This window comes from Pseudovibrio sp. Ad26 (assembly GCF_001623285.1).
Taxonomy (GTDB): domain Bacteria; phylum Pseudomonadota; class Alphaproteobacteria; order Rhizobiales; family Stappiaceae; genus Pseudovibrio; species Pseudovibrio ascidiaceicola.
Window position 1 is genome coordinate 458,740 of record NZ_LMCE01000047.1, and the last position, 56,805, is coordinate 515,544.

52 protein-coding genes and 1 tRNA gene (2 of these 53 cut by a window edge) are annotated in these 56,805 nt (G+C 53.0%); 27 read left to right on the forward strand and 26 right to left on the reverse strand.

What is annotated here, in order from left to right; all coding sequences use genetic code 11:
* Both paaD and paaE read left to right on the forward strand, forming a co-directional pair.
* Positions 1 to 144, forward strand: the 3' portion of a protein-coding gene (gene paaD, locus PsAD26_RS08585; RefSeq protein WP_063310030.1) for a 1,2-phenylacetyl-CoA epoxidase subunit PaaD. It extends 366 nt beyond the left edge of the window; 144 of the gene's 510 nt are visible here — the last part of the coding sequence; its start codon lies off the left edge, out of view; it ends in the stop codon at positions 142 to 144.
* Positions 145 to 186: 42 nt separating this feature from the next.
* Positions 187 to 1,269, forward strand: coding sequence for a 1,2-phenylacetyl-CoA epoxidase subunit PaaE (gene paaE / locus PsAD26_RS08590; protein WP_063310031.1), 1,083 nt, complete (start codon positions 187 to 189; stop codon positions 1,267 to 1,269).
* A 94-nt stretch (positions 1,270 to 1,363) separates the two neighbouring features.
* Here paaE and PsAD26_RS08595 read toward each other — a convergent pair whose 3' ends face one another.
* Positions 1,364 to 1,789, reverse strand: a complete 426-nt coding sequence (locus tag PsAD26_RS08595; RefSeq protein WP_084403608.1) for a PACE efflux transporter — start codon at positions 1,787 to 1,789, stop codon at positions 1,364 to 1,366.
* Between the two features lie 102 nt (positions 1,790 to 1,891).
* Between PsAD26_RS08595 and PsAD26_RS08600 the strand changes: the two genes are divergently transcribed.
* Positions 1,892 to 2,389 carry a MarR family transcriptional regulator gene (locus PsAD26_RS08600; RefSeq protein ID WP_063287355.1) on the forward strand — a complete coding sequence of 166 codons (498 nt, stop codon included), beginning with the start codon at positions 1,892 to 1,894 and terminating at the stop codon, positions 2,387 to 2,389.
* 51 nt (positions 2,390 to 2,440) lie between these two features.
* Here PsAD26_RS08600 and PsAD26_RS08605 read toward each other — a convergent pair whose 3' ends face one another.
* On the reverse strand, positions 2,441 to 4,915 hold the full coding sequence (locus tag PsAD26_RS08605; protein WP_063310095.1) for a protein kinase: 2,475 nt from the start codon (positions 4,913 to 4,915) through the stop codon (positions 2,441 to 2,443).
* 212 nt (positions 4,916 to 5,127) lie between these two features.
* On the opposite strand from PsAD26_RS08605, the gene PsAD26_RS08610 reads away from it, so the two are divergent.
* Positions 5,128 to 5,616, forward strand: a complete 489-nt coding sequence (locus tag PsAD26_RS08610) for a GNAT family N-acetyltransferase (protein WP_084403609.1) — start codon at positions 5,128 to 5,130, stop codon at positions 5,614 to 5,616.
* A gap of 223 nt (positions 5,617 to 5,839) precedes the next feature.
* Complete coding sequence (locus tag PsAD26_RS08615) at positions 5,840 to 6,553, forward strand: DNA helicase (RefSeq protein ID WP_063310034.1); 714 nt, start codon at positions 5,840 to 5,842, stop codon at positions 6,551 to 6,553.
* A gap of 79 nt (positions 6,554 to 6,632) precedes the next feature.
* Here the strand turns inward: PsAD26_RS08615 and PsAD26_RS08620 are convergent, their stop codons facing one another.
* Both PsAD26_RS08620 and PsAD26_RS08625 read right to left on the reverse strand, forming a co-directional pair.
* Positions 6,633 to 7,250, reverse strand: a complete 618-nt coding sequence (locus PsAD26_RS08620) for a glutathione S-transferase family protein (protein ID WP_063310035.1) — start codon at positions 7,248 to 7,250, stop codon at positions 6,633 to 6,635.
* Positions 7,251 to 7,352: 102 nt separating this feature from the next.
* Entirely contained in the window at positions 7,353 to 8,255 is a 903-nt protein-coding gene (locus PsAD26_RS08625) for a LysR family transcriptional regulator (RefSeq protein WP_063310036.1), read from the reverse strand.
* Between the two features lie 141 nt (positions 8,256 to 8,396).
* Between PsAD26_RS08625 and PsAD26_RS08630 the strand changes: the two genes are divergently transcribed.
* Positions 8,397 to 8,972 carry a cytochrome b/b6 domain-containing protein gene (locus PsAD26_RS08630; RefSeq protein WP_193758268.1) on the forward strand — a complete coding sequence of 192 codons (576 nt, stop codon included), beginning with the start codon at positions 8,397 to 8,399 and terminating at the stop codon, positions 8,970 to 8,972.
* A gap of 57 nt (positions 8,973 to 9,029) precedes the next feature.
* Here the strand turns inward: PsAD26_RS08630 and PsAD26_RS08635 are convergent, their stop codons facing one another.
* Both PsAD26_RS08635 and PsAD26_RS08640 read right to left on the reverse strand, forming a co-directional pair.
* Complete coding sequence (locus PsAD26_RS08635) at positions 9,030 to 9,578, reverse strand: sugar O-acetyltransferase (RefSeq protein ID WP_063310037.1); 549 nt, start codon at positions 9,576 to 9,578, stop codon at positions 9,030 to 9,032.
* A 147-nt stretch (positions 9,579 to 9,725) separates the two neighbouring features.
* Positions 9,726 to 10,355, reverse strand: a complete 630-nt coding sequence (locus tag PsAD26_RS08640) for an SDR family oxidoreductase (protein ID WP_063310038.1) — start codon at positions 10,353 to 10,355, stop codon at positions 9,726 to 9,728.
* A gap of 67 nt (positions 10,356 to 10,422) precedes the next feature.
* Here PsAD26_RS08640 and PsAD26_RS08645 point away from each other — a divergent pair, with 67 nt between their 5' ends.
* The gene (locus PsAD26_RS08645) at positions 10,423 to 11,007 is read left to right on the forward strand and encodes a TetR/AcrR family transcriptional regulator (protein ID WP_063310039.1); all 585 of its coding nucleotides are present in this window, start codon (positions 10,423 to 10,425) and stop codon (positions 11,005 to 11,007) included.
* A gap of 19 nt (positions 11,008 to 11,026) precedes the next feature.
* Here PsAD26_RS08645 and PsAD26_RS08650 read toward each other — a convergent pair whose 3' ends face one another.
* The 4 genes from PsAD26_RS08650 to paaG are packed head-to-tail and all read right to left on the reverse strand — an operon-like array spanning position 11,027 to position 14,247.
* Positions 11,027 to 11,638, reverse strand: a complete 612-nt coding sequence (locus PsAD26_RS08650; RefSeq protein WP_063310040.1) for a TetR/AcrR family transcriptional regulator — start codon at positions 11,636 to 11,638, stop codon at positions 11,027 to 11,029.
* A gap of 14 nt (positions 11,639 to 11,652) precedes the next feature.
* Complete coding sequence (paaK, locus tag PsAD26_RS08655) at positions 11,653 to 12,966, reverse strand: phenylacetate--CoA ligase PaaK (protein ID WP_063310041.1); 1,314 nt, start codon at positions 12,964 to 12,966, stop codon at positions 11,653 to 11,655.
* A gap of 34 nt (positions 12,967 to 13,000) precedes the next feature.
* Positions 13,001 to 13,432: a hydroxyphenylacetyl-CoA thioesterase PaaI gene (gene paaI, locus PsAD26_RS08660; protein WP_057465005.1), complete on the reverse strand. Its 432-nt coding sequence runs from the start codon at positions 13,430 to 13,432 to the stop codon at positions 13,001 to 13,003.
* On the reverse strand, positions 13,432 to 14,247 hold the full coding sequence (paaG, locus tag PsAD26_RS08665) for a 2-(1,2-epoxy-1,2-dihydrophenyl)acetyl-CoA isomerase PaaG (protein ID WP_208985576.1): 816 nt from the start codon (positions 14,245 to 14,247) through the stop codon (positions 13,432 to 13,434). Before paaG ends, paaI begins: the two co-directional genes overlap by 1 nt.
* Positions 14,248 to 14,509: 262 nt before the next feature.
* On the opposite strand from paaG, the gene paaN reads away from it, so the two are divergent.
* Complete coding sequence (gene paaN / locus PsAD26_RS08670) at positions 14,510 to 16,174, forward strand: phenylacetic acid degradation protein PaaN (RefSeq protein ID WP_063310042.1); 1,665 nt, start codon at positions 14,510 to 14,512, stop codon at positions 16,172 to 16,174.
* A gap of 77 nt (positions 16,175 to 16,251) precedes the next feature.
* On the opposite strand, the gene iolG is transcribed toward paaN, so the two are convergent.
* The 6 genes from iolG to PsAD26_RS08700 all read right to left on the reverse strand — a co-directional run bounded on the left by iolG (position 16,252) and on the right by PsAD26_RS08700 (position 23,875).
* Positions 16,252 to 17,244, reverse strand: a complete 993-nt coding sequence (iolG, locus tag PsAD26_RS08675; RefSeq protein ID WP_063310043.1) for an inositol 2-dehydrogenase — start codon at positions 17,242 to 17,244, stop codon at positions 16,252 to 16,254.
* A gap of 132 nt (positions 17,245 to 17,376) precedes the next feature.
* Positions 17,377 to 18,201, reverse strand: coding sequence for a 5-deoxy-glucuronate isomerase (iolB, locus tag PsAD26_RS08680; RefSeq protein ID WP_063310044.1), 825 nt, complete (start codon positions 18,199 to 18,201; stop codon positions 17,377 to 17,379).
* Entirely contained in the window at positions 18,198 to 19,106 is a 909-nt protein-coding gene (gene iolE, locus PsAD26_RS08685; protein ID WP_063302312.1) for a myo-inosose-2 dehydratase, read from the reverse strand. The genes iolB and iolE overlap by 4 nt, the downstream gene beginning before the upstream one ends.
* Before the next feature lie 5 nt (positions 19,107 to 19,111).
* Positions 19,112 to 20,944, reverse strand: coding sequence for a 3D-(3,5/4)-trihydroxycyclohexane-1,2-dione acylhydrolase (decyclizing) (gene iolD, locus PsAD26_RS08690; RefSeq protein ID WP_063310045.1), 1,833 nt, complete (start codon positions 20,942 to 20,944; stop codon positions 19,112 to 19,114).
* Positions 20,941 to 22,881 carry a 5-dehydro-2-deoxygluconokinase gene (gene iolC / locus PsAD26_RS08695; protein ID WP_193757729.1) on the reverse strand — a complete coding sequence of 647 codons (1,941 nt, stop codon included), beginning with the start codon at positions 22,879 to 22,881 and terminating at the stop codon, positions 20,941 to 20,943. Before iolC ends, iolD begins: the two co-directional genes overlap by 4 nt.
* A gap of 142 nt (positions 22,882 to 23,023) precedes the next feature.
* A complete protein-coding gene (locus PsAD26_RS08700) occupies positions 23,024 to 23,875 on the reverse strand; it encodes a MurR/RpiR family transcriptional regulator (RefSeq protein ID WP_063302310.1) in 852 nt (283 codons plus the stop codon).
* Positions 23,876 to 24,218: 343 nt separating this feature from the next.
* Here PsAD26_RS08700 and PsAD26_RS08705 point away from each other — a divergent pair, with 343 nt between their 5' ends.
* From PsAD26_RS08705 to PsAD26_RS08725, 5 genes are all read left to right on the forward strand, one after another.
* Positions 24,219 to 25,145 carry a sugar ABC transporter substrate-binding protein gene (locus PsAD26_RS08705; protein ID WP_063302309.1) on the forward strand — a complete coding sequence of 309 codons (927 nt, stop codon included), beginning with the start codon at positions 24,219 to 24,221 and terminating at the stop codon, positions 25,143 to 25,145.
* Between the two features lie 64 nt (positions 25,146 to 25,209).
* Positions 25,210 to 26,316: an ABC transporter permease gene (locus tag PsAD26_RS08710; protein ID WP_063287373.1), complete on the forward strand. Its 1,107-nt coding sequence runs from the start codon at positions 25,210 to 25,212 to the stop codon at positions 26,314 to 26,316.
* Positions 26,317 to 26,318: 2 nt separating this feature from the next.
* Positions 26,319 to 27,098: an ATP-binding cassette domain-containing protein gene (locus PsAD26_RS08715; RefSeq protein WP_063310046.1), complete on the forward strand. Its 780-nt coding sequence runs from the start codon at positions 26,319 to 26,321 to the stop codon at positions 27,096 to 27,098.
* A 170-nt stretch (positions 27,099 to 27,268) separates the two neighbouring features.
* Positions 27,269 to 28,381 (forward strand): Gfo/Idh/MocA family oxidoreductase, encoded by a 1,113-nt coding sequence (locus tag PsAD26_RS08720; RefSeq protein WP_063310047.1) that lies wholly within the window; start codon positions 27,269 to 27,271, stop codon positions 28,379 to 28,381.
* Positions 28,382 to 28,584: 203 nt separating this feature from the next.
* Positions 28,585 to 28,660 (forward strand) — tRNA-Phe (locus PsAD26_RS08725).
* 263 nt (positions 28,661 to 28,923) lie between these two features.
* Here PsAD26_RS08725 and dpaL read toward each other — a convergent pair.
* The 3 genes from dpaL to PsAD26_RS08740 form a co-directional block, all read right to left on the reverse strand.
* Positions 28,924 to 30,105: a diaminopropionate ammonia-lyase gene (gene dpaL, locus PsAD26_RS08730; RefSeq protein ID WP_063310098.1), complete on the reverse strand. Its 1,182-nt coding sequence runs from the start codon at positions 30,103 to 30,105 to the stop codon at positions 28,924 to 28,926.
* A gap of 98 nt (positions 30,106 to 30,203) precedes the next feature.
* A complete protein-coding gene (locus PsAD26_RS08735; protein WP_057464574.1) occupies positions 30,204 to 30,587 on the reverse strand; it encodes a RidA family protein in 384 nt (127 codons plus the stop codon).
* 5 nt (positions 30,588 to 30,592) lie between these two features.
* A complete protein-coding gene (locus PsAD26_RS08740; RefSeq protein ID WP_014283993.1) occupies positions 30,593 to 31,291 on the reverse strand; it encodes a PAS domain-containing protein in 699 nt (232 codons plus the stop codon).
* Between the two features lie 323 nt (positions 31,292 to 31,614).
* On the opposite strand from PsAD26_RS08740, the gene PsAD26_RS08745 reads away from it, so the two are divergent.
* From PsAD26_RS08745 to PsAD26_RS08755, 3 genes are all read left to right on the forward strand, one after another.
* A complete protein-coding gene (locus tag PsAD26_RS08745; protein WP_063306663.1) occupies positions 31,615 to 32,781 on the forward strand; it encodes a Xaa-Pro peptidase family protein in 1,167 nt (388 codons plus the stop codon).
* A 115-nt stretch (positions 32,782 to 32,896) separates the two neighbouring features.
* Complete coding sequence (locus tag PsAD26_RS08750) at positions 32,897 to 34,459, forward strand: BCCT family transporter (RefSeq protein WP_208985577.1); 1,563 nt, start codon at positions 32,897 to 32,899, stop codon at positions 34,457 to 34,459.
* Between the two features lie 76 nt (positions 34,460 to 34,535).
* A complete protein-coding gene (locus PsAD26_RS08755; RefSeq protein ID WP_063310048.1) occupies positions 34,536 to 35,699 on the forward strand; it encodes a M20 aminoacylase family protein in 1,164 nt (387 codons plus the stop codon).
* Between the two features lie 211 nt (positions 35,700 to 35,910).
* On the opposite strand, the gene PsAD26_RS08760 is transcribed toward PsAD26_RS08755, so the two are convergent.
* From PsAD26_RS08760 to PsAD26_RS08780, 5 genes are all read right to left on the reverse strand, one after another.
* On the reverse strand, positions 35,911 to 36,675 hold the full coding sequence (locus PsAD26_RS08760) for an ATP-binding cassette domain-containing protein (RefSeq protein ID WP_063310049.1): 765 nt from the start codon (positions 36,673 to 36,675) through the stop codon (positions 35,911 to 35,913).
* Positions 36,672 to 37,724: an iron ABC transporter permease gene (locus PsAD26_RS08765; protein WP_063310050.1), complete on the reverse strand. Its 1,053-nt coding sequence runs from the start codon at positions 37,722 to 37,724 to the stop codon at positions 36,672 to 36,674. Before PsAD26_RS08765 ends, PsAD26_RS08760 begins: the two co-directional genes overlap by 4 nt.
* Entirely contained in the window at positions 37,724 to 38,713 is a 990-nt protein-coding gene (locus PsAD26_RS08770) for an iron ABC transporter permease (RefSeq protein WP_084403611.1), read from the reverse strand. The genes PsAD26_RS08765 and PsAD26_RS08770 overlap by 1 nt, the downstream gene beginning before the upstream one ends.
* 7 nt (positions 38,714 to 38,720) lie before the next feature.
* Positions 38,721 to 39,644 carry a Fe(3+) dicitrate ABC transporter substrate-binding protein gene (locus PsAD26_RS08775; RefSeq protein ID WP_063307092.1) on the reverse strand — a complete coding sequence of 308 codons (924 nt, stop codon included), beginning with the start codon at positions 39,642 to 39,644 and terminating at the stop codon, positions 38,721 to 38,723.
* Positions 39,645 to 39,793: 149 nt separating this feature from the next.
* Positions 39,794 to 41,071 carry an MFS transporter gene (locus PsAD26_RS08780; RefSeq protein WP_063310051.1) on the reverse strand — a complete coding sequence of 426 codons (1,278 nt, stop codon included), beginning with the start codon at positions 41,069 to 41,071 and terminating at the stop codon, positions 39,794 to 39,796.
* A gap of 288 nt (positions 41,072 to 41,359) precedes the next feature.
* On the opposite strand from PsAD26_RS08780, the gene PsAD26_RS08790 reads away from it, so the two are divergent.
* From PsAD26_RS08790 to PsAD26_RS08825, 8 genes are all read left to right on the forward strand, one after another.
* Entirely contained in the window at positions 41,360 to 42,253 is an 894-nt protein-coding gene (locus PsAD26_RS08790; protein WP_208985578.1) for a GNAT family N-acetyltransferase, read from the forward strand.
* 12 nt (positions 42,254 to 42,265) lie between these two features.
* Positions 42,266 to 42,715, forward strand: coding sequence for an ABZJ_00895 family protein (locus PsAD26_RS08795; RefSeq protein ID WP_063310054.1), 450 nt, complete (start codon positions 42,266 to 42,268; stop codon positions 42,713 to 42,715).
* 285 nt (positions 42,716 to 43,000) lie between these two features.
* Complete coding sequence (locus tag PsAD26_RS08800; protein ID WP_063310055.1) at positions 43,001 to 44,590, forward strand: FGGY-family carbohydrate kinase; 1,590 nt, start codon at positions 43,001 to 43,003, stop codon at positions 44,588 to 44,590.
* A 29-nt stretch (positions 44,591 to 44,619) separates the two neighbouring features.
* Entirely contained in the window at positions 44,620 to 46,260 is a 1,641-nt protein-coding gene (locus tag PsAD26_RS08805; RefSeq protein ID WP_063310056.1) for a signal transduction protein, read from the forward strand.
* 263 nt (positions 46,261 to 46,523) lie between these two features.
* On the forward strand, positions 46,524 to 47,519 hold the full coding sequence (locus tag PsAD26_RS08810) for a LacI family DNA-binding transcriptional regulator (protein WP_063310057.1): 996 nt from the start codon (positions 46,524 to 46,526) through the stop codon (positions 47,517 to 47,519).
* Between the two features lie 269 nt (positions 47,520 to 47,788).
* On the forward strand, positions 47,789 to 48,250 hold the full coding sequence (locus tag PsAD26_RS08815; RefSeq protein ID WP_084403612.1) for a nuclear transport factor 2 family protein: 462 nt from the start codon (positions 47,789 to 47,791) through the stop codon (positions 48,248 to 48,250).
* A gap of 93 nt (positions 48,251 to 48,343) precedes the next feature.
* Entirely contained in the window at positions 48,344 to 49,129 is a 786-nt protein-coding gene (locus PsAD26_RS08820; RefSeq protein WP_063310058.1) for a trypsin-like serine protease, read from the forward strand.
* 101 nt (positions 49,130 to 49,230) lie between these two features.
* Positions 49,231 to 49,764, forward strand: a complete 534-nt coding sequence (locus PsAD26_RS08825) for a hypothetical protein (RefSeq protein ID WP_063310059.1) — start codon at positions 49,231 to 49,233, stop codon at positions 49,762 to 49,764.
* Positions 49,765 to 49,812: 48 nt separating this feature from the next.
* Here the strand turns inward: PsAD26_RS08825 and PsAD26_RS08830 are convergent, their stop codons facing one another.
* Both PsAD26_RS08830 and PsAD26_RS08835 read right to left on the reverse strand, forming a co-directional pair.
* Positions 49,813 to 50,481, reverse strand: a complete 669-nt coding sequence (locus PsAD26_RS08830) for a DUF6058 family natural product biosynthesis protein (RefSeq protein ID WP_063310060.1) — start codon at positions 50,479 to 50,481, stop codon at positions 49,813 to 49,815.
* A gap of 184 nt (positions 50,482 to 50,665) precedes the next feature.
* Positions 50,666 to 53,002: a hypothetical protein gene (locus tag PsAD26_RS08835; protein WP_063310061.1), complete on the reverse strand. Its 2,337-nt coding sequence runs from the start codon at positions 53,000 to 53,002 to the stop codon at positions 50,666 to 50,668.
* A gap of 438 nt (positions 53,003 to 53,440) precedes the next feature.
* On the opposite strand from PsAD26_RS08835, the gene PsAD26_RS08840 reads away from it, so the two are divergent.
* The 3 genes from PsAD26_RS08840 to PsAD26_RS08850 all read left to right on the forward strand — a co-directional run.
* Positions 53,441 to 55,042, forward strand: a complete 1,602-nt coding sequence (locus tag PsAD26_RS08840; RefSeq protein ID WP_063287413.1) for a peptide chain release factor 3 — start codon at positions 53,441 to 53,443, stop codon at positions 55,040 to 55,042.
* A 113-nt stretch (positions 55,043 to 55,155) separates the two neighbouring features.
* Complete coding sequence (locus tag PsAD26_RS08845) at positions 55,156 to 56,199, forward strand: class I SAM-dependent methyltransferase (RefSeq protein WP_063299200.1); 1,044 nt, start codon at positions 55,156 to 55,158, stop codon at positions 56,197 to 56,199.
* Positions 56,200 to 56,227: 28 nt separating this feature from the next.
* Positions 56,228 to 56,805 carry the 5' portion of a pseudouridine synthase gene (locus PsAD26_RS08850; protein WP_063310062.1) on the forward strand. It continues 121 nt past the right edge of the window, so 578 of the gene's 699 nt are visible here — the first part of the coding sequence; its start codon is at positions 56,228 to 56,230; its stop codon lies beyond the right edge, outside the window.

Here is a 56,805-nt window from a genome sequence, read left to right on the forward strand (position 1 = left end):
TTGTTTGGTGAGGAGCAAGTCCGTTGCCCAAAGTGCAACTCTGCCAACACCAGTCGCATTTCCGAGTTTGGCTCTACCGCTTGCAAAGCGCTGTACCGCTGCAACGATTGCTCCGAGCCTTTTGATTATTTCAAGTGCATCTGACCCGTTCGCCTGAAGGCACCGGTAGATGTAAGGGAGGAAACCATGTCGCCACGGTTTCATAGATTGAAGATCAAGTCAGTCCATCAGGAAACAGAGGAAGCTGTCTCTATCGCCTTTGAAATTCCTGCGGACCTGAAGTCAGATTATTCTTTTATTCCAGGGCAGTATCTCACCCTGCGCGAATTTATTAATGGCGAAGACACACGCCGATCCTACTCTATTTGCTCGTCTCCCAAGGATGATGATATCCGTGTTGCGATCAAAAAAGTAGAGGGTGGTCGCTTCTCAAGCTTCGCTCTGGATCATGTCTCTGTTGGCAATGAGATTGATGTGATGACCCCAATGGGCCGCTTCAATCTGCCAAGAGGAACCACTGAAGAAGCAAGGGTTTATGCCGCTTTTGCAGCAGGGTCCGGCATCACGCCAATCATGTCCATGGTGCAAGCTGTGTTGGAAGATGAGCCGAACAGCCACTTCTTCCTGTTCTACGGCAACAAGAATTCCCAGAGTGTAATCTTCAAGGATCAGCTGGATGATCTGAAGGATCGCTTCCTCGATCGCTTAAGTGTCTACCATGTCCTATCTCGTGAAGAGCAGGAGCTAAGCCTCTTCAATGGTCGTTTAACATCTGAAAAGATTGAGGAATTCATCACCAAGACCGTTGGTGAAAACAGCATCGATCACGTCTTCCTTTGTGGCCCGGGCGATATGATTGAGGCAGCCAGACAAGCCTGTCAAAGCCATGGCATTCCGCTGGAACACATCCATAACGAGCTTTTTGTCCCTGCTGATGGTGGTGATCCGCATGCAGCCCATAAAGCCAAGGATTCCAGCGCTGTAGATCACAAAGCAAAGGTCTCCATGATTGTTGATGGTGCGCGCCACGACGTCACTCTGGAGCCGGGTGAAACCATCATTGATGGTGCCCTGCGGTTGGGCATAGAAGCACCGTTCTCCTGCAAGGGTGGAATGTGCTGTACATGCCGGGCCAAAGTGGTGTCTGGTCAAGTGGACATGGCCGTCAACTACTCGCTGGAACCATGGGAGATTGAAGCAGGCTACGTGCTCACTTGCCAGTCCAGACCGAAAACAGATGATGTAACAGTCGATTATGACGATATCTGATCTATCAAAACGACAGTTTGCGTTGGTTTGAAAGGAAAAGCCGGAATTTGCGTTATTCCGGCTTTTCTTGCGTTCTTATGTCAGCACCACACGTTCAAACGGCTTTTGCAACCGGAACCGGGAACACCAGATCGTAAACCCAGTTGTAGACAAAGGCGTAAACCAGAAAGAACACCGCAAAGCCAATATCAAGCAACAATGCCTGAACAAAATTCATCTGCAGAAGCCACATGATTGCGACAATGCCAAATCCAAGCAGCCCGCCTTCAAACAACAGGGCGTGCACAATACGCAAGGCAACAGTCCTGGGCTTGGTACCACGGTTGGCCACATACCATTTGTCGAAGAGCCAGTTGTAAAGAAAGTTCCAGCCCATGGCGATCAGGGACATGACCAGTCCAAGAACACCAATCTCTGAAATGGAATGACCAGTAATCCAGCTTCCAAACACCGCGACGATGGAAAGGGCGATCCCTTCAAACAGCACGGAGTGTCGAACTCTGTCCCAGAAACTTCTCATGTCACACCTATCTATCTAAGTAGCTTTCTGGATAGGTATATTCAAACTATCTTTCTAGCAAGGTTTAATTTAGAAAACCGGTAGAGTTGTGATGAGGATCTCATGTCGAAAGCCTACCCAATGGGCAAAGCCCTGGAACAGATGCGCCAGAACTGGCCAGAAGCTGTCTCTGTAGAAACCGAGCTGTTTCTGAGTATGAACCGGTTCAGCGAAATCCTCGATCAGAACTGCACAAAAGAGCTGGAGGTCTATGGCCTGACCAACGGCGCTTTTGAGGTGCTGGTCGCACTGCGAGGCCGTCCTGAGCCATGGGAAATGTCCCCCAGTGATTTGTACCGTGCTCTGCTGATGACTTCAGGCGGTATGACCAAGATCCTTAAGCAGCTGGAGTCCGATGGCCTCGTCACGCGCATTGATCACGATACCGACAAACGCAGCAAGATCGTCCGCCTGACCAACAAAGGCAAAACCACCGTCGAAAAAGCCATGGATAGCGTCATGGCCGGCGACCGCCGCGTCATCTACCAGAACCTCACCAAAGAAGAAGTCCAATCCCTTCGTGATACGCTCCTCAACGTGGTCGTAAAGCTGGGGGTATAGGGGAAACTGTACATCATCAGATCACAGCAACCGCACCACGATCCTCCTTAATCAACCGCCTGGGCCTCCCTTCGCATGATTGATCAACGTGAGCGCCTGTTCTGCGGAAAGGCGGGTTGTTGGGTTCAGTTTGAGCAGACCGATGATGGCTTCCTTCATGTTTTGCGGAACACCAGCTAAGTGCCGCTCCAGCAACACGCGCAACTGGTTGGAGTCCTTGTTTTCACCATTACGGAATTCTACTAAATCCGTCTTCAAAAGCTCTGCAGTCGCACTTCCGGCAACGGCCGTCACCAGCAAGAGGCCAGCAGACCAGGCATCAATCTTCTCGCTCAAATTTTCCTTGTTCGGGCCAGGATTCTTTGCTTCAGGCGGCATGATGTCTGGGGTGCCGCTTAAATCAAACCCATCGGGCTCACCTTCACCAGTTCCCGTCGCTACACCTTCATGCGCCGTGGCAAGGTCGTAGTCGATGATCACCGGCACCTCATCGCCTTCCTCGCGGAACATGATGTTGTTGGGTTTCAGGTCCTGATGGACGATGTTGCGCTTGTGCAGGAAGTCCAGTCCATTCAGAAGGCCATTGGCAAATGCCTCTGCCTGTTCTTGGGGCATGCCCTTGTCTTCTGGGATGCGTTCAGCCAGATTGCCGCCCTTGAGCTTTTCCATCACCATGTAAGGCTCTTCCTGTTCGGTGATGCCGGTGCCTTTGATCTGAGGGATGTTCTCGTAGCCCTTTGCCCCGTCAAATTCAGCCAGCGCCGTCAGGATCTTCGCTTCATGCAGAAGCTGCGGAATGCCGATGTAGGTCAAAGGTTCTCCCGCCTCCACCTGCACCGCATTGGGGCGCTTCAAAACCGCGTTTTCCATCTCTGTGAAGTCCTGGAGCACGCCCGTTGCACCGTGGGCAAGAACGCCCGGCTGATCGTGTTCCCCGTCGACGATTGGTGGTGGAACATGCTGGTTCATGCGCAGGCTATGCTGTGTCGCGCGATAGCGATTGCCAAATTGGCGAGCGTCTCGCCCGCGCTGAGGCACCATCTCGATGCCTGTTGGCACACTGTCCGGCTCAATCACCATGGTGCCATTTCGCTTTCTCTGTACACGGATTGGGCTGCCTTCCTTAGGATCCTCGTTATAGACCCGTTCCGGTTCCTGAGGCTCTGGCTCAGGTGCCTGTGCCTGCGGTTGTTCTTCAGGCACATACTCCGGATTGTTCTGGTGCATCAGCTCAAGGGCTTGCTCAGCGGTCAGGCGTTCAGCTACATCAGCCCGCATCATGCCTTTGATGGCCACTTTGATGTGTTCAGGAGCCATTCCAAGGCGAGCATCAAGGGCTGCGTCAATCGCCACCTGATCCTCTCCGGCCAATCTGGCCTCCTGAATCAACTGTTGTTGGTTTTGCTTGCCGATGACAGCTGCGGCCAGACAAAGGCCACCAGTCCAGGAATCTGCTTTGGGGGTGATCTTCGCCAGATTGATCTCGCTGCCTTGTTTCTCTGGCGGCTGCATGTTCGGCTCACCATCCCGCTCATAGCGGAATTCTTCGTAGTCATCTGTGGTGGCAGCAATACCTTCTGTGGCGGAGGCGGCATTAAAGTCGATGATCACCGGTTCCACACTGTCCTGATCGCGGAACATGATATTGTCGATCTTCAGGTCCTGGTGGATCACATTGCGGTTCTGCAGGAAGGAAATTCCAGAGAGCAAGCCTTCAGCGAACTGGTCCAGTTGCGCTGGAGGAAGACCTTCATTCGCAATGCGGTTATCCAGCGTGCCGCCTTTGAGGTTCTCCATAATCACGAAAGGCTCACCATCGCCAGTCACGCCAGAACCCTTCACCTTGATGATATTTTCAACGCCCTTTGCACCTTCAAACTCGCCAAGAGCAGAAAGAATGGTGGTTTCATGAATGATGGACTCCATCCCAAGGAACTGGCGGTCTTCGCCCTCACCAAAGCTGTAAGGGCGTTTGATGACGGCATCCTCCATCTCCGGATAAGTTTGCAGGTACCCTGTCCCGCCGCGCCCAAGGGCATGTTCGTTCAGGTCAGCACCTTGTAGAGGTGGGGTGATTTTGCCTTCTACATCTGTAGACAATCGTGTTGGCGCATAAACCGCGTGGCGCACGCCGTCCAAACCAGCCCCATGACCAGTCGCAATTGTGCGGGGGACGGAGTAAGGATCAATGACCATCGTGCCATTGTCCTTGTACTCCACCTGCATCCGGCTGCCTTCCTTCGGCTTTTCGTTGGGGCGGTCTTGCATGGGAACTGCAAGCGGCGGCATATTCGGCATGCCCTGCGCAGGTGGAACTTGTGGCGCATCTGGCGGCTGAACCTCAGCATCATCGACCCGAACCTCTGGCCGCACCTGGTTCTCAGGACCACCAACAGGGATCTGCTCACCTTCACCGTCAGGTCCAAACTGCAGATTGAGCTCTTGCCCCATCGCCTGCACCCAGTTTTCATGGTCTGGAGCAGGGTTTTCGTTGGGTTGTTGTTCCCTATCGTTGCCAGGAGCCATAAACTCGCCCTTCTTGCCGACAATCTTAATCAACTGACCAATTATGACTCGGGGACGTCTCTGCTGAAATAACAAAACCAAAGAAGGCTAAGTAGTATTACTATGCCAATAAAGGTGATCGAGATACTCTATTCAATATTGCATTTGATCTGAGAGAAATTGAGCTGAAGAAAACAGCGCAACGCATAAAGGAGGGTGAGGGGATCAGTGTAATGAGAAAACCACTTGTAACGCGCCGTTGCTTACTCTCCCAGCCAATGCACGCAGATAAATCGGCACTCCGACGACTGTTCACCAATGAGCAAACGAGAATGTTTCTGGGTGGAAAGCAAAGTCCTGCGTCTATCGAAATCCGATGTGCAAAGGTGATTTCTGAAACGGAAGTGTATCATGCCACAGTGCGATCCAGAAGAGCCAATGAGTTCCTCGGCCTGCTCAGTTTAGCTCCTTATTATCAAGGAGAAGACATGGAAGTCTCCTACGAGTTCCTGCCGAAACACTGGGGGCAGGGATATGCAGAGGAAGCCCTCAATGCCTTCCTGCCATTCGCGATGCAGGAGCTGAACCTGCCATCCATTCTCGCTGAAACCCAACTCCAAAACACCTGCTCCATCCGCCTGTTACAAAAGCTGGGAATGCAACAAACCCGGCAACTTGAACGATTTGGCGAGCAGCAAGTTGTGTATCGGCTTGATCTTTGAGCAACCGGCAGAGGCTGGGTCTTCTTAGCAGCATGTTGAAAAACACAACTGGCTCTTGATTGCAGCAAGCTAGATTTCTATCCTTGCAACAAGGCTAAGTCCAAGCCTCCGCCCTCCAACTCGGGAAGCATTTTACATGTAGGACTTCAGGATCAGAACCATACTGTTCGAGCAAGCGCATAAGGAGGGACTGCAATTTGTGCTCTGAAGAGAGGGTTCTTCAATGAAACTATCCAGTCCTGTTCACCAGCTGAAAAGACAAGCAAAGCTCACCGCGCGCGAAAGTGGCATGCCGTTGCATGCGGCGCTGGATCAGCTTGCACAACAAGAAGGCTATAGCAGCTGGAGCCACCTGTCGGTCTCAGGCTCCCGGTCTGGCCGGGCTCAAAAATGCTTGCGCCAGTTGGACGGCGGAGATCTTGTTCTGATCGCAGCACGTCCGGGTCAGGGCAAAACCTTGTTTGGATTGGAACTGGCCATTCAAGCCAGCAGAGCAGGGGGCGAGAGTTACTTCTTTACCCTTGAGTACACGCCTGCAGATGTTTTGAAGCGTGTATCCCAACTTGGCTATAATCCTGCTGAGATGAGGGATGCTTTCCATCTGGATTGCTCAGATGAGATTTGCGCCAGCTACATCATCAATGAACTTCGGGATGCGCCCCAAAAGACGCTTGTTGTCATTGATTATTTGCAGCTGCTTGATCAGAAACGGCGAAACCCGGAACTCTCATCCCAGCTCAATGTGCTCAAAGAGTTTGCACGGAAAACAGGCATTATCATCGCATTGATATCGCAGGTGCAAAGGGACTTCGATCTTGCGAGTAAATCCTTGCCCGACCTGTCAGATATTCGTCTTCCAAACCCGGTCGACCTGACTGTCTTCACCAAGTCGTGCTTTCTCCATAACGGAGAGATTGCATTTGAGATGGCAAACTAAAACACCCAATTGGTGCTGAGCCAATGCAAAGCAGCTGCCCCAAATAGGATGCGGCAGCTGCACACTCTGGTTCTGAAGCTTATCCCAGCATCCCTGCAGCTTTCACCGCTTTCACGCAATCTCGCTCTTCCATCAGCTTCTGGAAGGCGTTGAACTTTGGAAACGGAGTGATGTCCACACCATCGCCCTTGAGCCACGTGCTCACCACGTAAAGGTAGGCATCTGCAATGGAGAAGGTTTCGCCAAGCACGTATGGGCCTGTGATGATGTTCTCTTCCACATAGGCGCAGCAGGCTGTCATGGTCTCTGGCACCTTGGCACGCATGTCCTCCCAACTCGCTTCCTTATCTGCCCAACGGGCACCACGAAGCTTATGGGCGTGGTTCACATGCATGGTGGAGGCCAGATAGTACATGGCCTCACGCATCTTGGCGGCCTTAAAGGGATCAGAAGGCTTCAGGCTGTCATCCGGTGCAAGATCAGCGACATAGTCGAGCAGCGCGCCAGCCTCTGTCAAAATACCATGGTCTGTCACCAGAACAGGAACACGGCCCTTTGGGTTCACCTCTAACAGCTGCGGACGGCTGACATCAGGGTTCCTAAAATCAATTTTGTGCGTGGTGTAGGGTACGCCGGATTCTTCAAGAGCAATGGCAACGGCAATCGAGATCGTGCCGGGGGCATAAAACAGTTTCATAGGTCACTTATGTTCGCTGGAATGATCAGATGCCCACAGACTATACGCAGCTTCACCAACCCGCAATTGAGGTTATTGTGACCTGCACTTAAGTCGGCAGTTCTAACGCCGGTAAAGCTCTCCCTGCATGTCGCGCTTCAAATCCATGAGCTCATCTGCGAGGAAATCCACAAAACGGCGAATCCGCACGGTTTTGCGTAAATCAGCATGAAGCACGATCCAAAGCGATTGTCCTAACTCAGCTTTTGTACCGGGGACGCGGCAAAGATCAGGAAAGAACTTTTCAAACACAACGGGAAGGTAAGAGATACCGCAGTTCTCTCTCAATAGCCGAAGGCGCATATACCCGTCAGAGACCATGTGCCGGATGTCAGCATGAGGGAAGGGGCTTTGAGCGACCCAGTTGGCCGCCTGTGTGTCTCCCGGCCACCCAATCCACGAAAGACCGGAGCCTTGCGGCCCGGACTGTGCAAACACGGTGTCAATGTAGGCTTGGCTTGCATAGATGCCGATGGTCATGGGGTAGAGTTTGCGGGCAACCACATCCTCGCTCACTTCATAGGCCGCACGCAGAGAGACATCTGTCTCGTCCTTGTTGATCTCCTCAACGGCAGAAGTCAGCCTCAGCTCCACCTGAATATCAGGATAAGCTTCCTGAAACCTGCTGATGATCGGAGAAATCACATCATAGGCAAAGGTGGGCGTGACAGAAAAGCGGAGCGTCCCCGCTTCGCTCTTGTCCAGCCCCTCAACGCGTTTGCGCGCATTGATGATCACCTGTTCAGCCTGCTCAGCAAACGGAAGCACGGCTTCGCCGGCATCAGTCAGTTTGAAGCCTTTGGTGGAACGACTAAACAACGCCACACCATAACTGGCCTCAAGAGCCTGAATATTGCGGTTCACAGTGCCATAGTTGGTGCGAAGCAACTCAGCGCCCGCCCGCAAACTGCCCGCCCGCGCAACAGCAAGAAAAGACGGCAACAGCTCCCAGTCCAATGACCTCATGGTATCTCTTTTGTTACATCAGAGTAATGCGATGTTTCTTATCATATCATTCTTGTTCTCTTTGTGTAACGTAAAATGCACTCCAGACATAATCAGGAACCCGCCGTCGGTTCCTTTTACGATTGATGATTGGAGCACCCGATGACAACACGCTATCACCCGGTCTTAGTAGCCCTGCACTGGATCCTGGCCCTTATGATATTTATGGCTTTGGTGGTGGGAGGGCCCATGATGGCAGCTATGGAAAGCACCGACCCGCAAAAGCTCACCGGCATGATCGGACATATCATCTGGGGCATGGTCGTTGGGGTCCTCCTGCTCCTGCGCCTTATCACTCGTCTCGTGACAATGAAGCCTGCAAACGCAGACACGGGGCAACCCGCACTCAACACGGCCGCTGGGCTGACCCACTGGGCCATGTATGCGCTGGTCGCAGGCATGGTGCTCTCTGGTCTCGTCATGGCCAACAACGCAGACCTCTTCGCAATAACGCTGGGCGGTTCCGGAGACCCACTCCCGGCAGATCTTACGGTACATCCCGCACGTGTCGCCCATGGTGTCATCGCAAAAGTGCTGATCGCTCTGATTGTGCTGCATGTTGGTGGATGGGCGTTCCACCAGTTTATCCTGCGAGATCGCCTCATCAGCAGAATGTGGTTTGGAAAGAGACAAGCAGTTTCGCAGGCAGAGGCCGGGCAACAAACGCTGGAAGCCTGACCCCGATCCAAACTGGCTGCATGGGAAAACCGGCAGCCAGCTCCTCTCTTTTGAGGGTCAGCCTCTCACCCGTGCGGGGTTGCCCACCACGGTGGCTCCGGCTGGTACGTCTTTGGTCACCACGCTGCCTGCGCCAACAATGGCCTCATCGCCAATAGTCACGCCCGGCATGATGATCGCGGCACCGCCAATCCACGCTCGCTTGCCAATGGTCACGGGCTTGGCAAACTCCAGCCCTGCGCAGCGCTTCTCAGCGTCTTTGTGGTGTTGGGCGCAGTAGATCTGCACATTGGGGCCAAGCATGGTCTGGTCACCAATGCGGACAGGCGCAGTATCCAAAATCGTGCAGCCTGCATTGAGGAAAACCCGCTCGCCCAAATGAATGTTGATGCCATACGCGCAGTGAAAGGGCGCTTCAATGATTGTGCTGTCAGTGGAGCTGCCAAGCAGAGCACGCAGGGCAGGGCTGATCCACCCGCGCTTGCTTGGGTGCAGGGTCCGATGCTCATGTACAGCGTGATAAGCAGCTTGCCGCAGCGTCTCCAGCTCGTCATCGATGCAGGTGTACCATTCACCCGCTTCCATCTTTTCGCGTTCTGTTTTCATGGTGGGTCTATTCCTTGAGTCTTCTGGTAACTCTCGGAAAAATAGAAGAGTCTTGCAAGCTGCATTTTTATGGCAACAAGGCATTTGGGAAAAAGGCAGGCATCGCACACCGCAAAGCCTGCCTGTCATTTAGCAAAACCCGCAGCCTCAATTGGAGATCCCCACAGCGCGGTGAAGGTACTGCGCCTCAGAGAGCTGGCGACTGAGAAAACCGGCAATATCTGAAGGAGCAATCTTCAGGGAAAGGCGGCGTTCAGAAGCTGGGAAATTCTCTTTGTAGCTGCCAGTTGCAAGGGCTGGTGCAAACGCGCTGGGCCGCACGATAGTCCAGTCCAAACCGCTGACACGAACCAGTTCCTCCTGCAATTCATGATCCTTGAACACAGGTCGCAACAACGCGCCAAACATGATCCGCTTCCAGAAGAAGTTGAGGTTCGGCCAGCTTTCATGAGCACCCAGAGTGGACTGACAGACCAGCCGCTTCACCTCATGTTGCTGCATTCCCAAAATGACATTGCGCGTACCAGCAGACCGGATGGTGCTGTTGCGCGACATCCCCGCGCCAAGCGTAATCACCACGGCATCCTGTCCCTCAACAGCGGTGGCAACTGCATCGCGGGATGCTGCATCACCAGCACGGAGCGTCAGGTTTTCATGTTCAATCTGTAACTTGCTTGGGCTGCGGGCAAAGGCTGTCACCTCATGCCCATCTGCAAGCATCTTATGCGTGGCGAGTTTGCCAACAGTGCCTGTTGCACCAAATACGATAACTTTCATGGCTCTATCCTTCTAGCTTTACACGATGTCAAGTTGACATCGTGTCAATCGCACCTATATTGACATCATGTCAAGTCAGAATATTCCCACTCGTGATCGCATCCTCAAATCCACATGGCAGTTGTTGGAGGCCGGAAATGGCAGTGCTGTGCGCATGTCAGACATCGCAAAAGCTGCAAAAATCAGCCGTCAGGCGCTCTATCTGCACTTTCCCAACCGGGCAGATTTGCTCACTGCTACAACGCGTTATCTGGATGAAGTGCACGACATAGACGCAAAGCTGGCTAAAAGCCGAAGCGCTGCATCCGGTACGCAAAGACTGGAGATCTGGGTCGAAACCTGGGGCAATTACATCCCGACGATTTTTGGTGTGGCCAAAGCTTTGATAGCCATGCAGGAGACCGATGAAGAGGCCGCTGCTGCTTGGAACGACCGAATCTGCGCCATCCGTGATGGCTGCGAAAAAGCGGTGCAGGCGCTCAAGGCAGATGGCGCACTAACAGACAGCATGAGCGAAGAAGAAGCAACCGATATGCTTCTCACCATCCTCTCCGTCCGCAATTGGGAACAGCTGCGCATCGACTGCAACTGGACGCAAGCCCGCTACATAGACATGATGCAGCAGCTCACCGCAAAGGCGCTGGTGAAATAATAAGAGCGGCAGGCGAGGCTTAACTCGCCAGTTTCCCCTGTATGGACTGCGAGCCGTTCAGCAACAACTGCACCACCAGATCCGCGTAACCTTCGCGGGTCAAGTCGCCGCCCGGTTTAAACCATAAATAAGACCAGTTGAGCATGCCAAACAGGCTCATGGTAACGGGCTTGATCAAAGCACTTCCATCGCCAAACTGCGGGTTTGTGGCCGCAACCGCCTTGGCGAAAATGGCGACAAGCTTGCGCTCCAGCTCAATGATGTCCTGCTTCTTCTCCACGGGCAGAAAGGACAGCTCATTGATCTGCAACTTATGCTCAGAGTCTGCGTCCTCATAAGCCAGCAGTAAAGCACGGCACAGGCCGCGTAAGCGTTCCAACGGGTCCTGCTCTGCCTGAGCAACACTTTCCACCGCGTCCACCAGCTCTTCAAGGTGAGCGCTGATGATGTCGATCAGCAGCGTCTCTTTGTTCTCGTAGTAGTGATAGAGCAAAGCCTTTGAGAAACCACAGATCTTGGCGAGCTGTGCCATCGAGGTTTTGTCATAGCCTTGCTGCGCAAAGGCGCGCGCCGATAGTTTCAATATGGATTTGCGTTTGTCGTCATAATCCGCTGCTCTGGTGCGCGCCATGCTTTTTAATTCCGTTAATCTTCTTTAGGCCGCAGGTCGATAACCCGCGTGGCCTTGCCTTGGCTTCGTTCTATGGAATTTGGCAGGCCCACGTCTACCCCAACCGAAATTCCGATGTTGTTTTTCACATGAACCGCCAGTTCCTTGGCGCTTGCCAGACGATCAGCGTCAGATGTTGCATGTGCAGCGGCTTCCACGTTGACGGTCAGCTGGTCCATACGCCCCTTACGGGCAATCTGGATCTGGTAGTGAGGGGAGAGCCCGTCACAGCGCAGCATCTGCTCCTCAATCTGGGTCGGGAACACATTCACACCGCGTACGATCATCATGTCGTCAGACCGACCAGTGATCTTCTCCATACGCCGCATCTTGCGGGCTGTGCCCGGCATCAGGCGGGTCAAGTCGCGGGTGCGATAGCGGATGATCGGCAGGCCTTCCTTGGTCAGCGTGGTAAACACCAGCTCACCTTCCGATCCATCTGGCAGAACCTCTCCGGTCACCGGATCGATAATTTCGGGATAGAAGTGATCCTCCCAGATGTGTAGGCCATCCTTGGTCTCCACACACTCCTGCGCCACACCCGGACCCATCACCTCAGAAAGGCCATAGATATCAACCGCATGCATGTCGAAGGCTTGTTCAATCTCTTCGCGCATGGAGTTGGTCCATGGCTCAGCTCCAAAGATGCCGATCTTGATGGAACTCTTGCGCGGGTCCAGCCCTTCTTTGCGGTACTCATCCAGAATGGAGAGCATGTAAGACGGGGTGACCATGATGATCTCTGGCTTGAAATCCTCAATCAGCCGCACCTGCCGCTCTGTCATGCCGCCAGACATTGGAATAACGGTACAGCCAAGCGCTTCCGCCCCGTAATGCGCACCCAGGCCACCTGTAAACAGCCCATAACCATAAGCGATGTGCACTTTGTCACCCGGCTTACCACCTGCTGCACGAATGGAACGCGCAACCACACCGGCCCAGGTTTCAATATCCTTCTTGGTGTAGCCAACAACGGTTGGCTTGCCTGTGGTGCCAGAGGATGCATGAATGCGGCAGATATCCTCTTCCGGAACAGCAAACATCCCGAACGGATAATTGTCGCGCAAATCCTGCTTGGTGGTGAATGGAAACTTCGCCAGATCAGCAAGGCTTTGCAGATCATCAGGATGCACGCCAGCTGCATCAAAGCTGTCTTTGTAGAACTTTACGTTCTCATAGGCGTGCCGCACTGACCAGCGCATGCGCTCCAGTTGCAGCGCTGCCAGGTCTTCCCGTCCTGCCGTTTCAATAGGCTCCAGATCGGGCCTGCGTTCTTCAACCTCCAACATTTTCTCCTCCTCAAATGCTGGTCATCCATAAATATTAGGTGCTTAACTCGATATGCGTCCCTTTGATGGTCCTCGAGTTTCCGCGAAATTCTGCAATATGCGCGCCGTCCTGATTGCGCACATGAATGTCGTAAATGCCGGATCGGCCTTGCACGGTAAGTTCCTCGGCTGTTGCCGTTAAAACATCATCTTCAAAAGCAGGGGCGAGATACGTGATGGAACACTGGAAGGCGACAACACGTTGGTTATGGCTGTTGCATGCAAACGCAAAGGCACTGTCTGCAAGGGTAAAAATGTACCCGCCATGACAGGTCTTATGCCCATTGGTCATGCGCTCCATCACCTTCATGGAAATCACAGCCCGTCCGGGTGCAATCTCGTCCAACGTCATCCCAAGCGCTTGTGTCGCCTCGTCTTCGTCCCACATGGAGGCCGCAACAGCCTCCGCTAATTCCTGCTTGTTCATCAGCGCTTGCCTGAATACTTTGGAGCCCGCTTATCCATGAAGGCCGTCACGCCCTCCAGATAATCCGGTGTCCGTCCGGCTTCGCCCTGGTAATCCCGCTCCAGATCAAGCTGTTCATCCAGCGTGTTGCCTTCAGACGCATTCAGCGCTTGCTTGATCAGACCAAGGCCGATGGTTGGTCCAACAGAAAACTCCTGCACCATGGCAGTGGCTTCTTCCAGAAAGGTCTCGGCAGAAGAGCACTTCCAGATCATGCCCCATTCCGCGGCCTGCGCAGCGGTGATCGGTGTGCCGAGCATGGCAAGGCCACGTGCACGGGCAGAACCCACGAGACGCGGCAGGAAGTAGGTGCCACCAGAATCCGGCACCAGCCCGATCTTGGCAAACGCCTGAATAAACTTGGCTTTCTCAGAGGCAATCACGATGTCACAGGCCATGGCAATGTTGGCGCCAGCACCAGCTGCCACGCCATTGACCGCACACACGATCGGTATATTGATCGACTTCAGCTTGCGGATGAGAGGATTATAAAAATCACCGATGGTCTGGGTCAGGTCCGGTGGAGGGGAGTCTGGTGTCGGCTTCACGCGGTCACCAAGATCCTGACCAGCGCAGAAGCCTTTGCCTGTAGCCGTCAGCAAAATGGCGCGGCAGTTGTCATCTGCGTCCGCAGCTTCCAGCGCCGCATAGAGTGCGCGGTGCATCTCGTCGTTGAACGAGTTCAGCTTGTCAGGGCGGTTCAGCGTAATCACGTGGTAGGTGTCTTTCACATCCACCAAAATACTCTGCTCGGAAATGACTGTGGTCTCGCTCATGGTCTCTCCCTCCAAATAGATCAATCATCACTCACCAGTGAACCACCAATTTGCTCCCAATGAACTTCCAAATTCATGAGGAGAGCCCTCTGGAAAACCTAATCATTTCGTAGACTGGTCGATGGTTCTGGCACTTTTTGCTTGAAATGACTGACCGGTCGGTAAATTATTGTCTGGAAGTGAAACCGCTGTCAATTGGAATTCAACTCACACATTGGTCGAAGAAGCACTGCGGTTGGCGCAGGTTTTTCGAGGAGGAACAATGAGTAACTTTTTTGAAACGCACAAAGACACGCTCTTTCAAGCAGTAAAGACAAGTAAATCAAGAGACTACTGGTCTGCTTATCCTGAGATTGCATCCGGTAAGATCTATGGCGAAACAGCAAAAGACGATCAGCTTGCAGAATTTGAGGGGATTCTCGGCAAGCCATTCGCACTGGGCCAGCCAACCAACGGCAACTGGACAGGCGCAGAATCTTCGCCCTATGGCAAAGAGCTGGGCGTCACTTATGAAGATGCTGATCCCGCAGAGCTGGTCAAAGCAGCCTCAGAGGCGGGCAAGAGCTGGGCGAAAGCCACCGTTGAAGAGCGCGTTGGCGTTGCGCTGGAAATGCTGGCTCGCATCAACAAAAAGTCTTTCCTCATCGCCAACGCGGTGATGCACACCTCCGGTCAAGCCTTCATGATGGCGTTTCAGGCAGGTGGTCCACACGCGCAGGACAGAGGACTGGAAGCCGTCGCTTATGCCTATGACGCAATGACCCAGACACCAACCGAGGTGACCTGGACAAAGCCGCAGGGCAAGCATGACCCGATCGTGCTGGACAAGAAATTCCGCGTTGTGCCACGCGGTGTCGCGCTGGTCATCGGCTGCGCAACCTTCCCAACCTGGAACACCTATCCAGGCATGTTCGCAAGCTTCGTTACTGGCAATCCGGTCATTATCAAGCCGCATCCAATGGCGATCCTGCCAATGGCCATCTCCATTCAGATTGGCCGGGACGTGCTGAAAGAAGCAGGCTTTGATCCAAACGTCCTGATGCTGGCTGCTGATACCGCGGACGCGCCAAAAACCAAGGAACTGGTGACCAATGATGCTGTGAAGATCATCGACTTCACCGGCTCCAATGCCTTTGGGGCATGGGTGCGTGAAAATGCAGGAGATGCATTGGTTTACACCGAGGAAGCAGGCGTAAACGCGATCACGATTGAATCGACAGACAACCTGCGCGGCATGGCCAGCAACATCGCGTTCTCCCTGTCGCTCTATTCCGGTCAGATGTGCACCACACCGCAGAACATCTTCGTTCCCCGTGACGGCATTGAAACCAATGACGGCAAGAAGTGCTTTGAGGAAGTGGCAGAAGCCATCAAGATCTCGTTGGATAAGCTCCTCGGCGATCCGGCCCGCGCAGCTGCAATCCTTGGTGCCGTACAGAACCCGTCCACACTGGAACGCATTTTTGCAGCAGGAAAACTGGGCAAAGTGATCCGCTCATCTGAGCCAGTGGAAGGCATGAACGGCGCACGCTCTGCAACGCCAACTGTTGTGGCTGTCGATTCCAAAGAGGAAGAAGCCTACATGCAGGAGCGCTTCGGCCCGATCTCCTTCATCATCGCCTGTGATGACATTGACGATGCCATCGCCCGAGCAGCGGGTTCAGCCAAGAGCCACGGTGCAATCACCGCAGCGCTGTACTCAACAAAGGAAGAGGTGATTGATCAGGCCACTGATGCCTACGCATGGGCAGGCGCACCGCTTTCTGTAAACCTCACTGGCAACATCTATGTGAACCAGTCAGCAGCTTACTCTGACTTCCACGTCACCGGCGCCAACCCGGCAGGCAACGCCAGCCTCACAGACGGCGCCTACGTCGCCAACCGCTTCCGCATCGCCACCGTCCGCCGTCAGGCAGCCATGGCATAAGCCAAAGTTTTGGAAACAATAAAAAAAGGGCCGGTGCAATGCATCGGCCCTTTTCGTATTTGTATATCTAACTGAACTTAAGCGTTTGCGAGATCGCGTGCTTTGGCAACTTCTGCAGTTGCAGCTTCAGCAAGTTCGAGAGCCTTCAGGCCATCAAAGCCGTTTGGTGAGATCTCAGAACCGCTGGTCAAAGCGTCAACGAATGCCGACAGCTCAATGCGGTAAGCTGCTTCATAGCGCTCCATGAAGAAATCCATGAGAGGCTCAGCAGTGTAACCTTCGCCGTTTGCAACAGTCACAGTGGTGGTGCGCATGTTTTCTGCAGACACCATACCCTTGGAACCGTGCACTTCCACGCGCTGGTCGTAACCGTATGTTGCGCGGCGGGAGTTGGTGATGGTGCAGATCTTGCCGCTTGCAGTCTTCAGCGTCGCAGTTGCTGTGTCCACATCACCCGCAGCACCGATCTCTTCAGATACGAGTGCGCTGCCCATGGCGTTCACTTCAACAACTTCTTCGCCAAGCAGGAAGCGAGCCATGTCAAAATCATGGATCATCATGTCTTTGAACAGGCCGCCGGAGCGCTTCACGTAGTCGACTGGTGGCGGGGAAGGGTCACGAGAGGTGATCTGAACCATCTCAACGTCACCAATGACACCAGCTTCGATCTGGCGCTTCACTTCAGCGAAGTTCGGATCAAAACGACGGTTGAAGCCAACCATCAGCTTTGCACCGGTCTCTTCAACAACCTTGAGGCATTCGCGCACACGGTCGCCGTCAAGATGGATTGGTTTTTCGCAGAAGATTGCCTTACCAGCACGTGCAGCCTGCTCAATCTGCTCAGCGTGCAGATCAGTTGGGGTCGCGATGATCACAGCATCAATAGCCGGATCATTCATGATGGCATCAAGGCCGTCAACACGTGCACCTGTCTGAGCTGCAATCTCTTTTGCAGCATCTTCAAACGGGTCGAACACAGCAGCCAGCTTGGCATTTTTAAGCTGGCTTACAGCTTTTGCGTGGGTTTTGCCAATACGGCCAGCTCCCAACAGGCCAATTGAAACAGTCATAGCTTATCTTTCACAACAGCGTTTATATCGCGCATTTCCAACGAATGCCTGGTGGTTTCCGCAGAACCTACGCGCTTATTGAACGCGTGCTCCCAAAGAAATATCAGTGGGAACACGCGGATATCAGGTGTCTTAGGCGTCCGCAGGTTTTGCGTCGCGCTGTGCAATCCAGTCGTGGTCAGGGTGGTTCTGGAAGCGCCATTTGCGCATCGGGCCAGCCATCACATTCAGGTAGTACATCTCGTAGCCATACGGAGAACCGCAAGGGTGGTGCCCTTTTGGAACCAGCACAACATCCCCGCTGGACATGGCAATCGCCTCATCCAGCTCACCATCTTCAGTGAACACACGCTGGAAGCCGAAACCTTGGTCCGGGTTGAGACGGTGATAATACGTCTCTTCCAGATAGGTCATTTCCGGGAAGTTATCTTCATCATGACGATGCGGAGGATAAGAGGACCAGTTGCCCTGAGGGGTGTAAACCTCAGTCACCAGCAGACTCTCTGCAAAGTCCTGGTCTTCCATGGCAATCGGGTGGATGTAGCGGGTGTTGGCACCAACGCCGCGCTCAACGCTAGGGATGTCATCCGGGCCAATCACGCGGGCAGGGTAGCTGTCGTCTTTTGCAGGGGCAGTACACACAGCCAGTGTCAGCTTGGTAACAGCAGTTGCGCTCCACTCAGCTCCGGCAGGAACGTACACACACCATGGCTTGATGCGCTCAAACACGTTCTTACGCTCACCAAGCACACCAAAGTCCTGACCATCTGAAGTGATGGAGGCTTTGCCTTCTACGATAACCAGAATGGCTTCTTTGCCCTTCATCAGCTCCTTGGCGTTTGCGCCCGGTTCCAGATGATAAAGGCCAAAACCAACGTAGCCCCAACCGGCAGATTCAGGCGTGATGTCATGCACCTTGCCCTCTGTGCCATTGGGTTTTACGAGAAGCTTGCTCATGCGACTACCTTTTTATCAAGACCAGCGCTGATAGCCATCTCGCGCAGTGCTTTCAGGCCCATGCTCTGGTATGTGAACGGATTACGCTGATCAGGATCCTGCTCTGCTTCAATCACCAGCCAGCCTTCATAGCCATGCTCGGCTGCAACCTTCAGCACAGGTTCAAAATCAACGCCGCCTTCTTTATCGCCAGGAACGGTGAACACACCGCGGCGGACGCCTTCCAGGAAGCTCAGGCGCTCGCCTTCAACCTGTGCGCGGACAGTCGGGCGAACGTTCTTCGCATGCAAATGGCGTACACGTGCCATATGCTTCTTGGCAACTTCCACCGGATCTGCACCACCAAACCATGCATGGCCCGTGTCCAGCAGCAGGTAGGTGTTCGGTCCGGTCACGTCCATAAAGCGATCAATCTCTTCACCGCTCTGTACCACAGTACCCATGTGGTGATGGTAAACGAGCGAGATACCCTGCTGCGCGCAATAGGCAGCAACTGCTTCAACATCAGCGCCAAACTGCGCCCACTGGTCATCAGCCAGCACAGGCTTGTCTGCCAGCGGGGTATCATCAGCACCGTGGATCGCGTTGGAGGTTTCACAAGTGATGCAAACCTTGCAGCCCATGGCTTTGAGCAGATCGAGGTGCGGCTGGATCGCCTTTTTTTCCTCTTCAACGCTGTGAGCCAACAGGTTCAGGGAATGCCAGCCAGAAACAAAGGCAAGACCATGCGGGTCGAGCGCAGCTTTCAAAGCAGCTGGCTCGGTTGGCATCTTGTGGCCCTTTTCAATGCCGTCAAAGCCGATTTCGCCAGCCTCGCTCAGGCACTGTTCCAGAGAAATGTGCGCACCAAGAGTACGGTCGTCGTCATTGCTCCACGCAATTGGGTTGGTTCCGTAACGGATCATTGGCCTTAGTCCCCCAAACGCTGATTGGTCAGCGCATGCTCATAGCCCTTGCGAGCTTCATTAACTTCTTTTCTTTTTGATACTTCTGGCACAGCTACATCCCACCAGTGGCCACCTTCCGGCATGGTTGGCAGCGGATCAGTGTCGATCACAATGCAGTAGGACTTGGTGCTGGCTTTTGCGCGCTCCAGAGCTTCACTCAGCTCTTCGATGCTCTTCACGTGCTCAGAGGTTGCCCCCATTGCACCCGCATGTGCAGCAAAATCAATGTTGGATGGCTCAACGTGGTAGGCGTCATCCAGCAGGTTGTTGAAGTTGTCACCACCGGTTGCCATCTGCAAACGGTTGATGCAGCCGTAACCGCGGTTGTCCAGCAACACCACAATGATCTTGTGACCCAGCATGACGGAGGTCGCCAGCTCGGAGTTCATCATCATGTAGCTGCCATCACCAACCATGACGACCACTTCGTTCTCTGGCTTGGCCATCTTCACGCCAAGACCACCTGCAATCTCGTAGCCCATGCAGGAGAAGCCGTATTCCAGATGGTAACCACCCGGCTTGTCGGTCTTCCAGAGCTTGTGCAGCTCGCCCGGCAGGCCACCAGCCGCACACACAACAGTGGTGTCTGCGTTGGAAGCACGTTGAACAGCGCCAATCACCTGCGCATCAGTTGGTAATTCGTTACCGCCCTCAGGGGCAGCTGTTGCATTCTCAACGGCAGAGAGCCAGGTCGCAAGGTGAGACGCAGTCTCGGTCTCGGCCTTCCAGCTACCCAGGTTTTGGCTGAGAGCCTGCAAGCCAACACGCGCATCACACACCAGCGGAAGTGCATTGTGCTTGCCAGTGTCATAAGAAGCTGCGTTCAGCTGCAAAATACGGCGATCCGGGTTCTTAAACAGTGCCCAGGACCCTGTCGTGAAGTCCTGCAGGCGTGTGCCAACTGCAATGATCAGATCAGCATCTTCAGCAACAGCGTTTGCAGCAGAAGAGCCGGTCACACCAACACTGCCTAGATTCAGCTCATGATCCCATGGCAGAGCGGACTTGCCAGCCTGCGTTTCCGCAACGGGTACGTTGTGCGTCTCGGCAAAGCTCTTCAGATCATCCGTTGCCAGAGAGTAGTGCACACCACCACCAGCAATGATCATTGGCTTTTTCGCAGCACGGATTGCAGCAACCGCAGTTTCCAGCTCAGCTGCATCAGGTGCAGGGCGGCGGAAGTGCAAGGTGCGCTCTTCAAAGAAGCTCACAGGCCAGTCATATGCTTCTGCCTGCACGTCCTGACACATAGCCAGCGTGACAGGGCCACACTCGACCGGATCAGTCATAACCGCCATAGCGCGTGGCAAAGCTGTCAAAAGCTGCTCAGGGCGTTGGATACGGTCATAGTAACGGCTTACAGGGCGGAAACAGTCATTCGCACTGACAGTGCCATCCTGAAAGTCTTCAATCTGCTGAAGCACTGGATCCGGTGCACGGTTTGCAAACACATCACCTGGCAACAGCAGAACCGGCAGGCGGTTCACGTGAGCCAGCGCAGCAGCTGTCACCATGTTGGTTGCACCGGGACCAATGGAGGTCGTCACAGCCATCGCACGGCGACGGTTGGATGCCTTGGCATAGGAAATAGCCGCATGGGCCATACCTTGCTCGTTGTGACCGCGATAGGTCGGCAGCGTGTCCTGCGTGTGATAAAGCGCTTCACCAAGACCCGCCACGTTGCCGTGACCGAAAATAGCCCAGACCCCAGCAATAAAGCTGTCTCCCTCAGGCGTTTTCTGGGCTGCTAGATAGCGAACCAGAGCCTGCGCGGCTGTTAATCTGATCGTGCTCATGCAACTTCTTTCTTATCCATTCGGGCCTGCTCCCAGACAGATCCAAGGTCTTCAAATTTTGCAGCCATGTTAGCGATGGCTTCTGCGTCAGAAATGTTTCCGCCAAGCCACTTCTCAGCAGCCTCAGCAAAAATAGTGCGGCCCACAGCAAAACCCTTCACAAGGTCATACTTGCCTGCAACCTCAAAGCTCGCAGCGAGCTCCTCAGCTGGTGCATCAAGGCCAAGAACAACAATACCGCGACACCAGCGATCATTCGCCTTGATCGCGTCACAAGCTTTCTGCCAGCCTGCATCGGTCTTCAAAGGCTCCAGCTTCCACCAGTCAGGGTAAACACCCAGATCATAGAAGCGCTGAATGATGGTCGCGGTGGTATCATCATCAACCGGTCCAACCTTGGACGGGATGACTTCCAGCAAAAATTCCAGATTATTTTCGCGGCATGCATGCGCAAGGCGTAAAATGGTCTCTTCCTGACGGGCCTTCATCTCAGCGCTGTCATCTGGATGATAGAAGCACAGCACCTTGACCACATGCTCAACCGGCCATTCCGCCAGCTGCGAACCAAGGTCCGGACCAATCTCCAACTCCAGTGGGCGAGAGCCCGGCAGTTCAACCGGACGGCCAATCCAAAGACCAGAACCCGTTGCTTTGAACAGAGCGTCCTCACCAAGGCGGCCATCACACAAAATACCGTAGTCGTCACCACCAGCACAAACCTGCTGAGCAGCTTTAAGGCAAAGCTCTTTAAACTCAGGGATCTTGTCTTCGGATGCGCCAACTTTGGCTGCCATGTCTTCCAGCTGAGAGCGGTGATCGAAGGCAAACACCTTCATGTTGGACCACTCACCCTTGCGGTTGGTAGACCAGTGGATCTGCTCCAGCTTCTTGTCTTTGCGCAGAGCATGCTCGGAGGAACCGTTATCAAGGAACCACTGCAGCTCTTCCCAGCTTGGGTAAGCAGGGGCACAGCCATGACGGGAGACCGCAAACGCACCACATGCATTGGCATAGGTGAGGGTGGTTTCCCAGGTCTCATCCTTCAGCCAGCCGCGCAGCAGGCCAGACATAAAGCCATCGCCTGCGCCAAGCACGTTGAACACTTCAATCGGGAAACCCGGACCGGATTTACCATCATCAAGGCTCGCACCAATCTCGTCTTCAAACACCACAGCGCCCATTGGGCCACGCTTGCAAACCAGAGCAGCCTTGCTGACCTTGCGCACAGCATTCAATGCTTCAAGAGTGTCGGTAGAACCGCCGGCGATGTGGAACTCTTCTTCCGTACCCACGATCAAATCAAACAGGTGCAAGTGCTTTTGCAGTTCCGCGGTCACTTTCTCAGAGGCGATGAAACGCTCTTCACCATCACCATGACCTGCAAGACCCCAAAGGTTGGGGCGATAGTCAATGTCCAGAGCAGTGCGGGAGCCGTTCTCTTTCGCAAGACGCAGCGCTTTTAGAACAGCAGCTTCCGTGCGTGGATGCGAGAGGTGGGTACCGGTAACAGTCACACAGCCAGCTGAGGCGATGAATTCAGGATCAATATCATCTTCGCACAGCGCCATGTCGGCACAGTTTTCGCGATAGAAAATCAGCGGAAACTGCTCTTTGTCGCGAATGCCAAGAATAACAAGGGCGGTCAGGCGGTCCTTGTCAGTAACAAGACCATCAACGCAAACGCCTTCTTTAACCAGCTGCTCGCGGATGAAACGGCCCATGTGCTCATCCCCTACGCGGGAGATAAGGGCAGATTTCAGCCCAAGACGGGCTGTTCCCACTGACATATTGGTTGGTGAGCCGCCGACATACTTATTGAATGAAGACATGTCTTCCAGTCGGCTGCCAACCTGTGTTCCATACAGGTCGACCGATGACCGGCCGATTGTGATGACATCAAGTGATTTCAACGGATTCTCCCAATCAGGTACTAGCATTTCCTGAAAGATTACATATTCCAAAAATAATCACAAGTGGAATATCTGTTCAAAATAGAATGAGCTTTGTTCCAAAATTTTAAACAAGCTCTCTTCCAAATTCAGTCCTTTGCCGGCTTCCTATTGATTCCTTAGAGATACTCTAGGAGAGGGACGTCCACTTTCGCGCATCACCAACCGCAACAGCGATAGAAGTGGCAAGACACATGGTTGTGGAGAGTGATCTGAACGCGCCATGCTCAGCCTCATTAACCTCCAGAACGGTTGAAGAAACGCGGGCAATTGGAGACAGAACGCTGTCGGTCAAGGAGATAACGGAGACACCTCGGCCAAAGGCCTTGCTTGCAAACTCAACCACCTCAGGAGAGTAGGGGCTGAAGGTCGCCACAAACAATGCGTCGTTCTCGTTGATGAACTGAACGCGTTCCTCCAAAATGCCACCCGTGTATTCCAGCAGGTTTGTTCTCACGCCCATCTTGCCCAATGTATAGTGTAGGTAGCTGACGACCGGATATGCACGTCTCAGGCCTAATAAGTGTATGTTTTCTGCAGCTGACAGTGCATCAATGGAACGCTCAAGAGCAACCGTGTCGACCTGGCGCAGAAGATCATCAAGCGACTGTTTGGACCGTTCTACAAAGTTGCCAAGAATGCTGCCTGGAGTGTTTGTTCCACTCTCGCGGATCTTCGTCAGGCGCTCCGTATATTCAGAGTTGCGGCCAACCAGCTGCCCCTGAAAGATCTGCTGCATCTGCGAGAAACCGTCAAATCCCAGCGTTTGGGCAAAGCGAACAAGAGTAGAAGGCTGCACGCCTGCAGCGCTGGCAATCTCGGCTGTGGTGCCAAGAGCGATTCTGTCCGGATTCGCCAAAGCATATCTTGCGCACTGCAAAAGGCGCTTGGGCATGCTGTCCGAAAGAGTACTTATTCGAGCTTTCAGGCTCTCGTAATCCGAGGGAATGTCTGGGCTAATTGCGTCTAAATTCTGTGTCATGAAAAAAATCTATTCCAAAACTTGAAAAACCGCAATGTACGTTCTATAAATTTGGAATGAATTTTCCGAATTACTCAAATTTGGATGAATTCTACGATTGTAGGGCCGGTAACACGTGCTCTGTCCATCACCCTTTTAAAGTGCTGATTCAGCACGGATTTGCCGCAATCAGGCTTGCGTTGATATAATGGGGGTGATGGGTGCTTTTGCCCGTGGGACGGCTGAGCACTACAATTCGTGCGGAAACGCATTCGAACTCCAGTGTTTGTGGACGAGATAAACACCGGATTTCTAGGGGAAACCCTGACTTAAAATTGGCATCCGCCAATCTTGGGAGGTTTATATGAAAAAGACTTTACGCGCGTTCGTAGCTGCTGCTGCGATCATGACTGCACCTGCTGTAATGGCTGCTGACATCATTGTTGTGAGCCACGGCCAGGCAAATGACCCATTCTGGTCTGTTGTTAAAAACGGTGTAGACAAAGCAGCAAAAGACAGCGGCGCTAATGTTTCTTACCGTGCTCCAGAAACTTTTGACATGGTGGCCATGAGCCAGCTGATCGATGCAGCGATCGTTCAGGAGCCGGACGGAATTGTTGTGTCCATTCCAGATGGTGACGCGCTCGGCCCATCCATTACCAAAGCAGTTGAAGCTGGCATCCCTGTCATCTCCATGAACTCCGGTAGTGATGTGTCTGCAAGCTTTGGCGCTTTGTTGCACGTGGGCCAGGACGAGTATGACGCTGGTAAAGCAGCAGGCGAAAAGCTTGCTGACATGGGCGGCAAAGTCGGCATCTGCGTAAACCAGGAAGTGGGCAACGTGTCCCTCGACCTGCGTTGTGACGGTTTTGCAGCTGGCTTTGGCGGCAACGTAACTGTTGTTCCAACCAACAACGATCCAGCTGAAGTTGAAGCGAAGATCAAGGCAACTCTGGAATCCAACGAAGACATCGACACCATCATGGGTCTTGGTGCATCTCTCGTAGGTGAGCCAGCAGTGGCAGCTGTTGAAGCAGTTGGACGCACTGGTGAAGTTAATGTTGCAACCTTCGACATGTCCGCAGGCTTCCTGCAGTCAGTTGCTGACGGTAAAGCAGCATTTGCAATCGACCAGCAGCAGTTCCTTCAGGGCTACCTGCCTGTTATCTTCCTCGCTCTCAATGCAGAGTACGGACTTATCCCTGGTGGCAACGTTCCATCCGGTCCAAACCTAATCACCGCTGATAAAGCCGGTCAGGTTGTAGAGCTGTCCGCTCAAGGCATCCGTTAAGGAGCTTTGCTGTGGGAGGGGTGCACGCATCCCTCTCATTTCATGCAAAACTGAGGGAAATAAAATGTCCGATCTTGCTGTTGAGAGCGCGGACGAAAGAGTAAAAAACGTCTCGCTCATCTCCCGGCTCATGAAGCGTCCTGAACTCGGCGCCATTGCTGGCCTTGCTCTCGTAACAATCTTTTTTCTTTTTACTGCTGACCCTAAGATGTTCACCCTCGCGGGGATCCTGAACTTCATGACGCCTGCTGCCCAACTCGGCATTCTGGCTATTGGGGCAGCACTTCTCATGATCGGCGGTGAGTTTGATCTCTCCGTTGGCTCTATGGTTGCGTTCACAGGCCTGATTTTCGGCGCGGCAATGGTCACCTTTGACCTGCCACTCTATGCAGCGATTATTGTCACATTCATCGTGGCAGCTGCAATGGGTGCCATCAACGGACAGATCGTCATCCGTACGGGCTTACCGTCTTTCATTGTAACGCTTGCGTTCCTGTTTATCCTGCGCGGCCTGTCTCTGGTTGGCCTCAAAGCGGCGACCGGCGGCTCAACTCAGCTGCGCGGCATCCGTGCAGAATTTGAAGGCAGCTGGCTTGCTGACTTCTTTAGCGGAGAAGCGTTCACACCATTCTTCTACTGGCTGGCTGAAGCGGGCTGGATCGACACCTTCAAGTCCGGCAAGCCAAAAGTAGATGGCATCCCGGTCGATATTCTTTGGTTTGGTCTACTAGCTCTTCTGGCAACCTGGGTTCTGCTTCGCTCTCCATTTGGCAGCTGGATCTTTGCAGCAGGTGGCGACAGCAACGCAGCAAGCAACTCCGGTGTGCCAGTGCGCAAGGTCAAGATGTACCTGTTCATGTTCACCGCATGCTGTGCAGCTCTCGTTGCAATCCTGACTGTTATGGATGCAGGCTCAACGGACGCCCGCCGTGGCTTCCAAAAGGAGTTTGAGGCAATCATTGCAGCGGTGATCGGTGGCTGTTTGCTGACAGGCGGTTATGGCTCTGCAATCGGTGCCTTCTTCGGCTCCATCATCTTCGGGATGGTGCTGATCGGCCTCAGCTACACCAATATCGATCAGGACTGGTATCTGGTCTTCCTCGGTTCCATGCTGCTGATCGCGGTGTTGTTTAACAACATGATCCGCAAGCGCGTCACAGGGGAGCGCTGATCATGACGACACCTATTGTTGAGATGAAGAACATCGAAAAGCATTTTGGCTCTGTCATTGCTTTGGCTGGTGTTTCCTTCTCCGTCATGCCCGGCGAAGTGCATTGTCTGCTTGGTGACAATGGTGCAGGTAAATCCACCTTCATCAAAACCATGTCCGGCGTGCACAAGCCAAGTAAGGGCGAGATCGTCGTGGATGGTCAAAAGCATGTCTTTGAAAGCCCACGTGATGCTATGAATGCAGGCATTGCAACGGTGCATCAGGACCTTGCGATGATCCCGCTCATGTCCATCACCCGCAACTTCTGGCTTGGCCGTGAGCCAGTCAAAAAGTTCGGCCCGATCTCTTATTTCGACCATAAGTACGCCAACGAAGTCACTATGGAAGAAATGTCCAAGATGGGCATTAATCTGCGTGAACCGGATCAGGCTGTGGGCACACTGTCTGGTGGGGAACGCCAGACAGTCGCAATCGCGCGCGCCGTGTATTTCGGCGCGAAAGTCCTCATCCTCGACGAGCCAACCTCTGCTCTGGGTGTACGCCAGACGTCAAACGTGCTCTCGACCATGGATAAGGTCCGCAAAAAGGGTGTTGGCGTCGTGTTCATTTCGCACAACGTACGCCACGCCATGGCAGTGGGTGACCGCTTTACAGTGCTGAACAGGGGCAAAACCCTCGGCACAGCGAAGAAGGGTGAAATCACCGCTGAGGAACTACAAGATCTAATGGCTGGCGGGCAGGAGCTTGCCAGCTTGGAGGCGTCACTGGGCGGTACTGTTTGATGTGTATTCCCGAAAATCGCAGATCGGTTTTCGGGTCAGGCATACGCAACATTCAGAATGTTCAGTGAGACACTGAGGAGCGGCATTACCCGATCGTGCCGCTCCTTCATTTTATCAATGCCCCGCCTCATAGCACGTTCTATTCTAGGGGCACTTCCAGGATTACTGAGATGGAAAAAATCGGCGTAGGTCTGATTGGAACCGGATACATGGGCAAATGTCATGCTCTGGCATGGAATGCTGTATCCGGTGTGTTTGGTGGTGAGCTGAAGCCAGAATTGGTGACGCTTGCTGAGGTGAATGAAGAGCTGGCAGCAGCACGTGCAAAAGACTTCGGCTTTGCCAAGTCAACGGGCAACTGGCGCGATATGCTGACAGATCCTGATATTCACATTATCTCGATTACCACGCCGAATGAGTTCCACCCGGAAATGGCAATCGCAGCTCTGGAAGCTGGCAAGCACGTCTACTGCGAAAAGCCAATGGCTCCGTCCTACGCGGACGCGCAGAAGATGTTGGAAGCCTCCCGAAAGTCCGGCAAGAAAACCTTCCTGGGGTACAACTACATCCAAAATCCCATGATGCGCCGCATCCGTGACCTGTTGAATGCAGGCGAAATCGGAGAAGTGCTGCAAGTCCGTCTGGAAATGGACGAAGACTTCATGGCTAACCCGGATGAGGAATGGGGCATCAAAAGCGGCGCAGCTTCCGGCTTTGGCGCACTGGATGACTTTGGCGTACACACCATGTCTCTCCTCATGGCTCTGGACCTGCGCATCTCAAAAGTCATGTGCCACATGACCAAGCCATATGCGACCCGTAAGGATGCAGCAGGCAACGACAAAGCTGTTGAGACCTATGATGCAGCCACCGTGCTGTTTGAACTGGAAAACGGCGGGAACGGCACCCTCCAGCTCAACCGCTCTGCATGGGGCCGTAAAGGCCGTATTGCAGCGCAGATCTTCGGCTCAAAAGGGTCTATCGTTTATGATCAGGAACGCATGAACGAAATGCACGTCTACAAAGCTGAAGGTGATGTGGCAGGGCAGGGCTATACCACGGTTCTGGCAGGGCCAGCCCATGCACCATACGACCGCTTCATCCCGGCTCCGGGCCACGGTCTCGGCTTTAACGATCTGAAGATTATTGAAGTAAACGAGATCCTGAAAAGCCTACAGGGCGAAGACAGTCACCTGATCGACTTCGAACGTGGCATCTTCATCGAGGGGCTCGTCCAGACCATGGCCAAATCTCACGAACAGGCCAGCTGGGTCACTGTCTAAGGTTTTTGAGAGTGAGAGAGAATTAAGGGCGCTTGAACAGCGCCCTTTTTTATGGCCTGATTTCTTTCGAGCAATGCACTCTGCGAAAAAAAAGATTTAACCCCCTAAAAGCCTTTGGGAAAACTCATTGAGGTGCTGGACAGGAGAAATCTGGCACCCTATAAGACCCTCACCTCAGCGGGGCACACTGCCCAACGCGAAATGCCCGGATAGCTCAGTTGGTAGAGCAGCGGATTGAAAATCCGCGTGTCGGTGGTTCGAGTCCGCCTCCGGGCACCACTTATCTCCTTGGAATTGTTAGATCGCAAAGAGCGTATAAGCTTTGTCCTTCTCATGTGAGGTGGCGAAATCACATTGAGAGTAGCGCATCTGTTGCGTGGTAAGATTATCATTGTGGAGCCGGGCAGCGTGAGTGTGATACTCGATAGCAATCAGAAGAACTTGCGATGCGACCTATGTTGCACAAGCATGATCCTAGTGCTGGCAGCACTGAAGTAATAGCCTCAAACAGAGCCGTAACTCTGTTTGAGAAATGATGTCAGTTAAAGAGGCAAGGTGCCTTCCCAGACGATTTTTCTGTAACGTTCAGGATTGGTGTCGCCCTCGGTGTTGAAGATCAACACAACACTCTCTTCGTTGAGACCAGCTTTTTGTGCCAGTTCGGCGTACTCTGCTTTTGACTTCATCGCGTATAGCAGGCCGATGTTCAAAGCACCGGACTCGCCGCCTGTGATCGCAGGGTCCCCTTTGAGCGGATTGCCAAGAATACGCATGCCAGTGGCGGCAATGTTATCTGTGGCTGAGATGAAATGATCGCCACAGTCCCGTAGGATTGGCCATGTGATCGGGTTTGGTTCACCGCAGGCCAGACCAGCCATAATAGAGGTCAGGTCACCCTCAACCGCAGTCATCTCACCATTCTCGCTGGAAACAGATTGATAAAGGCAATCTGCAGCGCGCGGCTCGCTGATCACAGACGTGAAGTTCTCAGGTCCGTACGCATCAGCAAGATAGCCCAGAACACCGCCTGCCATAGCTCCGACACCAGCCTGAAGCATAACGTGAGTTGGTTGAGCATCGTCCAGCTTGGCGAGTTGGTCAGCTGCTTCTCCAGCCATCGTCATGTAACCCTGGGAGATCCAGGTTGGTATCTCTTCGTAGCCATCCCAGGCAGTGTCCTGAACAAGCTCCCAGCCGTTCTCTTCCGCTGTTTTATTCGCTAGTCGAACGGTGTCATCGTAGTTCACATCGGTCACAATGCAGTCTGCACCCAAACCCCGGATGCGCTCGACAGCTGACTGAGGTGAACCTTTGGGCATGTAAACAACAGCCTTTTGTCCCATAGCGCGCGCAGCCCATGCGACACCGGTCCCATGGTTGCCAGCAGTTGCTGTTGTAAAGACCATAGGGCGCTCAAACTTTTGAGAAACAGTCTGTAGGTCGATTTCCGAAATATCGAGATCAAGCTTCTTCGCAAGCAAGCGACCAAGGGCATAGGAGCCACCAAGCACCTTAAAGGCATTTAGTCCGAAACGATGAGACTCATCCTTCACGTAAATCGCCTTGACGCCCAGCACCTTTGCTAAGGCGGGAAGGCTGGTGAGGGGAGTTGGTTCATAACCTTGGATCTGACTATGAAACTCACGCGTTTTCTCTGCAACTTCAATCGTGAACAGTGGACTGGTTTCACCTGTGCGGAAACGATTGCTGCGTATCTTAAGCATCTTGGTCTCTTCAACAGCTTGGGCAAGGGGAGGAGAGCTGCGCTCGAAGAGAGTGGGGAACTCTATCTCAGAGCGCAGCAACAGGAGTGTCGTGCAGCTTACTTGACGTACGCGATTGCTTCGACTTCAACCAGCGCGTCTTTCGGCAGGCGGCCTGCCTGGATGCAAGAGCGCGCAGGTGCACCTTCAGTGCCAAAGACTTCCGTGTAAACTTCGTTGAACGCTGCAAAGTCTTCCATTTTAGCGAGGAAACATGTGGTTTTCACCACGCTGTCGATACCAGCACCAGCCTCTTCCAACACAGCCTTCAAGTTGGCCAGTGACATTCTGGCCTGCTCGGTGATGCCACCTTCAGGGAATGCCATTGTTTTTGGATCAAGCGGCAATTGGCCAGAGGTGAAAACGAGGTTCTCTAAAACAGTTCCCTGAGAATACGGTCCGATTGCAGCTGGAGCGTTTTCTGTAGCAACTAACTTTTTCATTTTACTTACTCTTTGCTAGTGATCTGAGTTTTTGATTCTCGGATGTACTTGTAGATGGCATGTCGCGTGATCCCGAGTTTTTCCGCCACAAGCACGGTTGCTTCTTTGAACTCGAAAATGTCGCGTTCAAGAAGCAGTTTGGTGACAGCCTTGTTGCTGGCTTTTTGTGTCACCGATGGGTCTGCCTCCACATCTCTGATCGCCTGTTCCAAGGCACCCAAAATGACCTCAGTTGAGTTGGTGCTGAAGCGCTCTGGTGTTGTTTTCTCTGCAACCTCAGCAGCATCTGGAGTGAACGTGCTGATGATCTCTGAGAAGGGCAGGGATAGATTGATGTTCAGGCAGAACAAACCAATCGGTTTGCCTGAAGCGCCAAGGATAATCGTCGTTGCTGATTTTAGCAGCTGTCCCTCAGCATTATGCGTGAAGTAGGCTTTCGGTGTCAGATTGCCTGTCTCCTGATAAACCCGCAGCATCTTCAAACCGAGGTCTGTTATGGGAGACCCGATCGTCCGACCCGTCATGTGTCCGTTGACGATCTTGGCAACAGATGTTTCCAGGTTTTTGAGAGAATGCACCACAACCTCACAGTGTGGCCCGATCAAATCCGCGACTGTTTCTGCAATGCGAAAGTAGTTTGCAAGACGATCATCATCATCTTCAAAGAGACATTCTACATTTGTGAAGTCATTGAGGTTGATCATAGCTGTTTTCTCAAAGCTCGCCTGAATACGTAATAGGTTCCTTGTGTTGGTAACCACGTTTCCCGGTGTTTGCAATGAAAAGTTCACTTCATTTAACTGTAAATGCTAATTTTGAGCCGAAATGCGTAATGGTACTGATATTTTATCCACTAAAGAGGACGGAAATCTAGAAATATATATGTATGAATGCCTATTACAGTCTAATATTGTTGACTGAAATGATATTGTATTAAATATGTAACTCAAAGACTGGTTGAACCCATTTGCGTTCACAAATTTGCAATTTCGGGTCCGGCCACTCTGTCATAAAACGGGAGCACATCATGTCAGAGTTTTCTTTGAGGGGCTTTGAAGTTTCAGAATTTGAAAGCCGGACAGCACGCCTGCAAAAGGTGATGCATGAGCAAAAAGTGGACGCTGTCCTTTTCACGACAGAACCCAATGTCCGCTACTTCTCTGGTTTCTTCACTCAGTTTTGGCACAGTCCAACACGTCCATGGTTTCTGATTGTGCCTCTTGAAGGCAAGCCAATCGCGGTTATTCCAGAGATTGGCGCCACTGGAATGGCGGCAACATGGATCGATGATATCCGTACCTGGGCATCACCATGCCCTGAGGACGATGGCATTTCTCTGGTTGCCAAGGCCATGAATGACCTGCCTAAAAAGTACGGTCGTGTGGGTGCAACGCTTGGGATTGAATCCTACCTGCGTATGCCAACAAACAACTTCCTGGAACTACGTGACAAGGTTGAATCAGAATTTGTTGACGTTGCGCTTGCAATTCACAATCTTCGCCAGATCAAATCCGCAGCTGAAATCAGCAAGACCCGCCAAATCTGCCGTATCACCAATCAAGCCTTCGACCTCATTCCAAACTACGCAAAAACTGGAATGACCGAGCGGGAAATCTGCAAACAGTTCAGAATTGATATGCTGAGTGCAGGTGCGGATGAATGTCCTTACATTATCGCAGGGTCCGGCCCTGATGGATATGACAGCATCATCATGGGCCCAACTGACCGCGCATTGAATGACGGTGATGTTCTCATCATTGACACAGGCGCAGTCAGAGATGGCTACTTCTCAGACTTTGACCGCAACTGGGCGTTTGGCTCTGCAAGTGAAGAGACACTTGCTGCCTATCGCGCAACATGGGAAGCAACGACCAAGGGCTTTGAAGCTGCCAAGCCGGGCAACACGACTACAGACATCTACAATGCAATGTGGAGTGTCCTGGAAGCTGCCGGTGCTCTTGGCAATGATGTAGGCCGCATTGGCCACGGCCTTGGCATGGAGCTGACAGAGCGCCCATCTCACACAGCAACCGACAATACTTTGCTAGTGCCAGGTATGGTTCTGACTTTGGAACCGGGCATGAACTACGCGCCAGGTAAGCAGATGGTTCATGAAGAAAACATCGTCATCACAGAAGACGGTGCAGAGTGGCTCACTGAGCGCGCAGCACCGGAAATGATCATCATTAAATAACAAGCATGAGCCGTCCCCTCGGGGCAGGGAGACGGCTTCCCTCCTATGCAGTCAGGATAAATTGCTTCGGCATTGTTTATCCTTAGCGCTGTAGCGGTTAACTCAGGGGAGAGTTATGAGTAACCAAGCTGTACAACAACTAAAACAAGGTAAGATGCTCTTTGCCAGCACGATGACATTCATTGTTGTCGTGGTTTTGTCAGGCATCCTGTTCCCGGATCAACTGTTTAATGTCGGTGTAAGCACCATGAACTATCTGACCGATAAATTCGGTTGGATCTACATGGCGGGCTCCTTTGCCTATGTCATGGTGATGTTCTTCTTCGCCTTCAGTAAATACGGTAACATCCGCTTTGGGTCGGATGACTCCAGACCAGAATTCAGCACCTTCTCATGGATTGCGATGCTGTTCTCCGCTGGTATGGGTACCGTAATGCTCTATTGGGGTGTTGCAGAGCCAGTTTACCACTACATGAACCCGTTAGAGACAACCGGTATTGCTGCACAAACACCTGCAGCAGCTGAGTTTGCGATGAAGCAGAGCTTCATTCACCAGGGCATTCAGGCCTGGGCTGCATTCTCCGTGGTTGGTCTGATCCTCGGTTATCTGATGTACCGTAAAGGCGAAAGCGGCCTGATCAGTAACATTTTGCTCCCATGGGGCCGTGATAAAGCAAATGGTGGCTGGGGCAAACTGATCAATCTGGTTTGTGTGTTTGGCGCCATCGCAGGTATCTCTACCTCTCTTGGTCAAACTGGCCTTTCCCTGTCCATCAGCTCCTCTTACCTGATCGGCACGCCGGACGGCCCGCTGACAAAAATCATCCTTGTTGCTGCGATCACAGTAATCACCATTCTGTGCACCACCACAGGCCTTGAAAAAGGCATCAAGATCCTTTCCGATTACAACGCCTACCTTCTTGTTGGTTTGATTGTACTCGTCGGAGCGCTTGGCCCAACCACCCAGATGATCAATGTTTACTTTGATACAATGGGTAACTACATGAACGACTTCTTTACTGATGCGTTAATGTTGCCAACCTTCGCTGCGGATAAAGAAACCTCGTGGATCGGTGGCTGGCCAATTTACTACTATGCATGGGCAATCGCCTGGGCACCGTTTGTTGGTCCGTTTATCGCGCGTGTCTCCAAAGGCCGCACAGTCCGTGAGTTCATCCTTGGATCCATGATCCTGCCATGCCTCGGTATCTTCCTCTGGGTTGCGTTCTTCGGCACAATCGGCCTTGAAGCGTCTCCGGAAGCATTGGAAGCTGCAGCAGCGTCTTCTAAAGCTGCAACCTTCATCGTGCTGGAAGACTTCCCGCTCGGTACCGTCATCTCCATTGGTGTTGTGATTGCTCTGTTCACCTGCTTCATCACATCCATGAACAGCTCAACCTTCACACTCAGCTCCATGAGTGAAGATGGCTCCCTGAACCCAAGCAATAAGCAGAAGGTTATGTGGACCATTGCACAGGGCGCTATGGCTTTGACACTGATGCTGGCAACAAAATCTGGTATCGATTTGTTGCAGTCCATCAGCTTGATTTTCGCTCTGCCATTGATGTTTGTGCTCTTCATAGCAATGATTAGTACATTCAAGATGTTCCGTGAAGAATTTACGGATGAAAAGCAAGCCAGTGAGAAAGCACCAGCAATCAAACAAGCTGCCGAATAAAAACAAATAAAGCGAAGAGGCAGCTGTTCCAGGGCTGCCTCTTTGTAAGTTTCTTAGAGGAGGTAAGGGAACTTCAATGAGCAAAATCGAAGAACAAGTCATTGCGTGGCGCCGGCACTTGCATCAAATGCCAGAATTTGGCTTTGAAGAAGTGAAAACATCCGAGTTCATCGCCCAGAAGCTGGAAGAATTCGGCATTGAAGTTCACCGCAATATCGGTCGCACCGGCTTGGTTGGCGTGCTCAAATGCGGTGATAGCGATCGCACAATTGGCCTGCGTGCAGACATGGACGCCCTCAAGATCACCGAGGAAAATGACTTCGCCTATAAATCCCAAACCGATGGGATGATGCATGCGTGTGGTCATGACGGACACACCACCATGCTGCTTGGTGCTGCCCATGAGCTAGCAACGCATAAGAATTTCGATGGAACAGTCTATTTCATCTTTCAGCCGGGTGAAGAGCACGGTGTCGGTGCAAAGGCAATGATCGAAGATGGTCTGTTTGACCGTTTCAAGATGGATGCCATTTATGCCATGCATAACCTACCGGGCGTTCCAGAAGGGCACTTCGTAACCAATCCGGGTTCGATCATGGCATCGGAAAGTGGCTTTGAAATCGAGATCCTCGCGACAGGCGGTCACGCTGCAATGCCTCACATGGGCACTGATCCAATCGTGGTTGGCGCGCAGATCATATTGGCCCTGCAAACGGTCACCAGCCGTAATTTGAGTTCAATTCATGAACCTGCCGTGATCTCGGTGACGGAGTTCACCACCAACGGCACAACCAACGTTATTCCATCGTCCGCAACCATCAAAGGCGACACCCGCTGCTTTACTGATGAAGCGTTGGCAAAGATTGAAGCTGCCATCGAAAGAGTGGCTGCTGGTCAGTGTGTTTCAGCCGGCGTTGAATACAAATATAAGTTCACCAACACATTCCTCTCCACGATCAACACGCCAAAGGAAACAGCTGTTGCCGTTCGCGTCGCCAAAGCAATCGCCGGAGAAGAAAACGTAGACGGCGAAGCTCCTCCCTTCACTATCTCAGAGGATTTTTCGTACATGCAACGCAAAGTCCCAAGTTGCTACATTCTCGTCGGCAACGGAAAAGTAGGCGAAAAAGGCGGCACAGCCCTCCACAAACCCTTCTACGACTTCAACGACAACATCCTCATGACCGGCATCCGCTTCTGGACCGAACTCGTAAAAGGCCAACTACCAGAAACAGCCTAACCCCAACCACCTCAGTTCCCACCCAGCCTCCCTGTTTCCTTCATCCCCAGAATGAGAAGCAGGGAGGTTTTTCTCGATTGGGAGAGCAAATTACAGCGTATCGCTGAGAAGTGGGAACCGATTTTTGGACAAAGGTACGCAAAAACAAAGGCTAAAGCAGTTCAGATGCTTCAACTTAAATGCGAACTGCTTTAGTGCTTAGCTTTTCCCCTCAAACAGGCGTCACCACGGGTGTCTGGGAGACCGGATCTGCATAAACGCTGGTGTTAATCTCGTAGACTGAACTCACTAGAGACGGGCTGACCACCTCGTGTGGGGTGCCCTCGGCAAAGATAGCTCCATCGCGCATGACAACGAGGTGGTCTGCGTAGCGGGAGGCCTGGGCGATGTCGTGGAGGACGACGACCACGGTGCGGCCTTGGCTGTTGAGCTGTTGGAGGAGATCCAGTGTCTCGTACTGATAGCGGATATCCAGATAGCTGGTTGGTTCATCCAGCATGATGTAGGGCGTGTCCTGAGCCAGGCACATGGCGATGAAGGCCCGCTGGCGCTGGCCGCCGGAAAGGTCTTTCAAAGCCCGGTCTTTGAACGCGTAAAGGCCCGAGGTGTGCAAGGCCTCCTCAACAATCTCAACATCCCGTCTGCTGCGAATGCCAAGGAGAGATTGATGCGGCGCACGTCCATAGCCGACAAGCTGCTCAACGCTGATGCCAGTCGGAACCACTGGACTTTGCGGCAAAAACGCAATCTGCCTTGCAACGGTCTTGGCAGGCAAACGGTGGATCTCTTGATCATCAACCGTGATGCTGCCACTCTTTAATTTGGTGATCTGACCAATGGTTTTCAGCAGTGTGGATTTTCCGCAGCCGTTCGGGCCGATCAAAGCGGCATAACTGCCTTTTTGAATGGTGAGATTGATGCTCTTGAGCATGAACTCTTCGTAACCGGAAATGACGTTTGAAAGAACGATGCTCATGTGCTTTGTCCTTTTTGTGAGCGGCTCATGATCCAGATGAAGTAAGGAGCGCCCAGCATTGCACTCAAAATACCTGCGGAGACCTCAAGCGGCGGCGCAATAGCCCGTCCAACCGCATCAGCCAGAACAACCAGAAGTGCGCCCACTAGAGCTGCTGTTGGCAGCAGGAGACGATGTCGGCCTCCAACAAGAGAGCGGCTGATATGGGGTGACATCAAACCGATAAAACCGATTACGCCGACAACCCCAACGGAAATGCTGGCAAGCAGGGTTGCAACGCCCAACAACAAAAGGCGCATCTTATTTGTGCTTTGACCAAGCCCGCGTGCGGTCTGATCCCCGAGTTGCTGCAGGTCCAGCTGATAGGAAAGCACCATAGTCAAACCCAAAAGACCCATCAGTGGCAACCAGATCGACTGCACATGCACCCACGTGCGAGCCCAAAGCGAGCCGGTGAGCCAGACAAGCGGATTGGAGATTTCCAGCGTTGCTGCTGTCACAAGCAGATAATCAACGCCTGCATCGCACACCATACCAACGGCAATACCAACCAGAGCCAGTCGGGCAGGGGAGACTTGGCGCAGATGCGCTGCAAACAGCACCACCACCGCAGCAACGATGCCGCCAAGGGCCGCAGCGACAGGAAGATAAGTAACGGGCACATCAGGCAGGAACATCACTGTACCCAAAGCAGCCAGTGCAGCGCCTGAGTTGATGCCCATGATCTTGGGGCTTGCCAGCGGATTGCGAATGATAGCCTGAACAATAACACCGGAAACAGCAAGGCTTGCGCCGGCCAGCAAGGCAATCAACACACGGGGAAGCCGAGATTTCCAGATGATGTAGGTCTGCTTTTGGCCATCCAGATCAAACAGGCTGTTCAGGATCACATCCAGCGGAATGTTGACTGCGCCCACGCCCAGACTGAGCAGGCTGACAGAAACACAGGCAAACAACAGTAGCATTTGGATGCGAAAGGCTTTGGTGCTCCGGTGGCTTTTGAAATCCGCACGCCACTGTGCGCCGGAGGCCTCAGAGACCACGCTCATCAGTCAATCTCCTTGGCGGTGATGGTCAGGTACAAAAAGTAGGGCGCGCCAATCAGAGCAGAGACCACACCCACCGCAGTTTCCTCCGGAAAGTTGATCAGCTTGGAAGCGCCATCAGCAACAAGCATCAAGGTGGCCCCACACAGCATAACCGCAGGCACCAGCACACGATGATCTGTGCCAAAGGCAGCGCGGCACACATGCGGTATAATCAGGCCAACAAACATGACAGGCCCGGCAACGGAAACGGAAACGCCAGTCAGGATCGCTGCGAGCAAAATGCCGAAAAGCAACGTAAAGCGCGGATCAGACCCAAGCCCCTTTGAGGCGGCTTCTCCTAGCGCCATCAAGTTAAGCTTATGCGACATGAAGAACGTCAGGAGGCCACCTGCCAAACACCAGGCCAAAAGAGGCGTCGCCTGCTTCCAGCGAACGTCTGCAATGTCGCCGGTGGTCCACTGGATCACGGAGAGAGCCAGTTCATCATCCAGCGTAAAAGTGAACCGCACCAATGCAAACGCAAAAGCGCTGACTGCCACACCAGAAAGGATCAACCGAAGTGCGCTCAATGTGCCTTTCAGGCCACCTGCAAGCGTCAGGGTCAGGCCTCCTGCAAAGGCAGCACCCAGCACGGCCATGGTGTCGATGTTGAAAAGGACGAGCGAGGGGAACACCAACCCGATGGCAATGCCCAGAGCAGCCCCTTGATTGATGCCAAGAATAGATGGAGAGGATAGCGGATTGCGCGTTGTCGCTTGCAGCAAAAGCCCGGCAAGGCCGAGGTTTGCGCCAATCAATGCAGCAATGAGGGTGCGTGGAGCGCGGATATCTCGCACGATGGAAAGGCTCTGCTCATCAAGCTGAGCAAAGACTGCATTCAGGACTTCAAGAAACCCGATATCTTGTCGGCCACCTGTGGCAAGGGACAGCGCTGCTCCACCGAGCAACGCCATCCCCATAAGGCTCCAGTACATGGCATAGGTTGGCATGTGTCGCTTAGTTCTGCACTTGCGTCATGATGCCTTGCAGGTCGTTAGCCGTCATCTCTGCAGCCACCATACCGCGCAGACGAGACCACACATGCGCCTCCACATAAAACACGCGGTCATTTTTCACAGCGCTGATGTTCTCGTAAAGCGCTTCACCCTTCCAGCCGTCAGCAAAGGATGGGTTTGCATAGCGGCCCAAAATGAGAATGTCAGGGTTCACTGCAGAAAGCTGCTCAAGAGAAGTCTTCACATAATTGGATTCGTAAACCGCACCGTTGGTTGGCTTCATGCCGCTGGCAAACCCAAAGCCTTTCAACAACGAACCATTGTAGGAAACAGGTGAGTGCAGCCACAGCCCCTTTGCATTGGTCACACCAAACTGAATCTTATAATCGCCAGCCTTTTCAAACTGAGCGCTGATCTCAGTCATTTTGGCTTTGTGCGCCTCAACACGCGATTTCATTTCATCCGCTTTGCCAACGGCAGCGCCAATCGCTTCCAGCTGTGCAATCGCGGAAGGGTAATCACCGCCCAGGCTGTCAAAAACGACTGTCGGTGCAATTTCAGAGAGCGTGTCATAAGCGGCTGTATGGCGGGTCTTGTCAGCGATAATCAGGTCTGGACCTAAGGACGCAATCACTTCAAGGCTTGGCGTCTTGCGCGTGCCGACAGAAACCCAGTCCTGCCCAATCTTATCCGTGTAAGCGCTGATGATGCGTTCCCGCTTTTTGTCATCCGCCACACCCACAGGAGCAACGCCAACCGCAGCCAGAGCATCAACAAAGCTATATTCGAGCACAACAATACGCTGCGGTTGGTCAGGAACAGTGGTCGTTCCCAACTCGTGTTTTACATCGCGCGCGGACGCTCCAAAGGCAACAAGAGTTGAAAGGGCGCCAGCGAAGGCGGCTGCGAAAAGATTGGATTTCATCGGCTTGACTTCTCATAAGGACGGGCAATAGCAAAGGTTGTAGGGTGAGCTATTGTATACCTGATAATTATAGTCAAGTTTAAATAAGAGTTTTTACCTCATATTTATTCGATAACGCAGACATCTTACAAATGCTTGCGCATAACCACTTAAGACGAAGGTTGCTCTGACAGCTCGTCCACTTCCATCTCCTTGGCAACTTCTTCATCAGCCAGAATAATCGTTTGCGGTGTGGCCGTGCGCGTTGGTGCAGACGGCACAAACACACTCTTCTCGCTCTCGGCGACTGCAGAACGCTGTGTGAGGCGCCAAAGGGTAAAGGCAAGAATAAGCGCATGTGCCCCGAACGTGGACATGAACAGGCCGATGGAACCGAAAACGCTCATCAACACGCCGCCCAGAAATGGCCCGATCATGGACCCCACACCAAGCATCAGCAACAAACCACCGCTGGTCTGCATGGCATCCCCTGCATCCGCATGGTCATTCGCGTGCGCAACCAACACTGGGTAAAAGGTGTAAATCGCTGCGCCAAAAATCACCGCTGAGGCAATGGCAATGTTGGCACTGCTGGTGTCTGCAAACAGGAACATGGAGTCCGCCGCCAAAGCAACCACCGCAATCGCAATCACAACATAACGACGATCTGTGCGGTCTGAGATCATGCCAATTGGCACCTGAGCAAAGGCGCCAGCCAGAATGGATGAACTCACAAACAGTGTAATGCTGGCAATCGGTAGGCCCACTTGTCCGCCATACACAGCCGCCAACGTACCAAAACTGCCGTTGGAAACGCCGGTCAGAACAACAGCAACTACAGCAACGGGAGAGTTACGCCACAGCCGCCTGATATCCAGTTTGACCTGAGCAAGAGGAGCCGGAGCAGGGGTACGCGTGACAGCAGTCGGGATAAGCGCCACCACATAAAACATGGAGGCAATCACAAAGAACTCAAAACCATCAATCGGGCCCATGGAAAGAACAACCTGACCGCCCGTGGTCGCAGCAAGGTTCACCATGGTATAAGTGCCAAAAACGACCCCGCGGTTGCTTGGGTCAGAACGCTCCGTCAACCAGCTTTCTACGATCATAGCCGCACCCGCAAAGGCAAACCCTGCCACGGAGCGGAAAGCAATCCACGCAATGGGATCAACCATCAGGGAAGAGGCCAGAACTGACAGGCATGCCAGAGATGCCATCACACCAAAGGCCCGAATATGCCCAGCCCGCTGCACAATCTTCGGCACGCTCAGACACCCGGTCACATACCCAATCGCCCAACCCGTACCCAGCAGACCGAGAGAAAGCGAAGAAAAGCCCTCAAACGTGCCTCGAAGCGGCAAGTGCATACCGGTAACACCACCGGCAAAAAACAGGAAGGCAGAGCCCAAAAGCAAAGAGGCGATAGGAAGCAGAAACTGACGCATGGCAACGACCCGGAAGCTGGGTAAGCATCCCCGAAAATACTTAACCCGAAAAACACCAGAAGAGATAAGAGCACAACTCCCCCAAAAACGCGACAGCTTTATGTCTACTCCCCTGCTTGAGAACACCTTTTCACGAAATGATCAAACCGATCACGGAAACCCGTCGTGGAAAGCTGGAAGTGGTTCTCCGCTCCCCTTCAACCAACACATTGAGCGACGGTGCGCGTTCGAGGTATTCATAGGCTGGGGTATCATCCTGAGTGATTCAGTGTGATGAGAGGGTTGGGTGTGATTTTATTTCGTCGGGCGTCAGAGTTTTCGTTAAGCCAGCTTCATCAGGTTATGGTTCTGGCGTTCTCCGATTATGTCATCCGGATGGATATGCCGCTTGCTGATTTTGAGCGGATGATCAGGGCTCGAGGCTTTGACGCGGAGTTGTCCTGGGTGGCTACCGACAATGAGCAGCTGGTTGGCTTCTGGTTCATCGGCAAACAAGACGCCTATCCTGGTACCATTTACGCAGTCTCCACTGGAACTGTGCCAAATGCGCGAGGCAAAGGCATTGCGAGCAAGCTTTTTGCCAAAGTTGAAGAATACGCCGCTCAGCAGGGCTATCATCACGTCCAGCTGGAGGTGATCACCAGCAACACGGCAGCCGTAAAGGCTTACGAAAAGCTCGGTTTCCAAACAAAGCGCAACTTCCAGTGCTTCAGTCTGCACAAAGCCGCTTTTGCTGATCGGAATTCTGAGCGCATGCCGGTCCCAGCAGATTGGGCTGAGATCGAACCAAAAGCCGCTGGGCTGTGGGAGTGTGCACCCAGCTGGCAGAACACTGCATTTGCAATCCGAGTGCTCGCAGACGGTGTTGCCGCCTACAAGATTGAGCAGAATGGGCAACTTGCAGGTTACATCGCATTCACCCGCAAGACAGGCGCAGTCATGCAAATCGCTGTGGCTCCGGATAAGCGCCGTCAGGGCTATGCCACCGCACTGCTCACAGCTGCATTTGCCAATGTGAACAAGGAGGCGCTCACCTTCATTAACCTGGATGAAGGTGATGAGACTATCATGCAGGCCCTGTCAAAACTGGGGGCAACAAAAACACTGCAGCAATATGAGATGCATAGAGCATTGCAAACGAGCACCGCTCATGGTCAAGAGAGCATGCTGACCACCCCATAACTGGCACATTTCATGACACAACTGCACCGCTCTCTCTGGTTCTATCTCAGCTCATTCATTGTGATCTACACACTGGTGCAGGTGGCTGTGACTGTGTTGGTGTTTCAGTATGGCATCAAGGAAGCAGGCAATCTGTTCATCGAGTTGGGTTTGCCTGTGGTTTTGGTCAGCCTGATCTTCGTGCGCAACGAACATAAAGCACCAACCGGCTCTGTGTACTGGGGCCTGTTTGTCGGTTCCCTCTCAATCAGCATTCCCATTTCCATGATGGTGCGCAGCTATCTGCTGTCGGGCAGTGAGCATGCTGGTTCAATCAGCCCTTTCCCATCATTCGCAGGGGATGAAATGGGTTTGTTCTTCATCATTGATCTGGTGATCCGCGCACTGGCGTTTGGCATCGGCTACGGCTTTTTCGCCCGTTTGCTGAGTGATGCACAAAACCGCTCGCAAGATCCGAAATAACTTCCCTCAACCACATAAATCCTGAAAATCAATGGCTGGCGGAACTGTCCTCCCTCCTGCTTTGCTGTCTGCATCTATCGCGTGTTCCTCAAAAGGAACCTCCGGTATCTCAAGAAGAAGATGCGTAGCAAAAGCCCGAAGTGGCTTGATGTTCCTGACGTTAAGAGACGCTGCATTATGAGAATTTTTGCATAAATGTCATTTGCTTTGCTCTTGCTAACACGAGTTAGCAGGTGTACTTAGCAAGGTAGAAGAACAATCGCGAGTCGAAAGGGGAGGCCGCGTATGAAACAGACATGTTACGCTGGCATTGATATCGGTTCTGCAAGTGCACGTGTGGGACTGTTCAATGAAAACGGGGAGCGGCTGGCTTTTGCGGTCAAGCCCATCAAGCAGTTTCATGGGCGTACCAATTTCGTAGAGCAATCTTCCGCAGACATCTGGCAGCAGATTTGTGCAGCTATGAAAGAGGCGATGGCCAAGGCAAACGTGTCGGCAGATGAGATCCGCTCTCTGGGCGTAGACGCCACCTGCTCACTTGTGGCTGTCGCGCAGGGAGGTAAACCTGTTTCCCTCGCTGAAAATAGCGAGGCAGATCAGGACACCATAATGTGGATGGACCATCGCGCAGCAGAAGAGACCGCACAGATCAACGCCACAGGTGATGATGCGCTCAAGTATGTAGGTGGTGAAGTTTCCATTGAGATGGAACTACCAAAAATCCTCTGGCTCAAGAACCATTATCCAGATCGTTACGCCAACACAGTCCGGTTTTTTGATCTGGCCGACTATCTGGTCTGGCGGGCAACAGGTGCTGATGTCGCCAGCACATGCACGCTGACCTGCAAGTGGAACTATCTGGCACATGAAGGCCGCTTTGCAGAGGATATGCTGCAAGCCGTTGGCCTGCATGATCTGCCGGAAAAAGTGCCGGAGAAAGTACTGGACCTAGGCGCTTCCGCTGGCGGCCTGTCAGAACAAGCTGCAAAGGATCTCGGCCTCAATACAGGAACACCGGTTGCAGCTGGCATCATTGATGCACACGCAGGCGGTTTGGCGCTCATCGGTGCAGAGCCGGACGGCGGTCTTGCCATCATCAGCGGCACCTCCAACTGCCACATGATCGTCAACCAGAATCCAGTCATGGTGCCGGGCGTCTGGGGGCCGTATTGGGGTGCCATGCTGCCGGGGTATTGGCTGGGCGAGGGCGGGCAGAGCGCAGCTGGCTCTCTGGTGGAATGGACCATCCGGCAATCTGACGCCTATGACGAGCTCAAAGCCGAAGCTGCCAAACAGGGCATGCACGAGATCGCACTCCTCAACAACTGGGTGCTGGATCTGGAGGCGCGGGAAGCGAACCCGACCCGCGGCCTTCATGTCCTTTCTGACCATCACGGCAACCGCTCGCCGCGTGTCAATCCACATGCAAAGGGCGTTGTCTCCGGCCTGACGCTGGAAACGGGCCGGGATGCACTGGCCCGCCTTTATCTGGCAACACTGCAATCCATCGCTTATGGCACGCGGCATATCATCGAGGAAATGACCAAGGCCGGACACAGCATAACCAAGCTGTTCATGTGCGGCGGAGCCACCAAAAACCTGCTCTGGCTCAGAGAATATGCCAACATCACGGGCCGTGAAATTCAGCTGGCGGAAGAAGAAGATGCCGTCACGCTGGGTGCTGCCATTCTGGGTGCCGTGGCTTGCGGAGACTTCAAGGACATTCCGTCAGCCAGCGCAAAGCTGGTGCGTGTTGGTGGCCTCATCAAGCCGGTGCGCAACACCGCTGAGTTCCACGCCGCCAAATATCAGGTCTACCTCAATCTTTACGACAACCATCAGCACCACAAGGCGCTCATGGGAAAAGCCATTTAACTATCAAAACAAGTTCAGGAGGACACCACGTGCTCAACCTGCCACAGGCCCCAGCGCCTATCTGTGTAGCGGACAAGGAGATCCTTGTCGTCACCAATGCCGACCTTCGTGAAAGCGCCAATGTCGCTTGTTGGCCAACCTTTGAGGATTACGCGCAGCGATTGGAAACTGCGCTGACCGCACAAGGCTTCAAGATGAAGCGTGCCCATGAGTATGATGCGGCGCGCGGCCACGGCTTCATCTCTTCGCAAAAAGAAGGCTCAGAACTCTTTGCGCGGATTGATCCGGAAGCCCCGCTCATCGTGTTGCTCACTGCATGGCAGTACTCACACCACATCGCGCCATCGCTTGCAAAACACAAAGGGCCAATCCTGCTGCTTGCCAATTTTGATGGCACATGGCCGGGTCTCGTCGGCATGCTCTGCATGGCTGGTTCTTTGACAAGCCTTGGCGTTGATTACTCCCGCCTCTGGTCCCAGTCGTTTGAGGATGAGTTCTTCAACTCAAGCCTCGCCACATGGCTGAAGGATGGCAAACTCAATCATGACACCTCCTACCTGCAAGATGTCTCCGCAAACCATGCGGTCCTGCAAACTCCTGCCGGTCAGGCAGGGCAACAGGTAGGCGAGTACATCCTAAAGAACAAAGCCATCCTTGGCCTGTTTGATACGTTCTGCATGGGCATGATGAACGGCTATTTCCCGGTCAAAGCTCTTACAGATATCGGCATGCCGCTGGAAAGCCTCTCCCAGTCAGCTCTTCTGGTAGAAATGGAGAAAGTGCCTCAGTCTCTGCGTGAGGAATGCCTGAAGTTCTACGAGGACCGGGGCATGACCTTCAAGTTCGGCAGTGATGATGCCACTGAACTGACCCGCGAGCAGGTGTTGGAACAGTGCGCCATGATGATCGCCATGGCCCGCTTCACCACCCGTTTCGGCCTCTCTGCGGTTGGCGTGCAGTACCAGCAAGGCCTGAAAGACAGTTGTGCTGCTTCAGACTTTGCTGAGGGAGCAATCGGCTCAACAGTGCGCTTCCCGATCCCGGACGAAGACGGCACCATCATCTGGGAAGGCAAACCAATCCCGTGCATCAACGAAGTGGACATGGGCACGGCCATCCCGCAAACCATGATGTGGCGCCTTTTGGATGCCATGGGCCTGCCTGCTGAAACCACACTGCATGATGTGCGCTGGGGCAGTGAGTATGAAGGCACCTTCTATTGGGACTTTGAAATCTCCGGTTCTGTTCCCTTTGAGCATCTCAAAGGTGGCATCGCAGGGGCCACAGGCTATCGCCAGCCAGTAATGTATTTCCCTAAAGGCGGTTCCAGCATCGCAGGTCAGTGTAAGGCGGGCGCGTTCTTCTGGGCGCGGGCGCATTATGAGGGCACACAGGTCATCATGCACATCGGCACAGGTCATGCTGTTGAACTGCCGGAAGACGAGTTTGAGCGTCGCCGTAAAGCAACCACTTATGAGTGGCCACTGATGAACTGCACGCTCGATGGTGTTGGTCGTGACGACCTTATGGCTGGGCACCAGTCCAACCACATCACAGTCGCTTATGTGCCAGAAGATAAGCTGCGCGATGTGCTTCAAGCGTTCGTGGCTCAGGCACTGACACAGGGCATAAATGTCAAGATCGCAGGCTCTGCGAAAGACATGCTCTAAAGCGGGGATGAGAGAGTTTGAGCATCACGTGGTGCTCAAACTCACGCTAAGCTGCGGGATATCCACGGACACCAGCCCGCACCTGCCATATTCTGCTTGGCAATTTGAGGAAGGCTGACTACCACTCAACAGTTAAGCGTGTCTCCCAAAATGCTGAATGCATTTCGCAAAAGGATACACGCCAGAGCAATGGGTTAGAGCGTACTCCGCCACCGCAGGCAAGCGAGGAGGGGCTCTGAAAAATCAGGGCGAGAAACGACGCAATGGCCAAAAAGCCGGATGAAATTGCAAAGGCGCTCGGCGTCTCCATTACCACAGTGCGACTGGTGCTGGGCGGCAAGGCAGAAAAGTACCGCATCAGCAAAGCAACCCAGGCCCGCATTCGTGAGTATGTGGAAGAGCATGGTGTCAAATTCGACCTGACCGCTCGCAGCCTCAAGCTCAAACGCACCAACACGTTTGGCCTGATCATCCCGCGCCTTGCCAACCCGTTCTTTGCCAAACTCTCTGAAGAGCTGGAACACCGCTGCCGCGAAACCGGCTATCAGCTCATCATCAGTTGCTCCAACTCAGATGAAGAAACAGAGAAGGAGCTGGCAAACGGCCTTGTTCAGCGTAATGTAGACGGCCTGTTTGTGGTCTCATCCACCTCCGGCAGTCAGCAACACTTGGGCAAAACCATCACCAAACCTATAGTGTTTTTGGATCGTGACTATGGCAACACCGATGCCCCCATTATCACCTCCAGCAACTTTGAAGGTGCAAAAGACCTGACGACAGCCATTGCGAAGGCTGCGGGAAGTGAGCCAGTCTACTTCCTGATCGGCGGCAGCAATCAACCCACCATCACCGAGCGAGCACGCGGATATCTGGATGTCATGCCGGAAAACGCAGGTGAAGACTGGACCCTCCAGTCCGCCCGTAACCGCACGCAGGATGGGGAGCAGATGATGCAGACCCTTTGGAATAAACTCGGCACTGCCCCGCAAAACCTGATGGCATCTTCTCTACCGGTTCTGGAGGGCGCCTTGGCACTCCTGCGTGAGAAGCTCGGGCACATCCCAGCTCAGCTACGCCTTGCCACCTTCGATGACGATAAGATGCTGTCCTTCCTGCCTAATGAGATCTGGTCAATCAAACAGCAGGAACCGGAGTGGGCAGAAGCAGCACTGCAAGCCATGACCCAGACCATGAGCAGTGAGCAACCACACAGCAAAACCATTGCGACCCGCCTGATCCACCGGCCCAAAGATCAGTAATCTGTCACTATTTGTGGCGGAAATGCGGCGAAGAATTATACCTCTGAAAACCATAGGATCGGAAGAAGGTGCTCATTCCGCAGCGTAACCGTTATATTCCTTAGGTATGTAGAGCAGGCAAATGCGCTAGTCTGCCTGCGGCTATGGTACTCTTTGGAGATGAACTCGGGCTTATCCCTGAAATGCACACCGGATTTCGACAGATGGATACGCGCGAAAACAAATAGTTAGAGCATTATTGGATGCCCTGACCAGCTGGGAGCATGTAGATGGATACTATTGGGCCAATCCAAAATCGCATAAGTCGTTTCTTTATTGATGTCGACGACCGGAACTGGGAGTCCGTCGAAGCTGCGATGACTGGCCGTGTCCATCTGGATTATTCCTCCTTTGGGGCAGGGGAACCTGTTGACCTGACGCCGGAAGCAATCACAACTGCATGGAAAGAGCTGCTGCCCGGGTTTGATCAGACCCATCACCAGATCGGCAATGCACTCGTTGAATCCAAAGAGCAAAAAGCCAAGGTCAAAGTCCATGCCACCGCCACCCACTTTATTGATGGTGCAGAAGGCGGAGATATCTGGGTGGTTTATGGCAGCTATCATATTGCGCTGGTGCATGAAGGCGGAGCCTGGAAAATCAGCAGCATCCAGTTCAACTTCAAGTTCCAGGATGGCAACATGGATCTGCCAGTGATCGCGCAGGCCCGTGCGGATGAAAAAGCCGAGTAACCTGCAATAGCATTTTTAGTCTGGGCGATTGCCCGCAGGCCGCATATAACAGCAGGTGTGATACTGCCGTAACTGGCGTGATAGGACCTGCTTATGCTGCTGAACTTGCTTTCCAAATGCACCTTAGGGGCGGCTCTCCTCATCGCGCTGGGCGCAGCCGCAACAAAGGCACAGGATAAGCCCGGCAAATCCGAAAAATTCTTTCCCGGTATCATTGGAGAGGACAATCGCGAAATCATCGACAGCTGGGATAAACCATGGAACGCCATTGGCCGGGTGAATGTTGCCGGGTTCCGTTCCCGTTCAATGTGCTCCGGTACGCTGATCTCGGATCGAATGGTCATCACCGCAGCTCATTGCCTGTACAACGCCCGTACCGGCAAAGCGCACGTTCCCTCAAAAATCAACTTCGTGGCCGGGGTGCGTCGGGATAAGTTTATCGCCCACACCACTGCCGCCTGCACCTACTTGCTGGATGGCTACACCTTCACCTCCCGCCCGACTTTGAAGCATGCCGCAACCGATGTAGGCGTAATCATACTCTCAAAACCGCTGGACGTGCCGCCGATGTCGGTGATCAGCAATTCGCCGGAAGTCACCCAAAACCTCGACCTCACCAGCGCCGGATATGCTCGGGATCGTCCGTTCCTGCTGGCCGCCGATAAAAACTGCAAGCTGCTGAAAGACCGTGGCAACCTCTGGCTCACCAGCTGCGACACCAACTACGGCGGCTCCGGCGGTCCGGTGATGGTGGACGAAGGCGGAGAACTCAAACTCACCGCCATCATGGTCGCCTCCGCCCAAAACAAATTCTCCATCGCAGTGCCAAAGAATACCTGGGCGCACCTTCTCGAGAAAACCACCTGCGAAGGTAAATAAGCTTAAGCCTGCCTTTACCTTAAGCCCAACACAGCCTCACACACACCGATCCAGCCCGTCCTGTCTCTTGTTGCCAACGAAAAACAACAAGGGACAAACCCATGAAATTTCTGAGTATCCTTGCAGCAGTTGCTGCTTTCCTATCGATTTCGGTAGAGGCAAATGCTGCCCTTCAACAATGTCGAACCATTGACAGCGTTATTGCTTCATCTGAGCTGGACACAAATCGAGACCAAGGCGGACATATCGCAAAGCATGTGATCAACGAAGGCATTTTCAGCAGTGATGCAGATGCGCAAGCAAAGCAAACAGGCACATTTTTCTTGGATGAAGATCAATATGAAAGCGTTGCTGCCATTTTCCTTGCAGGAGGCGCTGGTAATTGTGAAACAACGGGTTCTGCTGCAAATGTAGAGATCGACCTTGTACAGGCAGATTTTGCAGCTAAACCGGCTGCATTTATTGGATACAATTGTAAAGCTGGCTCAATCCTCACTGATAAAAATCCATTTGCTGCTGGTCCACGGGTGTATTGTGGCCAGGAAGGGACATCTTTCACACCATCACAAATCCGGTTTGTCATGAAATGGGTGGATGGAAATTGGGTTATTCGCACCGCATTTCCGATGCCTTAAAATGAGTTGGGCGCAGCACCACGCTGCGCCTTCCACCATGGCGACGCCTTAAGCCGCAACACGCTCTGCCAAATACCGCTCCCGAACATCAATGATACAGCGCTGTCTCGACGACTGACTTACCTCGTGTGCAGCAAACTCGGATTCCACACCATCCAGAAAATCCACTGTTTGCCTCAGCAGCCCGAGCTGGTCATCTGGGAACCAGTGAGGCTCGGTCTCTGTAATCTTCTCAACGTACCGCACACCAACCTGCTTCTGGAAGATCGTGTCCGGCTGGCCATCACGGGTGCAGATGCCGTAGGTGCCGTTGAGAAAATGGCCCCATGTGCGCTCCTCCAGATCCCCATCAAACGCGCTCAGCACCTCAGGGTAGGACGCATGCAAGCGAGATCCCAGCTCTCCGGCACGAAATGCCTCTTTGGCATTGCGGAAACGGGAGAGGAAAAACGCTTTGGCGGCCTGTTCCTGTGTCAGGCCAAAACACTGCAGATCCTCAAACCAGCGCCGATGGCTCTTCAGGTGGAAGCGATAAAGCTCCCGTTCCTGATACTGACCAAAGAAGGAAACACACAGCGAGCTGTTGGTGAACAGGTAAGAGGCGGCAGGCATCACCCGCCGCTCCAGCAGGCTCTGCCAGTCCGCGGATGAAAGGCCAAGCAGATCCAGAAACACCTGTTCCTCATAGAACTCTGAATAAAGACAGTTGAGCAGCAAGGTACGCTCCTAAAGCAAGAGATGGAAAACCCACCTTAAGCTCTAACCCACTTCATTCATGTAATGTTTCGATACGGGTCGAACTAAGCTAGCCGGCTCGCACCTGGCTCAAAAACGCCTGCGTCTCATCCGAACACTCTGAGAGGCTAGTGATTGCCAGCCTTCTATGTTGATGGGTACAGGCCTATGTATTCCACGGAGCGCCGATGTTGATTAAAATGCCCTTGGGAAGATGGGCGCCGTAGTTGATGTTGGTGGAAAACCCGCCTTGGTCATCAAACGGGTATCCATAGGCAAAACCATTAATACTCACACCAATGAACTCATTGACATTCCAATTTCGATGCAAGAAGCCTGAATACGAGTTGCAATTGACGGCTCCCGGTGTACGCAGTGCTCCATAAAACCGATGGGGTGAGGCGGGCTCTGTTGAGTTCGTGTCTAAAAAATACGTCGCCAGATGTTTTGCGGTGTTCTCTACCTCGCCAACCAGAACAAAATCATTGTCGCCGACCTGGCGATAGATTCGTACTGCTTTGTATAGTTCAGGTCTCTGTGGCAACCATGTTAAACCAACCTGCGCCGCTTCGAGTAGTTCAACTGTTTGCGGTGCTGACAACGTTGTCTCGCACCCATCACCCAGCACACCTGTCAGATAATAGGTGTAGATCCACGGTGGCACATGCGTGATCATATTGTTGTTAATGTTGACCGTAGGCTTTGCACTGAATGTGAAAAGGCAAGTGTATTGCTGAGGCGTCAGCACAGTTGCTTCGCCATAGGCGATACCTCGATTTATGGCGGAAACAATGACATTTTCAATGTTCGTCAAACCAGCGGTTGCCAATCCGGCAAAATGAGATTGTGCATTGGCATCCGTATCGTTTCCTGAGGCAAACACACCACTACAGGCAAAGACCATTTGTGATGGGCTCAATGTGTGGTTCTGCATCCAAGAAGGAGCTGGAGGAATTTTGTAAAGGCTCAGCTGTGGCACCGTCATGGAAAGGAGATCTGTGTTCTCCGCAAAATACGGAAAATACACATTAATCACTGCACCTTCATATTCAGCAGAGCTCAAAGTTGTCATGCCTTTGATATTGCTGTTATTCAAGTCAGCAGGATCATAGGCATTCCCGACGAGTTGCAGCACCAAGTACTCCGTCTTGCCATCGCCCCAAGTCCATTTTGCATCAATTGACGCGCTTGTGCCTTTGGTATTGATGTACTCCATCGAAGTGATCTTCTCGCCGCGTTTGGGCATCACTTTCTGCACTGAACCACGCCAAAGCGTTCCATTTTGCTTGTTTTTCTCCTGAGGGTCTTGGTAGAGCCAGAAATCTTTCGTGTAATAGTGGCCAAAAAAGCCTTGAAGCACATCGTCAAACCATACAGAAAGCGGGTTGAACCCATAATCGGTTTTGTGCGGATGCCGGTTTTTGTTCTTAACACGGGTTGTATCGTCCACATAAACATAGCCAGATTGTGCGTTCCATTGTGCAATGCTCATCTCAGCCAGCAGCTCATATGCGCTCAGATCGGCTGGAGCTGTTTTGGTGCCTTTTGGTTCTCGTGCTCGATACAGGCGCAAACCTGTCGAAATCGGGTTGTTTTTTTTGTAGGGTCCAGGAAACGCTGTCCCGTGCTTCAGCCAGCCGATATGGACTGCATTCAGATTTCCTTTGAATGCTCCTGGGAAGACTGGCGCGGAACCTGCAGTTTCAGTCGTTTTGCCATCACGTTCATAGGTCTCACTTACCCGGTAAAAGTAAGCATACTCTGGAAAGTCTTTGTCTGCGTTCGCAGATGTTGCAGGAGCGAGGCCGCAATAAGAGGGCGGTTTTGGGGTTGTGTTCTTTTGCAGAATATCTTGTGGCGCAACAAGCTGTCCGGTGCTTTCTTGCAAGCACTGGTAAAAAGCCGCTTGTTGACCTGATGAATCAAACACCTTCTTAAAGCGCTCAATTAACTCATTCTGGCTGAGTGGGATGCCCACGCAAGTGAGAGGGAAGGGCGCTGTATCACTGTGAGCCGTAAAAGGAAAGCTGATCTGATCAACAACAGTGATGTCCACATCGAGTGATTGTTTAGCACCTGTCTTGTCAGGCGCCGTATAGGTCACTTCAAAAAGCCCAAAGCACATGTCTGGATTACCATCTGGTGTTGGAGCAGACGGCTTATTCTGGCTGACAGGAACACCCGCAGAGGCCCCGAAAAACATAATGACAGCACCACTTCCTAGCGATTGGTCCGTCGGCAGGTTGATTGTGAACGTGCCATCCTTCAGGTTTGTCGGCTTGTTCAGGCAAGCTGTGTTGATCCCGTTAGTGCTGCCATTAAAGCTGACATACTTGTTTGAGGCGTCATCCCAGTAAACCCATTCCTTACCTTGCTGGCCATAAATCGCATAAGTGAAGCACTCTTTTGTGTGAGGCAGTTTGAAGTTCATAGCCGGGAACTCGCCAGAAGAAACCAACTCGTACCGACCTGCGATGATATTGGGATGTTTCATGGTGCTCATAACGTGAATTCCCTTTCCCCAGTTGATGACGAAACGCATTTGAAGATGACGCGCAATACGTTGATGTGTGCCAAGAATTAGTAGAGAGGAGCGTAGCTAACGCTGTTAGGCCTGTCTTGCTCCAAGCGGTTCAAGGGTAAAGTGCCATTATAAATTGTAGGTCGCATCTAAACCGTTTCTGCTCCAAAACAGAGTTATTAAGCCTAACGTGCTTCATTGCTTCAACAGCGTTGCCATCAGTTTTCTACTGTCAATTTGCCGGGTTCAATTTGTCCCAAATAACTGAAAGGGCTGGCAATCAGAGCCTACATTTTGTAAGAGGCCTGCAACATTAGTTTTTGCAGATCAAACGCATGGCTGCGCCCAAGAAAGCCGCGCCGCGTTTTTTGGCATCTGCAGCATCAAAAGTGCAGGAGTTTGCCTGCAAAAGGAGGCTCTATGAGCACAGCAGGCACGGAAGCCTATAAGGCACGCCGCACATTCGCGATCATCTCTCACCCGGATGCCGGTAAAACCACACTCACCGAGAAGCTGCTTCTGGGTGGTGGTGCGATCCGTGCTGCGGGGCAGGTGCGTGCGCGTGGTGAGCGCCGCCGCGCCCGCTCTGACTGGATGAAGATTGAACAGGAACGCGGTATCTCCGTATCATCCTCCGTGATGACGTTTGAGCGCGATGGCATCCTCTTCAACCTGCTCGATACACCGGGCCACGAAGACTTTTCTGAAGACACCTATCGTACACTAACCGCTGTTGACGCAGCCATCATGGTGATTGACGCTGCAAAGGGTATTGAAACCCAGACCCGCAAACTGTTTGAAGTTTGTCGCCTGCGCGATATTCCAATCATCACCTTCGTCAACAAGATCGACCGTGAAGGTCGCCACCCAATGGAAGTCATTGACGAGATTCAAGAGGCACTGGCCCTTGATGTGACGCCAATGAGCTGGCCTGTTGGTATGGGTTCCGACTTCTTTGGTGTTTACGACCATATCGGCAACCGCTTCTTCACCTCTACTGAGGGCCGCGGTGGTGCTCTGGATACCATCAAAGATGTTAAAGGTCTGGAAGACCCTGAGTTGGTTGGTGAACTGTTCGACAACATCCGCGAAGAACTGGAAGAAAACGTGGAACTGGGCGGCGCAGGTTACCCTGAGTTCGATCACGAAAGCTTCCTGGAAGGGCATCTGACCCCAGTCTTCTTCGGTTCTGCTCTGCGCGATTACGGTATCGACCAGATCCTCGATTTCATCGCCGCATATGCACCACCTCCACATTCTCAGCCAGCAACGGGTGGCCGCACCATCAAGCCGGAAGAGAAAAAGGTAACCGGCTTCGTGTTTAAGGTTCAGGCCAATATGGACCCCAAACACCGTGACCGCATCGCGTTCGTACGCCTGTGCTCCGGTACATTCAAACGCGGCATGAAGCTCAAGCATGTGCGTGCTGGCAAGCCAATCACCGTGTCCGCCCCAATCTTCTTCTTTGCAGAAGAACGAGAGATTGCGGAAAAGGCCTATCCGGGCGATGTGATCGGCGTGCCAAACCATGGCCAGCTGCGTGTGGGCGATACCCTGTCAGAAGGCGAAGAAATCCACGTCACTGGCCTGCCAGCATTCGCACCTGAAATTCTGCGCCGCGTACGCCTGACAGACACCATGCGCGTCAAGCAGATGCGCCGTGGCTTGGAAGATCTGGCAGAAGAAGGTCTGGTGCAGATCTTCAAACCAGCCATTGGCACCAACTGGATTGTCGGTGTTGTGGGTGTGCTTCAGCTGGACGTTGTGGTGGATCGCCTGAAAGCGGAATACCAGACAGAAATCGGCTTTGAGACCGCCATGTACAACACAGCGCGCTGGATCGAGTGTGAAGACAAGCTCAAGCTTGATAAGTTCCTTGAGACCAACCGCGCGCATGTGGCATTGGACCGGGACGACAAGCCTGTTTATCTCTTCAAAAACGCTTGGGAAGTAAGCTACATCGGTGAAAAGAACCCTGATATCGGCTTCCGCGAAACCCGTGAAATTGTGCACACGTCTTAAGCTTATCTCCGAAAAGCGGTTTGGACTAGAATACGCCTACAAATAAAGCCTTGGGCTCGGCGCGTGACTTGAGTGAACGCGACAGGCTCCAGGGCAGCAAGGATAAGAACAAGATGAAAGATCCAGCTCTCGATACATTGCTGCTGCCATTTGAAGACGGTCTGCTCAATTTCTTCGAAGAAGGTGCCGCTGATCAAAAGGCACTCTTCCTGCGTGCCCGCATGGGCTTTGCCATGAATGGCATCGCCAAAGACCGCCTGATCTGCCAGCAGACATTCGCTCCAGACAGAGACAATCTGGAACGCGCTGGCTTCACAGTTGCACCAGAAGTTGACGGCCAGTACCCGCTGGTCATGCTGCTGCCTCCGCGCCAGCGTGACGAAGCACGTGCACTCATGGCAAAAGCCGTGAAGTCCGCAGTAGAGGGCGGTATTGTCGTTGTCAGTGCCTCCAACACAGAAGGTGCCAAGACTGCTGAAAGCGATCTCACCAAATTGGCAGGCAACACCGGCAAGGTCTCCAAGAACAAATGCCGTGTGTTCTGGGCAGAAATTACACCAGAAACCGTGAACCACGAGCTGGTGGAAGAATGGTCCAAACTGGATGCACCGCGCGAAATCATGGAGGGCGAGTTCGTCAGCCGTCCGGGCGTGTTCGCATGGGATCATCTGGACAAAGCCTCTCAGCTTCTTGTTGCAACACTGCCAGAGAAACTGGCGGGCCGCGGCGCTGATCTGGGCTGTGGTTTTGGCTACCTGACCCGTGAAGTTGCCAAACGCGAAAAGGTCAAAGAGATTGATCTTTATGAAGCTGAAAAGCGTGCGCTGGACTTGGCTGAGCAGAACCTGAAGGGCAAGACCGGAGAGGTCGCGCTGGACTTCATCTGGCAGGATGCCACCAAGAAGCTGGCACGCACCTACGACTTCATCTTCACCAACCCGCCATTCCATGCAGGTGGCAAGCAGGACCGTGCAGATATCGGGCAGGAGTTCATCAAGTCCGCCGCCCGTGGTTTGCGTCCATCCGGTCATCTGTGGTTGGTCGCCAACCGACACCTGCCATATGAAGCAACACTGGATAAGGTGTTCGCCTCCTACGAGATCAAGGCAGACCAGAACGGCTACAAAGTCATTCGTGCCATCAAGGCGAATAAATAAACTTGCGGCTTTGAGTTAGGAACTAGGCATGAGACTTGTAAAGCTATTGGCAAATCTGGGATACGGCAGCCGCAAAGAAATGCAGGCCGCCATCCGCAATGGTTGGGTCACTGATAAAGACGGCAACCCAATCAAAGCCGATAGCAAGCTGCCTCATGAAGACATCCTGTTTGATGACGAGCCGCTGGACCCACCACAGGGCTCCGTCATCCTGCTCAACAAACCGCTGGGTTACACGTGTTCCATGAAGGATCGCGGACGTCTGGTGTTTGATCTGCTGCCAGACCGCTACCGCGTCCGCAAACCAGCTCTGTCCTTTGTGGGCAGACTGGACAAGGACACCACAGGCCTGTTGCTGTTCACTGATGACGGCAAACTCCTGCACCAGATCATCTCACCCAAGGCAGATGCTGCAAAGATCTATGAGGTTGAGCTCGACCGCCCGATGACAGGCGGGGAAGCGGATCAGTTTGCCTCCGGTGAAATGATGTTGGAGAACGAGACTAAACCGCTCAAACCAGCAGAACTGGAAGTCCTGAGCGAGACAACGGCCCGCCTCACGCTCCACGAAGGCCGCTACCACCAGGTCCGCCGCATGTTCGCCGC

Excerpts from the sequence above, each read along its gene's own strand:
- iolE (WP_063302312.1), bottom strand. The coding sequence starts at position 19,106 with ATGATCCGTTACGGAACCAACCCAATTGCGTGGAGCAATGACGACGAC.
- PsAD26_RS08745 (WP_063306663.1), top strand. The coding sequence starts at position 31,615 with ATGTCAGAGTTTTCTTTGAGGGGCTTTGAAGTTTCAGAATTTGAAAGC.
- PsAD26_RS08775 (WP_063307092.1), bottom strand. The coding sequence starts at position 39,644 with ATGAAATCCAATCTTTTCGCAGCCGCCTTCGCTGGCGCCCTTTCAACT.
- dpaL (WP_063310098.1), bottom strand. The coding sequence starts at position 30,105 with ATGCTTAAGATACGCAGCAATCGTTTCCGCACAGGTGAAACCAGTCCA.
- PsAD26_RS08740 (WP_014283993.1), bottom strand. The coding sequence starts at position 31,291 with ATGATCAACCTCAATGACTTCACAAATGTAGAATGTCTCTTTGAAGAT.
- PsAD26_RS08815 (WP_084403612.1), top strand. The coding sequence starts at position 47,789 with ATGGATACTATTGGGCCAATCCAAAATCGCATAAGTCGTTTCTTTATT.
- PsAD26_RS08840 (WP_063287413.1), top strand. The coding sequence starts at position 53,441 with ATGAGCACAGCAGGCACGGAAGCCTATAAGGCACGCCGCACATTCGCG.
- PsAD26_RS08715 (WP_063310046.1), top strand. The coding sequence starts at position 26,319 with ATGACGACACCTATTGTTGAGATGAAGAACATCGAAAAGCATTTTGGC.
- PsAD26_RS08720 (WP_063310047.1), top strand. The coding sequence starts at position 27,269 with ATGGAAAAAATCGGCGTAGGTCTGATTGGAACCGGATACATGGGCAAA.
- PsAD26_RS08780 (WP_063310051.1), bottom strand. The coding sequence starts at position 41,071 with ATGCGTCAGTTTCTGCTTCCTATCGCCTCTTTGCTTTTGGGCTCTGCC.
- PsAD26_RS08645 (WP_063310039.1), top strand. The coding sequence starts at position 10,423 with ATGTCAAGTCAGAATATTCCCACTCGTGATCGCATCCTCAAATCCACA.
- PsAD26_RS08800 (WP_063310055.1), top strand. The coding sequence starts at position 43,001 with ATGAAACAGACATGTTACGCTGGCATTGATATCGGTTCTGCAAGTGCA.
- PsAD26_RS08795 (WP_063310054.1), top strand. The coding sequence starts at position 42,266 with ATGACACAACTGCACCGCTCTCTCTGGTTCTATCTCAGCTCATTCATT.
- iolB (WP_063310044.1), bottom strand. The coding sequence starts at position 18,201 with ATGAGCAAGCTTCTCGTAAAACCCAATGGCACAGAGGGCAAGGTGCAT.
- iolD (WP_063310045.1), bottom strand. The coding sequence starts at position 20,944 with ATGAGCACGATCAGATTAACAGCCGCGCAGGCTCTGGTTCGCTATCTA.
- PsAD26_RS08735 (WP_057464574.1), bottom strand. The coding sequence starts at position 30,587 with ATGAAAAAGTTAGTTGCTACAGAAAACGCTCCAGCTGCAATCGGACCG.
- PsAD26_RS08750 (WP_208985577.1), top strand. The coding sequence starts at position 32,897 with ATGAGTAACCAAGCTGTACAACAACTAAAACAAGGTAAGATGCTCTTT.
- PsAD26_RS08820 (WP_063310058.1), top strand. The coding sequence starts at position 48,344 with ATGCTGCTGAACTTGCTTTCCAAATGCACCTTAGGGGCGGCTCTCCTC.
- paaG (WP_208985576.1), bottom strand. The coding sequence starts at position 14,247 with ATGAGCGAGACCACAGTCATTTCCGAGCAGAGTATTTTGGTGGATGTG.
- PsAD26_RS08760 (WP_063310049.1), bottom strand. The coding sequence starts at position 36,675 with ATGAGCATCGTTCTTTCAAACGTCATTTCCGGTTACGAAGAGTTCATG.
- PsAD26_RS08620 (WP_063310035.1), bottom strand. The coding sequence starts at position 7,250 with ATGAAACTGTTTTATGCCCCCGGCACGATCTCGATTGCCGTTGCCATT.
- iolG (WP_063310043.1), bottom strand. The coding sequence starts at position 17,244 with ATGACTGTTTCAATTGGCCTGTTGGGAGCTGGCCGTATTGGCAAAACC.
- PsAD26_RS08765 (WP_063310050.1), bottom strand. The coding sequence starts at position 37,724 with ATGAGCGTGGTCTCTGAGGCCTCCGGCGCACAGTGGCGTGCGGATTTC.
- PsAD26_RS08635 (WP_063310037.1), bottom strand. The coding sequence starts at position 9,578 with ATGAAAACAGAACGCGAAAAGATGGAAGCGGGTGAATGGTACACCTGC.
- PsAD26_RS08625 (WP_063310036.1), bottom strand. The coding sequence starts at position 8,255 with ATGAGGTCATTGGACTGGGAGCTGTTGCCGTCTTTTCTTGCTGTTGCG.
- paaK (WP_063310041.1), bottom strand. The coding sequence starts at position 12,966 with ATGTTGGAGGTTGAAGAACGCAGGCCCGATCTGGAGCCTATTGAAACG.
- PsAD26_RS08770 (WP_084403611.1), bottom strand. The coding sequence starts at position 38,713 with ATGCCAACCTATGCCATGTACTGGAGCCTTATGGGGATGGCGTTGCTC.
- PsAD26_RS08650 (WP_063310040.1), bottom strand. The coding sequence starts at position 11,638 with ATGGCGCGCACCAGAGCAGCGGATTATGACGACAAACGCAAATCCATA.
- PsAD26_RS08600 (WP_063287355.1), top strand. The coding sequence starts at position 1,892 with ATGTCGAAAGCCTACCCAATGGGCAAAGCCCTGGAACAGATGCGCCAG.
- PsAD26_RS08595 (WP_084403608.1), bottom strand. The coding sequence starts at position 1,789 with ATGAGAAGTTTCTGGGACAGAGTTCGACACTCCGTGCTGTTTGAAGGG.
- PsAD26_RS08705 (WP_063302309.1), top strand. The coding sequence starts at position 24,219 with ATGAAAAAGACTTTACGCGCGTTCGTAGCTGCTGCTGCGATCATGACT.
- iolC (WP_193757729.1), bottom strand. The coding sequence starts at position 22,881 with ATGCTAGTACCTGATTGGGAGAATCCGTTGAAATCACTTGATGTCATC.
- PsAD26_RS08605 (WP_063310095.1), bottom strand. The coding sequence starts at position 4,915 with ATGGCTCCTGGCAACGATAGGGAACAACAACCCAACGAAAACCCTGCT.
- PsAD26_RS08755 (WP_063310048.1), top strand. The coding sequence starts at position 34,536 with ATGAGCAAAATCGAAGAACAAGTCATTGCGTGGCGCCGGCACTTGCAT.
- PsAD26_RS08835 (WP_063310061.1), bottom strand. The coding sequence starts at position 53,002 with ATGAGCACCATGAAACATCCCAATATCATCGCAGGTCGGTACGAGTTG.
- PsAD26_RS08710 (WP_063287373.1), top strand. The coding sequence starts at position 25,210 with ATGTCCGATCTTGCTGTTGAGAGCGCGGACGAAAGAGTAAAAAACGTC.
- PsAD26_RS08630 (WP_193758268.1), top strand. The coding sequence starts at position 8,397 with ATGACAACACGCTATCACCCGGTCTTAGTAGCCCTGCACTGGATCCTG.
- PsAD26_RS08610 (WP_084403609.1), top strand. The coding sequence starts at position 5,128 with ATGAGAAAACCACTTGTAACGCGCCGTTGCTTACTCTCCCAGCCAATG.
- paaE (WP_063310031.1), top strand. The coding sequence starts at position 187 with ATGTCGCCACGGTTTCATAGATTGAAGATCAAGTCAGTCCATCAGGAA.
- paaN (WP_063310042.1), top strand. The coding sequence starts at position 14,510 with ATGAGTAACTTTTTTGAAACGCACAAAGACACGCTCTTTCAAGCAGTA.
- PsAD26_RS08700 (WP_063302310.1), bottom strand. The coding sequence starts at position 23,875 with ATGACACAGAATTTAGACGCAATTAGCCCAGACATTCCCTCGGATTAC.
- PsAD26_RS08640 (WP_063310038.1), bottom strand. The coding sequence starts at position 10,355 with ATGAAAGTTATCGTATTTGGTGCAACAGGCACTGTTGGCAAACTCGCC.
- PsAD26_RS08810 (WP_063310057.1), top strand. The coding sequence starts at position 46,524 with ATGGCCAAAAAGCCGGATGAAATTGCAAAGGCGCTCGGCGTCTCCATT.
- PsAD26_RS08825 (WP_063310059.1), top strand. The coding sequence starts at position 49,231 with ATGAAATTTCTGAGTATCCTTGCAGCAGTTGCTGCTTTCCTATCGATT.
- PsAD26_RS08845 (WP_063299200.1), top strand. The coding sequence starts at position 55,156 with ATGAAAGATCCAGCTCTCGATACATTGCTGCTGCCATTTGAAGACGGT.
- PsAD26_RS08615 (WP_063310034.1), top strand. The coding sequence starts at position 5,840 with ATGAAACTATCCAGTCCTGTTCACCAGCTGAAAAGACAAGCAAAGCTC.
- paaI (WP_057465005.1), bottom strand. The coding sequence starts at position 13,432 with ATGAACAAGCAGGAATTAGCGGAGGCTGTTGCGGCCTCCATGTGGGAC.